The organism is Microterricola pindariensis (genome assembly GCF_002936985.1).
Taxonomy (GTDB): Bacteria; Actinomycetota; Actinomycetes; order Actinomycetales; family Microbacteriaceae; genus Microterricola; species Microterricola pindariensis.
The window spans coordinates 1-44476 of sequence record NZ_MPZN01000026.1; the positions used below are offsets into that span (position 1 = coordinate 1).

Here is a 44476-nt window from a genome sequence, read left to right on the forward strand (position 1 = left end):
CGCCGAGCGATTCGGCCTGCACGATCAGCCGTCCGGCCTCCGCCAGCCGAGTGCGCGCCTCGGCCCCGACGGCGCCGCGGCGCGCGGTGATGAAGTCCTCTGCCGCCCCGAGCTGGCTGCGCGCCGCCAGCAGTGTCTGCGCCAGCGCCGCCTGCGCGCGCTGCCTGGCGGCCTCGGCATCCCGCACGCTGCCGAGCAGCGCGTCGATCTGGGTGTTGGCCTGCTCCAGGCGCTGCACCACCTCGACCGGGTTCACCCGGTCGGCGGAGAGTTTGGCCGACACGTCGGCGAGCACCGACTCGGTCGAGGCGACGACGGAGGCCAGCTGCCCCGAACTGTCGGCGCTGGCCGGCAGCGCCTTGGCCGCGGCGATGTCGGAGCGGAGGTCGGCGATCGCCTCCGAGAAGCTCGCCCGGGCCTCGGTGAGGTCGTGGTCGAGGCGGTCGACGGCGTCCAGCAGCAGGGCGGCCTGGTCGACGGCCTCCTCCGCCGCCCGGATGTCGACGGCTGCGTCGCTGGTCTTGCCGGCCGCGAGGGCCGTGTCGGCCTCGGCCAGGGCGGTGCCGGCGAAGGCCAGCCGGTCCTCGGCCTGCGTCGGGTTGTCGGCGATCGTGGCGAGCGCGGCATCCGTGTACTGGTTGGAGAGCCGGGCCAGCGTTGCACGCACGCCGTCCAGGCGGGCGCGCGCCGCCTCTGCCGCCTGCCGGGTTGCCTGTGCGGCCTGCGGGGCGTTCTTCTCGAGGGCGCGCAGGGCATCGAATGCCTGGGCCTGGGCGTCCAGCACGGCGTTGGCCTTCTCGCAGTTCTCGATGATCTGGGCGTACCAGCCGCGCTGCTGCTCCTCGGTGTCCGGCTCGGAGTCGTCGAGTTTCTGCTGCAGGGTGAAGCCGCGGGAGAGCAGCTCCCTGGCCTCGGTCAGCGCCTTCTGGAAGCCCGCGGTGGCCTCGGTGCCGTAGGAGGCGATGGCGAAGCCGAGCTCCTCCTCGCTGGTCTTCACGGCGTCGTCGGTGCGCACCAGCGCGCTGCCTGCGCGCTGCTTGAGCTCGGCGGTGCTGAGCGCGCCGATCCCGCTGGGGGCTGCCCGGCCGCGGGATGCCGACGAGCCGCGCCTGCGCAGCACAAAGAACAGCACCACGCCGACCGCCAGCACGCCGATCACGAAGAACCAGACGAAGCCCGAGCCGCCGGAACCGCCGGTGCTGCCGTCCAGGGAGTCGCCGCCGACCGCGCGCTCCAGGCCGGTCGCGGCACCGATCGCCGCCCCGGCCCAGTCCTCCTCGCGCAGCGCAGGCTCGATGTAGTTCTGGTCGATCTCGCTGAGCTGCTGGTCGGTCAGCGGCGAGTCAGCGGCGGCGGAGAGGTAGTAGGTGCGGCCGTCGACGGCGACGGCCAGCAGGTAGTCGTTGGCGCCCATCCCGTTGGCGTTCGCCGTGGCATCCGTCCACGCCACCGCGTCGGACGGGTTCTCGAAGACGTCCACGTACGCGACGTAGAGCTGCACCCGCTCGTTCTCGTAGAGGGTGTCGATGGCCTTGTCGACGTCGCCGGTGCCGGAGCCGAGGGCGCCGACGGTGTCGACGATCGGGCTGGACCCGAACGTCACCGGCCCCGCGGCGGACGCCGCCAGCGGCGCCGCGAATATCAGCGCGCCGACCGCCAGCGCAGCCCCCACAGCCCACCGTGCCCGCATCGGCCCACCTCCTCTAGCGCGTACTCTTTTCGAAGTCTAGGGGGAGCGCCTCCGAGGCGTCCAGCAGCGCTCTCGCGGGCGGGAGCGGGCGGTGTCAGGCCCCGACGAGGGCGACGCGGTCGAGCAATTCCGCTCGCACCTCGGTCACCAGCAGCTCCCTGGCACCCTGCAGAACGGCGTTGTCGCGCACGCTGGTGGCGACCACCTCCGGGTACCACCGGCTCTGCGCGCGGATGTGGCCGGCAACGAGCGCGGCCAGCTCCGCCCCGCCGGCGCTGCCCGTCGGGCCGCCGAGCACGAGCAGCTCCGGGTCGAGCACCGACAGTAGCGGGGTGAGCGAGATGGCGATGCGCGGGGCGAGGTCTTCGATCACCTCGTGGCGGTTCGGCGCCGTCGCCAGCGCGTCCAGCGCCGCCGGAAGCGTCTCGCCCGGGATGCCGTGCCGGGCGAGCAGCGCCTGCACGGCGCGCCCGCCGATCAGGTCCTGCACCTCGCGGGCCGACTCGTCGTAGTGGATGGCGGCGTGGGGGATCGGCATGAAGCCGATCTCGCCCGCACCGCCGAAGGCGCCGCGGTGCAGCGCGCCGTTGGTGTCGAAGGCGGCGCCGACGCCGTTGCCGAGCCAGATCAGCACGAACACCTCGCGGCCCTGGCCCACGCCGTCCACGCTCTCGGCCGTCGCGGCCAGGTTGGCGTCGTTCTCGATGCGCACCTGTGCGCCGAGGGCGTCCTCGAGCAGGTCGCGGACGCCGGTGACGGGCCATTTCGGCAGGGCCTCGGTGAACAGCTCGTCGGCGTGCCGCGGGTCGACATAGCCCGGGATTCCGATGCACAGCTTGTGCACGGCGGCCGGGTCGGAGCCGCTCGCCGCGCAGGCGCGCTCGATGGCGCCGCGGATGTCGCGCACAGGGTCGCGCTCTGCGGGGTCGGCCGGCAGCGGGGCCCGGACGACGGGGTGCAGCGTGCCCGCCGCGTCGACGACGCTGGAGCGGATCTCGTGGGCATCGATGTCGACGGCGACGCCGAGTGCCTTGTCCACCCGGGCCGCATACAGGATCGGTGCGGGCCCCGGGGTGCCCGTCTGGCGCCCCGCCTGCACGATGAAGCCGGACTGCTCGAGCCTCGCCATCATCAGCGAGGCGGTCGGCTTGGAGACGCCGGCCAGCTCGCAGATGCGGTTGCGGGTCAGCGGCCCGTGCTCCAGCAGCAGCGACAGACCCGTCCGGTCGTTGACAGCGCCCAGCCACGCGGGGGTGCCCTGAGGGGACTTCACCGCGGGATTCGCTGAGGATTTCACTGCCACCGGGGCCGCCTTCGAGCCGTCTGCGGCTGAGGCCGCACTGTAAGGAGTCTTCACGAGCATAGCGGCGCGGCGCGCGGCAGGAGGTGAACGGCGGGTTTCACGGGGAGCCCGGCTGGGTGCCGTTCGGCTGCCAGCCCTGCTCGCCGATCAGGGGCACGAAGCGCACGCCGCCCAGCGACTCGAGCTCCCACCCGGCGTCTTCCCTGCCCGCGGCCACCGCGCCCGCGTCTCCGGGCCGGTGCAGCACCAGCAGGCGCTGCCAGCCGCTCGGCGACTCCACCGGCAGCACCAGTCGGCCGGCCGGGGCGAGTTGCGCCCGGAGCGCCTCGGGGATGGACGGCCCGGCCGCGGAGACGATGATCGCGTCGTACGGCGCGTGCTCGATCAGGCCGAGCGTGCCGTCCGCCTGCCGAACGTGGGCGTTGGCGTAGCCGAGGCGGGCGAGCAGCTCACCCGCCCGGGCGGCGAGCAGCGGCATCCGCTCGATCGACCAGACCTCGGCCGCGATGGCCGCGAGCACGGCGGCGGCGTAGCCGGAGCCGGTGCCGACCTCGAGCACCCTGCTGCCCGCGCGCACCCGGGCCGCCTGCACCATCAGCGCCACGATGTAGGGCTGCGAGATGGTCTGCCCGTCGCCGATCGGCAGGGGGTGGTCGGCGTAGGCATCGGCGCGCAGCGCCGGGCTCACGAACTCCTCGCGCGGCACGGCGGCCATCGCGCCGAGCACGAGGGCGTCGGTGATGCCGCGTCGGGCGAGGTGTCGCTCGAGCATCTCGGCGCGGCGCGCGTCCAGCTCGGTCACCCCTCCAGTACAGCACCGCGGCGGGGCGAGCGCCATGCCCCGGGGCGAGCGCCAAGCCCCGGGCGAACGCCAGGCCCCGGGATCAGGCCCGGGCGCGGTTGCCCGCGATGACGTCGCGGTACCAGTGGAAGGACTGCTTCGGGGTGCGCCGCTGCGTCTCGAAGTCCGTGTGCACGAGGCCGAAGCGCATCGAGTTGCCGACCGCCCACTCGAAGTTGTCCAGCAGCGACCAATGGAAGTAGCCGCGCACGTCGACGCCGGCCGCGATGGCCGCGGCGATGGCGCGCAGGTGCGCGTCGGTGTAGTCGATGCGGCGCTGGTCGGCGACCTGGCCCGTGGCATCCGGCCCGTCATTGATGGCCGCGCCGTTCTCGGTGATGTAGACCGGGGGGAGGGCGTCGCCGTAGCGCTCCCGGAAGGAGACCAGCAGCTCGGTGAGGCCGGCGGGGATGACGGGCCAGTCGAAGTCGGTGCGCGGGTAGCCGTCGATGTCGACGAGTTCGAACGGCAGGCTGGCGTCGAGCTCGTGGCCGTCGATGAGCGCGGGCCCGTCGTCGCCCTGGCGCTGGCTGAAGCCGGGTGCGGCCACCGCGGTCGGGTTGTAGTAGTTGATGCCGTACCAGTCGATTGGGCTGGAGATGATCTCGAGGTCCTCGGCCGGCACCTCGGGCAGCATGCCGGCCATGGCCTCGGGGTAGCGCCCGGTGAGGATCGGGTCGGCGAAGATCCAGTTGGAGATGTTGTCGTACAGTCCGGCCGCCTGCTGGTCGGCCGGCACCTCGCTGGCCGCCCAGGTGGGGGCGTGGTTGTTGGCGACGCCGATGTTGCCGGCGCCGGCCGCCCGCAGCGCCCGCACCGCGAGGCCGTGTCCGAGCAGCAGGTTGTGCGCGGCGGGGAGCGCCTCGAAGCCGAGCTGCAGGCCGGGGGCCTGGATGCCGGCGCCGTAGCCGAGCATGGTGAGCACGACCGGCTCGTTGATGGTGATCCAGCGCGGGATGCGGTCGGCGAAGTGCTCGCCGACGATGCCGGCGTACTCGCCGAAGCGCAGCGCGGTGTCGCGGTTCAGCCAGCCGCCCGCCTGCTCGAGCGGCAGCGGGGTGTCCCAGTGGAACAGCGTCGGCGACGGCGTCACGCCGGCCTCGAGCAGGCCGTCGACGAGGCGGTCGTAGAAGTCGAGGCCGAGCGGGTTCACCGCGCCGGACCCGGCGGGCTGGATGCGGCTCCAGGCGAAGGAGAAGCGGTAGGCGTCCACCCCGAGCTCGGCCATCAGCGCGATGTCCTCCGGGTAGCGGTGGTAGTGGTCGCAGGCCACCTCGCCGGTGTCGCCGTTCAGCACCCGGCCGGGCTCGGCGCAGAACGCGTCCCAGGAGCTCGGGCCGCGGCCGTCCTCGGCCACCGCGCCCTCGATCTGGTAGGCGGCCGTGGAGACCCCCCAGACGAAACCCTGCGGCAGGACGGGGAACGGGGACGGCTGGGTCATGGTGGCCTCTCGACGGCGTTGTCAGGGATGCGGGGGCAGGGCTGCGCGGACTGCTGTGCGCTGCTGCTTCCGAGGATCGCCGACATCCGTGACTAAGTCAAGCGTCTGGGACGCATGACCCACTTAGCGGGCGGGGTCAGCCCTCGCCCGTGAACGACGGACTGCGCCTCTGCTGGAACGCGGCGAAGCCCTCTGCGTAGTCTGCGCTGCCGGAGAGCGCGCCCTGCGCGGCGTTCTCGGCGGCCAGCGAGCGCCAGAGGCCGACCCGCTCGTCACGCAACTCGTGCACCAGTCGCTTGCTGGCGAGGAACGCCTGCGTGGCCCCGCTGGCGACCCGGCCCACCCGCGCCCGGGTGAAAGCGAGGATCTCCTCGTGCGGCACGACCCGGCTGAACAGGCCGAGTTGCACGGCCTCGCTCCCGCTGATCAGCTCGCCCGTGTAGATGAGGTCGAGGGTGCGGTGGGCGCCGAGCCGCTCGAAGAAGAGGGCGTGCCCGCCGGAGTCGAGCGTCGCCCCGAGGTTCGCGAACGGGGAGCCGATCTTGGCGGTGTCCGCGACGTAGACGACGTCGCTGGCGATCAGCAGGCCGAGCCCGACGCCGAGGCACGCCCCTGTCGCGATCGCGAAGGTCGGTGCCGGGAAGGAGTCGATCTGGGCCAGCAGCGGGGTCACCACCTGGGAGAGGTAGCCCTCGGCGTCATCCGTCGCCGGGTCGACATTCGAGATGTCCCGGCCGGCGCAGAACGCGCGCCCCTGCCCGTGCAGAAGCACGGCACGCACACCCGCCTCGGCGGCCCGGGTGTACGCGGCGGCGAGGTCGGCGATCGCCTGCTCGTCCAGCGCATTGAGCTTGCCCGGTTCGTCGAGCAGGATCTCGGCAACGCCATCGGCGAGGGTGAGCTCGACGGTCATGGTTCCTCCAGTGAGATCGGGGGACGGGGTTAGGAGTCGTAGTTCACTTCGACGCTGGGGCTGGTGGGCACCGACTGGCAGGTGAGCACGTAGCCGCGCTCCAGCTCGTCCGGTTCGAGGGCGTAGTTCTCGGCCATCTCCACTGTGCCGGAGACGAGGGTCGCCCTGCACGTGCCGCACACCCCGCCCGCGCAGGCGAACGGCACGTCGCCGCGCACCCGGAGGGCGGCGTTGAGGATGCTCTCGTTGCTGTGCACCGGGCTCGTCACCGTGCCCGTCGTGCCGTCGAGGCGGAAGCTGATCGTGTGCACCTCGTCGCCGGCGGAGACCTGCACGGGGCGGCCGCTCTGCCCGGCCGGGGCCTCGGGGCGCCCGGTCGTGAACAGCTCGAACCGGATGGCGTCGGCGTCGACACCGAACTCGGCGAGGGTGTCGCGGCAGAGCTGGACGAGATCGAACGGGCCGCAGAGGAACCATTCGTCGACGGTGCCCGGTTCGATCAGCATGCGCAGGATGCTGCGGAGCTTGTGCGCGTCCAGGCGCCCGCTCAGCAGCTCGGAGCTGCGGATCTCCCGGGTGAGCAGGTGGTGCAGGGCGAGCCGGTCCGGGTAGCGGTCCTTGAGGTCGGCGAGTTCGTCGACGAACATCGTGTCCATCACGGTGCGGTTCGAGTAGAGCAGCGTGAAGCGATTGCCCGGGTGGGCGCCGAGCGTGCTCTCGATGAGCGCGAGCACCGGGGTGATGCCGGAGCCCGCCGCGATCGCGACGAGGTGGGCGGCATCCGTGTCGGCCAGGCGGGAGGTGAATGTGCCCTCCGGGCTCATCACCTCCAGCTCCATGCCCACCTGCAGGTGGTCGAGCGCCCAGCTGGAGAACACCCCGCCGAGGTCGCGCTTGATGCCGACCTGCAGCTCGCCGGCGACGGGAGCCTGGCAGATCGAGTAGCTGCGGCGCAGGTCCTCGCCCTCGAGCACGGTGCGGAGCGCGATGTACTGCCCGGGGGCGTACGCGTACTGGTCGCGCAGCTCGTCCGGCACGGTGAAGCTCACCGCGATGGCGTCGGTGGTCAGCTTGCGCACCGCGGAGACGCGCAACCGGTGGAATGCGGCCCGGCGGCGGGTGGTTGTCGTCGCTGTCGTGTCTTCCGGCACCGTCAGTGGTCCTTAAAGTAGTCGAACGGCTCGTGGCAGCGCTGGCAGACGTACTGGGCCTTGCAGGAGGTCGAGCCGAAGCGGCTCACCTCGCGGGTGTGCAGAGAGCCGCATTGCGGGCAGCGGATGCCGAGGCCGAGGCTCACGGCGCCGCCCGCCTGCCGGGTGCGCGGCGCGGCGATGCCGTACTTCTCGAGCTTGGCCCTCCCGGCGTCGCTCATCCAGTCTGTTGTCCACGCGGGGGACAGCACGGTGGTGACCGTGATCGAGCCGTAGCCGCTGCGGGCGAGCGCGGCGGCGATGTCGTCGCGGATGGCGTCGACGGCAGGGCAGCCGGAGTAGGTGGGGGTGATCTCGACGAGAACGGCGCCGCGCTCGTCGACGTGGGCGCTGCGCAGCACGCCGAGATCTTCGATCGTGAGCACGGGCACCTCGGGGTCTACGACGGTCGCCGCGAGATCCCAGACGCTCCGGTCGGGCTCGGCGAGCGGCCGCGGGCGGGCGACGCGTTCCAGCTCGGTCACCATGATGCTCCGGGGTGCGCTCGGGCCAACACCTGCATCTCGGCCAGGATCGGGCCGAGGTACTCGGTGTGCGAACCCTGCCGGCCGCCGCCGCGGGCGGAGGGTGCGGTGGGCACGGTGAGCCCCGCCTGGGTGATCAGCCGCGGCACCAGGGCGTCGAAGCCGGCACGCAGCGACGACGGGGCGACGGCGATGCCGGCGAGGGGTGCGGCATCCTCGTCGCCCGGAATGGCGTCGTCGGTGAACAGCTCATCGACGAAGACCCACATGGCATCGAGGCCGCGCTGCATGCGACGGTGCGACTCCGCGGTGCCGTGCCCGAGCCGCAGCAGCCACTGCTCCGAGTGGTCGAGGTGGTAGTCCACCTCTTTGAGCGCCTTGGCCGCGATGCCCGCGAGCAGGGGGTCTGCGGATGCCGACAGCTCCCGGTACAGGCCGATGAAGTAGGCGGACGCGATCAGCTGGCGGGCGATCGTCTGGGCGAAGTCCCCGTTCGGCTGCTCGAACAGCTGCCGGTTGGTGAACTGTGCCTCGTCGCGGAAGTAGGCGAGGTCGTCCTCGCTCTGGCCCCAGGCGGAGCCGGCGTAGGTCAGCAGGCTGCGCGCATGGCCGAGCAGGTCGAGGCCGATGTTGGCCAACGCCACGTCCTCCTCGAGCTCTGGTGCGTTCGTGACCCACTCGCCGAGGCGCTGGGCGAGCACGAGCGCGTCGTCGCCGAGGCCGAGGGCGTAGCGCGCGACGGCGTCGTCGGCCCCGGCATCCGTCTCGGTGATGGTCTGCCGGATCGACTCGGGCGTGAGCGCGGTCGAGATGGCCCGGTTGCTGTGCCCGCTCACAGGTGGGGCACCGTGTCTGACTCGGTGTAATAGGTGGCGTGCCGGTATTCCTTGCCCTGCGGGGACTCGAAGAACGCACCCTTGGCGTCGGGGTCGGATGCCGTGATCGCCGAGGCGCGCACCACCCAGATCGAGACGCCTTCTGCCCGCCGGGTGTACAGGTCGCGGGCGTTGCGCACGGCCATCGTCTCGTCGGGGGCGTGCAGGGATCCCGCGTGCACGTGAGAGAGCCCGCGGGAGGATCGGATGAAGACCTCCCAGAGGGGCCACTGTTCGCGCTCGCCGGAGTCGCCGGGGCTGGTCATGATGCCATCCATTCGTGGGCCGGAGCCTGATTCGTCTGCCTGTCTGCGCTCTGCCCGTCTGCGCTCTGCTTGTCGGCGTAGGCGCGGGCGGCCGCGCGCACCCACTCGCCGTTCTCGTGGGCGGTGCGGCGCCGGGAGACCCGGATCGCGTTGGCCGGCCCGCGGCCGGCGAGCACCTCGGTGAACTCGGCCCAGTCCAGCTCGCCGAAGTCGTAGTGGCCGCGCTCCTCGTTCCATTTCAGGTCGGGGTCCGGCAGCGTCACACCGAGGATCTCGGCCTGCGGCACGAGCATGTCGACGAAGCGCTGGCGCAGCTCGTCGTTGCTGAAGCGCTTGATCTTCCAGGCCATGCTCTGCTGCGAGTTGGGGGAGTCGGCGTCGGGCGGGCCGAACATCATCAGGGCGGGGGCGTACCAGCGGTTCACCGACTCCTGGGCCATCTGCTGCTGCGCCGGGGTTCCCCGCATGAGCTCGAGGAGGATCTCGAAGCCCTGGCGCTGGTGGAACGACTCCTCCTTGCAGATGCGTACCATCGCGCGCCCATACGGCCCGTAGGAGGCGCGGCAGAGCGGCACCTGGTTGCAGATCGCCGCCCCGTCGACGAGCCAGCCGATCGAGCCCATGTCGGCCCAGGTCGGGGTCGTGTAGTTGAAGATCGAGGAGTACTTCGCCTTGCCCGTGATGAGGTTCTCGAACATCGTGTCGCGGTCAGTGCCGAGCGTCTGCGCGGCGGAGTAGAGGTAGAGGCCGTGCCCGGCCTCGTCCTGCACCTTGGCCATCAGGATCGCCTTGCGCTTGAGGCTCGGGGCGCGCGTGATCCAGTTGCCCTCCGGCTGCATTCCGATGATCTCGGAGTTCGCGTGCTGCGAGATCTGCCGCACGAGCGTCTTGCGGTAGGCGGCCGGCATCCAGTCGCTCGGCTCGATGCGGCTGTCGGTGGCGATGAGCTCGTCGAAGCGGCGCTGGCCCGAGCCGTCCGGATCGTCGTCCAGCTCGTGTGCCGCGTGCAGCTGGCGCAGTGGGTCTGCCACGGGAGCCTCCTTGCTCTGGACGCGCGGGGCATCCGGAAATGTTCACGATACTTACCGATCGTTCAGTAATGTTAGCACCGTGGCCCGGCCCCATCAAGGTGTTGCGGCCACGGTGCCCGCAGCACTGGCCTCCCCGGCCCGCAACCGGTGGTCGGCTAGAATCGGGAACCGCACTGGGCTCCGCTCGCCGGGCGGATCCGCAAGCCGAGACCTGGAGAGAGTCGCGTCGTGAACCAGCCATCGAACCCCACGAACCGGGCGCCGCGCGGCGGCAACGGTCGCGCGGGCCGTGTTCCATACGACCTCGACGCCGTGCTCGACATTGCCGTTCTGGCCTTCAACGAGTTCGGCTACGAAGCCACGTCGATGGGCGTGCTCGCCGAGCGGCTGGGCACCAGCAAGTCGGCCATCTACTACCACGTGACCGGCAAGGAAGACCTGCTTCGACGGGCCTTGGAGCGGGCGCTGGGCGGGCTGGAGGGCATCCTCGCCGAGCAGGGCGCCATGGACGGCTCGCCCGTCGAACGGCTGCGCTACGTGTTGCGCGGCGCCGTGCTCGTGCTCGCCGACGACCTGCCATACGTCACGCTGCTGCTGCGCCTGCGCGGCAACACCGAGGTGGAGCGGGAGGCGCTGGAGCGCCGCCGCGCGTTCGACCACGCGATCGCCGGTCTCGTCGACGAGGCCCGCGTCGAGGGGGCGCTGCGCGCCGACGTCGACGCCCGCACCACCGTGCGCCTGCTGTTCGGCATGATCAACTCGATCGTCGAGTGGTACAAGCCGGGCGGCGCGCTCACCCCCGATCAGCTCGCCGAAGACGTCATCACGGTCGCCTTCGAGGGTGTGCGGGTGCACGCTGCCGACGCCGTGCCCGCGGCGGGCGCCTAACCCTCCTTGGCCACCAGGGTCAACACGTCGTAGCTGGCGACGACCTCGTCGTGCTGGTTCACCAGCACGGCGTCCCAGCGCACCTCCCCGTATTCCTCGTTCTCGCGCGGCGTGATCTGCTTGGCGGTCAGCGTCACGCGCACGCTGTCGCCGGGCGAGACGGGGGTGATGAAGCGCAGGTTCTCGAGGCCGTAGTTGGCGAGCACCGGCCCCGGCGCGGGGTCGACGAACAGGCCGGCCGCCCAGGCGAGCAGCAGGTAGCCATGGGCGACGCGGCCGGGGAAGAACGGGTTGGCGGCCGCGGCCTCCTCATCCGTGTGCGCATAGAAGGTGTCGCCGGTGAACTCGGCGAAGTGGCCGATGTCCTCCAACGTGATCTCGCGCTCCGCCGAGACGACGGCGTCGCCGATGCGCAGCCGGGCGAGCGACTTGCGGAACGGGTGCTCCTCGCCCGCCTGCACCGGAGCGCCGGCGCGCCACCGGCCGGTCAGCGCAGAAAGCACGGCCGGCGTGCCCTGGATGGCGGTGCGGCGCATGAAGTGCTTGACCGCACGGATGCCGCCGAGCTCCTCGCCGCCGCCGGCCCGGCCGGGCCCGCCGTGCACGAGGTGCGGAACGGGCGAGCCGTGCCCGGTGCTGGTCTTCGCGTCATCCCGGTCGAGCACGAGCACCCGGCCGTGGAAGGGGGCGATGCCGGAGACGAGCGTCACGACCGTCTCGGGGTCGAAGCTCGCGACCGTGGCCACGAGGGAGCCGCCGCCCCGGTTCGCGAGCCGCACCGCGTCGGCCGCGTCGGTGTAGCCGATCACCGATGCGACGGGGCCGAACGCCTCGATGTCGTGCACGGCGGGTGCGTCGGCATCGTCGAAGCGCACCAGCACCGGCGCGAAGAAGGCCCCCTCCGGGGCCGGTGCCACGGTGCCGTTCAGCCGCACGACGGCGGGCTCGTCCAGGCTGCCGAATGCGAGGCGGCCGCCCCCGGCGAGCAGCTTCTCGACGCTGCGGCGCACCTCGTCGCGTTGTTCGATGCTGGCCAGCGGTCCCATCGTCACGCCGGCGGCGCGCGGGTCACCGAGGGTGACGCGCTGGGCGAGGCGGGCGCCGACCGCCTCCACGACGGCGTCGACGCGCGCGGCCGGCACGATGAGGCGCCGGATGCTGGTGCACTTCTGCCCGGCCTTCGACGTCATCTCGGTGACGACGCTCGCCACGTAGGCGTCGAACTCTGGGGTGCCCGTCACGGCATCCGCGCCCAGGATTGCGGCGTTCAGCGAGTCGGTCTCGCGACCCAGGGTGACCTCGCCGCGCAGCACACGGGGGTGCTCGGCGAGGGTGTGCGCGGTGGAGGCCGAGCCGGTGAATGCCACGCTGTCGCGCACGTCGAGGGTGTCGAGGAAGCCGCGCACCGATCCGCAGATCAGCTGCAGCGACCCGGCGGGCAGCAGGCCGGAGTCGACCATCGCCCGCACCGCGGCCTCGGTGAGGTACGCCGTCGGGGTTGCCGGCTTGACGATGCTCGGCACGCCCGCGAGGAAGGCGGGCGCGAACTTCTCGAGCATGCCCCACACCGGGAAGTTGAAGGCGTTCACCTGGAAGGCGACCCCGGGCAGGCGGGTGTAGACGTGCTGGCCGCCGAACGACCCGTCGCGTGCCAGATTCTCCGGGTCTCCGTCGACGAGGAGCTTCGCGTTGGGCAACTCGCGCCGACCCTTTGAGGAGTAGGTGTAGAGCACGCCGATTCCGCCGTCGATGTCGACCATCGAGTCGCGACGGGTGGCGCCGGTGCGGTCGCTCAGTGCGTACAGCTCCTCCTTGACGTCGCTGAGGTGCACGGCGAGGGCCTTCAGCCGCAGTGCGCGCTCGTGGAAGGTGAGCTCACCGAGGCTCGCCTGCCCGACGGTGCGGCCGTACTCCACCGCGGCGGCGATGTCGAGGCCGTCGCTGCCGACGAGCGCGACGCCCTCGCCCGTCGAGGCGTCCCGTGCGATGGTTCCCGTGCGGGGTTCCCACCAGGCGCCTTCGACGAAGCTGGGGAGGAGGCGGGGAGTGGTGGAGTCGCTGGGTGTCATGGTCGTGGCCCTTCGCGGTGCTGGTTCGTGCAGTGTTGGTGTGGTCGGTGTCGGTGTCGGTGTCGGTGCCGGTGATGGTGCTGGTGCCGGTGCTGGTGCATTCGATGCGGGATGCCGGGTCAGTCGGCCCAGGTGAAGAAGCCCTCACCGCTCTTGCGGCCGAGCTTGCCCGCGGCGACCTTCTCCCGCAGGAGGGCTGGCACCTCGAAGCGTGCGCCGAGCCGGCTCTCGAGGTACTCCGCGATTCCGAGGCGCACGTCGAGCCCGACGAGGTCGGTCAGCCGCAGCGGGCCGACGGGGAACTTGTAGCCGAGCACCATTGCGGCGTCGATGTCCTCGGCCGAGGCGACGCCGTCTTCGAGCATGCGGATCGCTTCGAGCGCGATGACGACGCCGAGGCGGGAGCTGGCGAAGCCGGGGGAGTCCTGCACGGTGATCGGCGTCTTGCCGATCGCCGCGACCCAGCCGAGCGCCTGCTCGACCAGCGCGGGCGCCGTGGCCGGGCCGCGCACGATCTCGACGAGGCTCGACGCGGGCACGGGGTTGAAGAAGTGCAGGCCGCAGAAGCGTTCCGGCCGGGCGAGTGCGGTGGCCAACTCGCCGATCGAGAGCGAGGAGGTGTTCGAGGCGAGCCACGCCTGCGGCGAGAGCTCGCGCTCGAGGCGGGTGAGCACCTCGACCTTCAGCTGCGCGTCTTCGGGCACGGCCTCGATCACGAGCGTCGCCGCGGCCAGGTCTGCGGCATCCGTCGTCGTTGCCGTTCTCGCCTCGAGGGCGTGCGCAGACTCGGCCGTCGTCTGGCGGGCGACGCTCGACGCGATCACGGAGCGCAACGCCTGCGCCGCGTGCGCGGCGGAGTCGGAGTCACGCTCCAAGATCCTGACGGAGGCGCCGGCCAGCAGGAACGCGTGTGCGATGCCGACGCCCATGCGGCCGCCGCCGGCGATGCCGACGACGCGGGGCACGCCGGTTGGGACGTTCACAGTCTCTGTCATTTCTTCTTCCGTTTCGCCAGGAAGGCGTCCATCCGCTCGAACTTCGCCGGCGATTCGAACAGCACCGACTGGGCCTGCTCGTCCACGGCGGGGTGGGCCGCGCGCGGTGCGTGGAACACGCGTTTCGTGGCCTGCACCGCGAGGGGATCCTGTTTCGCAATGCGGTCGGCGAGCGCATGGGCCGCCGCCTCCAGCTGTTCCGGCTCGTGCACCTCGGTGACCAGGCGCAGCGCGAGCGCATCCTCGGCGTTCAGCACCCGGCCGGCGAGCAGGATCTCCTTCGCGACGGGCTCGCCCACGAGCTCGGCGAGGCGCCAGCTGGCGCCGGCCGCCGCCAGGATGCCGAGGGATGTCTCTGGGTTACCGATGCGTGCGCTCGTGCTGGCGATGCGGAAGTCCGCCGCGTAGGCGAGCTCGGCGCCGCCGCCGAGCGCCCAGCCGTCGATGGCCGCGATGACGGGCATCGGCAGGGCGGCGATGCGGCCGAAGAGCCGGGAGTTGATGCCGGCCAGGGCATCCTCCCGGCGCCGGTCGCGCAGTTCGGCGATGTCGGCACCAGACGCGAAGACGCCGCCGTCGCCGCTGAGAATGAGGATCCGCGGGACGGCCTCGAGCTGGGCGCACACGGTGTGCAGCTCGTCGACCATTGCCGCATCGATCGCGTTGCGCACGGCGGGCCGGTTGAGCGCGACGTGCAGCCGGTCGGGGCGTTCGGCCATGATGCGGAGTGTGCTGGCGGTCATCACACCGTCTCCACGGCGAGGGCTGCGCCCTGGCCGACGCCGACGCACATCGTCGCGAGCCCGGTTCCTCCGCCTGCGCGCTCGAGGCGGCCGAGCAGCGTGGTGAGGATGCGGGTGCCGGAGGCGCCGAGCGGATGCCCGAGCGCGATCGCCCCGCCGTCGGCGTTGACGATCTCCTCGTCGAGGCCCAGCTGCCGCATGCACGCGAGCGCCTGAGTGGCGAACGCCTCGTTCAGCTCGACCGCGGCCAGCTCGCCGGCGCTGAGGCCGAGGCGGGCGAAGAGCTTGCGGGTGGCCGGCACGGGCCCGAGCCCCATCACCTCCGGCAGCACTCCGGCGGACGCGCCGCCGAGCACCCGGGCACGCGGCACCAGGCCGTAGCGGGCGATCGCGTCCTCGCTGACGATGAGCACGGCGGCCGAGCCGTCGTTGAGCGAGGAGGCGTTGCCCGCCGTGACGATGCTGCCGCCCTGCACCACGGGCCGCAGGCCGGCGAGCCGTTCGAGTGAGCTGTCGGCCCGGGGGCCCTCATCGACGGTGACATCACCGCTCTTCGTGGGCACTCCGACGATCTCCGAGGCGAACCGGCCGGCCTGAATCGCCGCCAGGGCGCGCTGGTGCGAGCGCAGGGCGAAGGCATCCGCCTCGGCCCGGCTGACTCCTTCGAGGGCGCCGACGTGCTCGGCCGTCTCCGGCATGCTCATCGTGAAGCCGTCGCGCTTGCCGAAGTCGGGGTTGGTGAAGCGCCAGCCGATCGAGGTGTCTGCCAGCTCCCCTGGCCGGCCGAATGCCTTCTCCGGTTTGGCGAGCACCCAGGGTGCGCGTGTCATGGACTCGACGCCGCCGGCGATCACCACGTCGGCCTCACCCGACTTGACCATGCTGGTGGCGAGGTGCACGGCCGAGAGCCCGGATGCGCAGAGTCGGTTGACCGTGATGCCGGGCACCGTCTCGGGCAGGCCGGCCAGCAGCGCGGCCATTCTGGCGACGTTGCGGTTGTCTTCGCCCGCCTGGTTCGCGGCGCCGAAGATGATGTCGTCGATGACGGCAGGGTCGATGCCCGTGCGGGAGACGAGCTCGCGGACCACGATCCCGGCGAGGTCGTCTGGGCGCACCCCTGCGAGGGCGCCGCCGTACCTGCCGATGGGAGTTCGAACTCCGCCAACTACAAATGCTTCTGCCATGGCTCCGTTACCTTGCATGCAGTTCCCACGGACTCGCGCTCGAGAACCGGACTTACTGACCGTTCGTTCTGTAAACGATGTCATGTGCTGCGCGCTGCGTCAATATTGGCACCGGAGGTGGGGGAAGCGTCCGAAATTGTGTTGCTCGGGTTGCTCGCTTACTGTACGTTCAGTTGGCGGGGAGTGATTCCTGCGACGCGAACAGGACGGGTGAGGATGGCGATCGAGAGCATGGACGATGTTCGCGCGGCTCCAGAAGGCGGACTCCGGCCCATGCTGCTGCGCGACCGCGTTGCGGTCACGCTGGGAATGCGCCTCGCGGTCGACGAACCGGGCCACGCCGTCATCACCATGGTCGTTCGCGACGACATGCTGAACGGGTTCGACGTCATGCATGGTGGGCTCATCTTCTCGCTCGCGGACACGGCCTTCGCCGTCGCCTGCAACGAGACCGACGAGGTCACCCTCGCCGCCGGCGCCGAGATCTCCTTCCTCCGACCGGTCCGGGTCGGGCAGGAGCTGACCGCGACCGCGCTACGCCGCACCCGGGCGGGGCGCAGCGGCATCTACGATGTGCAGGTGGTCGATGAGGCCGGCCATGTGGTCGCGGAGTTCCGCGGGCGCAGCCGCACGACGCGGCTGCCTGGCCCCGTGCCCGGCACCGGCACGCCGTAGCGTCCCGAGCCCAGAGCTGTCCGGGCCTGCACCCCTCGTCACCCACATGAACAATGCAATGGAGCATCCATGACACAGCTGTCGAAATCGCCGGCCTTCGCCCCCGCCCTGCAGGAGCTCGACGCCGAGGAGCGGATGTCGCGCGACGAGCTGGAGGCCCTGCAACTGGCCCGGCTCCAGGACACCGTGCGCCACGCCTACGCCAACGTGCCGTTCTACACCCGGAAGTACGACGAGGTCGGCGTGCACCCCGACGACATCCGCGAGCTCAGCGACCTCGAGAAGCTCCCCTTCACGACGAAGGAAGACCTCCGGCAGAACTACCCGTTCGGCATGCTGGCGGTGCCGCGGGCCGAGGTCGCCCGCATCCACGCGTCATCCGGCACCACCGGGCAGCCGACCGTGGTCGGCTACACGAAGGCCGACCTGGATGACTGGGGGCAGCTCGTCGCGCGGTCGCTGCGTGCAGCCGGCATCCGCCCGGGGCAGATGGTGCACAACGCCTACGGCTACGGCCTCTTCACCGGGGGACTCGGCGCCCACACCGGCATCGAGCGGCTCGGCTGCACCGTGGTGCCGATGTCCGGGGGCAACACGGCCAAGCAGGTGCAGTTGATCCGCGACTTCGAGCCGGACGCGATCCTCTGCACTCCGACCTACCTGCTGACCATCATCGACGCCCTGGCGGCGAGTGGCATGGACCCGCGGGACTCCTCCCTGGCGGTGGCCGTGCTCGGCGCCGAGCCGTGGACCAATGAGATGCGCTCCATGATCGAGGGCAGCCTCGGCATCGATGCGCTGGACATCTACGGCCTCAGCGAGGTGATGGGGCCGGGCGTCGGCAGCGAGTGCATCGAGTCCAAGGACGGCCCGCACATCTGGGAGGACCAGTTCCGTCCGGAGGTGATCGACTCCGAGACGGGGCACGCGCTGCCGGACGGCCGGCAGGGGGAGCTCGTCTTCACCACCCTCCGCAAGCAGGCGCTCCCGGTCATCCGCTACCGCACCCACGACATCACCACGCTCCTGCCGGGCACCGCCCGGCCGGGCATGCGCCGGATCGAGAAGATCACGGGGCGCAACGACGACATGATCGTGTTGCGCGGCGTCAACCTCTTCCCGAGCCAGATCGAGGAGATCGCGCTCGCCATCGACGGCCTCTCGCCGCACTTCGAGCTGGAGCTGACCCGCGTCGGACACCTGGACCGGATGACGGTGCACGTCGAGCCGACCAGCGGCCTCAGCGCCGCGGACGGGGAGCGTGCCGTCGCCGCCCTCGTGCGCGAGGTGAAGGTGCGCGTCGGCACGACGGTCGAGGTGCACCTCGCCGCCCCGGGGAGCCTGGAGCGCTCCGGCGGCAAGCTCAAGCGCGTCTACGACCACCGGCAGTAGCGGAGCACGGCGCGTGCGGCGCGCCCCGGGAGTCTCGCCACGCGCGCGATCGCGCCACTAGACTGCCGGGCAGCAGGGGGCCGCATGCAGCGTCCCTCGTGCACGGGCACTGTCGGGCAAGCGGAGGGAAGCGTTCATGAGCAGCACCGTTCACACCAGCAAGTCGGGGCTCTGGGGGGCCTTCGCCGGCATTATCACCCTGGCGCTGGTCGCCTTCCCGCTGTCCGCTGCGCTGTCGTTCGCCACCCATCCCGCAACGCAGGCGCTCTTCGGCGGGCGGCTGGAGGAAGCCTCGCAGTTCGGCTACACGCTGTTCTGGTGGGTGCTGGTGGCCATGATCGTGGCGCTGCCGTTTCTCGTGGGCTTCGGCGTCGCCAAGCTGAGTGCCAAGACCCTGACCATCGCCGGGGCCATCGTCGCGGTGTTCGTCATCCTCATCCTGGTGCTCGGCCAGCTGTTCGTGTTCATCTAGGAGCCGGCAGGCTGCCTGGCCCCCTCGTCGGCCGTGACCGCCGAGAGGCGCAGGGCGACGCTGCCCGACTTCTTCGAGCTGAACTTGTTCGCCAGGCGGATGGCCGTGAACTGGATGCCATATTTTGCCTTCAGCGCAGCGTCGGTGACGACGCGCGTGTCGGCGTCCGACACGATCACTGCGCGCGCCTGCACGGGCGCGGAATCCCCACGGATGCCGCCGCGGGCGTCACAGGCGACGAGCTCTATCCGCGGGTTGTTGCGGATCCGCTTCACCTTGCCCGAGTTTGTGCCTGTCGTCACCAGCACCTGGCCGTCGGGGCTCTCCGCGATCCAGACAGGCGTCGAGACGGCCTCGCCGCTCTGTCGAAACGTGGTCAGGAGCACATAGCTCTCGGCGGCCAGCGCGGAGAGTGGGGAAGTCGACATGCGACCCACTCTACGGGCCCGGAATCAGCGTTTCGGTGCGGTGCCCGGCCGTCGCGGGGGTGGCGCCTGCCGCCGCCTTCGCGACGGAATCGCCCGCTGTCCTGGGGCGCGCGAGCCGGTCGGGGAGTTGTACCGGCGGTCTGCGCCGCAGCCCCGATTTGGATGTCAAGCGCCGGGGCGTCTGATCCGGGTCGACGCTGCGCGGCGGGATGAGCAGGTGCCCCGCACCGTCGTGGATGACCTCCCAACCCTGATTGTGGAACAGCAGGTGGTGGTAACGGCAGAGCAGGATGCCGTCGTCAATGTCTGTTCGGCCGTTGTCGCGCTGCCAGTGCTTGATGTGGTGGGCCTCGGTCCAGGAGACCGGTCTGTCGCAGCCCTCGGCCATGCATCCGCCGTCGCGTGCGGCCAGGGCGATCCGTTGCCGCCTCGTGAACAGGCGGGTCTCCCGACCGAGGTTGAGCGGTTGCCCCTGCTCGTTGAACAGCACGGCGATGGAGCCTCCGGCGCAGATCTCGCGTTCGACGGCCTCGCGGGGCACTGCCTCATTGCTGGACTCGATGATCCCGAAACCCACCCCCGCTCCGTCGGTGCCCCGGGTGAGGGATTCCTGCTGCACGTGCAGGGTGACGCACGGGCGATGATCATCGAGAATCTTGTCGGGGTCGACGCTGACGCCGGCCCGGAGCAGGTCGACGAAGCCATCAGCCGTGAACTCATCGACCTCACGCAGGTCGCCCCGGGCGGCGCGGGCGGCGACGGTGTCCACTTGAGAGCGGAACTTCACCCCGGCCCTCCGTGGATGGCGCAACCGATCTTTGACCGCGATCACGAGGGCGCCGTTTTCCGGCTCCAGCAGGAAGGACCCGGCGACCATGCCGTCCGGTCGCTCCCATGCCCTGAAGTATTGCTGCCGCCGCATCTGCTCCGAGCGCGCGAGGACGCCGGCCGCATCAGCTCGATCACGCGCGGCCCGTGCCTCCTTGAACGCCAGCTCCGGGGTCAGGCGTGCGCACTCCCGAATGAGCTCGGGCAGCACTGCGCAAACCGCGGCGACCAGGGCCTCCTCACGGGCGGCTCGGGCCTCGGCCGGCTCGACGCGCGCTCCGTCGGCTGCGGATGCGGCACCCCCTGCCCCGAGCGGCCCGCGCAGCGCCTCGGTGAGGAGAAGTCGCCCGTCCGGCCCTGCGCGCAACCCGCCGCGGATCGCATCGCCGACACCGAGGCTGAACAGGCCGGATGCGACAGCATCGCTGATCGGGCCGAACCACGGTCTCGCGGCGGCCGAAGCGGGGAAGCCCGCCCCCTCCGCGGGCCCCGCCCCGCCCAGACCGGGCAGTGGCTCGCCGTCCGGGAGACCGGCCTCATGCCGCAAACGGGTCTCTTCATCGGCCGCCTCCGTCTGCGCCAGCATCAGGCCGGTGTTCAACAGAGTCGCCACCTCCGTGCGGGAGCCGCCGGTGATCCTCTGCAGCAGCGCGTTCGGGCTGGTGTGCCCCATCCGGTTGGCCAGACCCGCCTGCCCATACTCCCGGCCCGAGCGGCGGGCAAGCGATGCCGATGCCAGCGCGATCTGCCGCTGCAGCGTGGACGCATGCTGGGAGAGAGCCCCTATCGTCGCGAGGAGCGCTGAGTCGCCCAGCGCGTCGTAGCTGGCGGCGGTCAGGCGCACCGTCGTCTGCTCGCAGCTCTCGATGAGCTGCGCCGCTGGTGAGATTGCCGGGGACCGATCCTGCATGCCCCAATTTTACCGACGCACTGCCGCAGTGCTCGGGGAAAAGCCCTGATGTGGACAAGTTTCAACAACGGGTGCACTGTGCACAACAGGTGCCAGGTAGTCGCTCGGACGCGGCGCCGAAGGACGACAAGCAGCCGAACGCCCTCCGGCCCCAGACAGCGGTGAGCGCCCGGCGGCAGCCCTAGCCATTGACGGCCCGGCCCGTTGCCCATATGGTCGCCCGCAGGCCGGATATCGAAGACCGGACGCCGAGAAGCGGGGGATCGTCATGCACGCAGCAACACGTGCGGGGGCACGAGTTGTGCTCGTCGTTCTCCTCGCCGTCTCCGTCCTCGCCCAGGTCGTCCTGATCCCACGGCTTGCTCTGGACACCGTCATGGTGTTCCCGGAGGCCGAACCGCTGCGGATGCCGGGCATCATCGGCTGCGTGGCGATCGTCGTGTGCGCGCAGGTGGCGCTTCTCGCGGCGTGGAGGCTCCTGTCCCTGCTGCGGCACGGCGGAATGCTTCAGCCAGCGGCATCCTGGCCCCTGAACGCCCTCATCGGCAGCGGCGTTGCGGCCGTTGTGCTGTTCCTGGTCGCCTTCGCGATCCTCACTGCCGCCCAGTCGATGCCGCCCGCGGCGATGATCATCATCGTGCTCGGGGTCCTCGGCGGGAGCGGGCTGACGGTCGGGGCGATTGCGATGCGGGAGCGCGTGCGGAACGCGGGCGCGCTGCAGCGCGACGTGGTGGCGGCCGTCTGACGCCGATCGCACCACGTCCGAACGCAGAAACGGGTGAAGCCCCGGCCACTGGCCGGGGCTTCACCCGTTGTTGCTGCTGTGCCCCCGGAGGGATTCGAACCCCCGACCTTCGGTACCGGAAACCGGCGCTCTATCCCCTGAGCTACGGAGGCGCTTGAACGAGATTACCGCATTCCGACCGCGTCGAAAGACCACGGGCTGCGACGGCGGCCGGAGCGGGCTGCGCTACTCCGGCAGGTGCGAGAGCGCCGCGTTCACGAGCGTCTGCGCGTCGCCCGGCTCGAAGAACATCGTCGAGGTGGCGCTCAGCCAGTACGTCGGCGTGAAGACCTGCACCTCGCCGCTCTTCGGGTCGAAGAAGCCGTTCACCGCGGGCGGGGTGCCATAGGTCGGCACCGGCGTGCTGGAGGCTGCCGCCGCGTTCAGGGCCAGCGTCAGCTGCTCCGGGCTCGGCTGCGACAGGGCGAAGTTCATCAGCTCGTTGCTGGTCTGGTGCAGGTAGCCGCAGGCGATGCCGTTGTCGGCCAACGCGAGGGCGGCCAGCGAGCCCTCGGCCGGCTCGAAGCCCGGGTCGGTGCTGACGTTCGGGTTGAAGTCGTAGATGTCCTGCGGGGTGAGCAACGTCTCGCAGTCGATCGTGATGGGCGTGCCCGGCTCGATGCTCGGCGTCGGCTCCGCCGTCGGCTCGTCCGTCGCGGCGTCCGTCGGGGCCGCCGTCGCGGTCCCGCCCGGTGTCGCCTCCGGGGTCGGCTCCGCCGAGCAGCCGGCGAGGCCGAACACGGCAACCGCGGCGAGGGATCCAACGAGGAGGAGGGAGCGCGAGCGCGCGCGCAACGCGGGGGCAGGAACAACAGGCATGTACGCGACTCTAGCAATCGGGCCGCCCGGGTAAGATTGGGGCTCGTGACTCCCGCAGAACTCTCCCACTCCCTCGCCGGCATCGTTCAGAGCATCGTCGACGGCCGACGAACGGCGCGCGAGGGCGAGAATGACGCCCCGGATGCCGCAGCGCCCGTGATCACCGCCGCCGACGTCGTCCTGGAGCGCCCGAAGAACCGCGACCACGGCGACTGGGCATCCAACATCGCCATGAAGCTGGCCAAGCCGCTCGGCGCCAACCCGCGCGAGCTCGCCACCGAGATCGCCGCCGCCGCCGCGGGCATCGACGGTATCGCCAGCGCCGAGGTTGCCGGGCCCGGCTTCATCAACTTCCGCATCGACGCGGCCGCAGCCGGCGCGCTGGCCCGGGCCATCGTCGAGGCCGGCGAGGCCTACGGCACGAGCGACTCGCTCGCCGGCAGCACCATCAACCTCGAGTTCGTCTCGGCCAACCCGACCGGCCCGCTGCACATCGGCCACACCCGCTGGGCCGCGCTCGGCGACTCCATCGGCCGGGTGCTCCGCGCCGCCGGTGCCACCGTCGCCAACGAGTACTACATCAACGACGCCGGCAACCAGATGCAGAACTTCGGCGCATCCGTGCTGGCCGCCGCGAAGGGCGAGCCCACCCCGGAGGGCGGCTACCCCGGCGCCTACATCGCGACGCTCGCCGAGCAGGTGCTCGCCCGCGAGCCCAAGCTGCTCGAGCTCGATGACGCCATCGCGCTGCACACCGCCACCGAGATCGCCTACGAGCTGCAGCTCGCCGAGATCAAGGCCTCGCTCGACCGCTTCAACGTGCACTTCGACGTGTGGACCAGCGAGCGCACCCTGCACGCCCCCGGCGAGGACGGCGTCTCCGACATCGACACCGCCGTGGAGCGCCTGCGCGCCCAGGGCCACGTCTACGACGAGGACGACGCCGTCTGGGTGCGCACCACCGACTTCGGCGACGACAAGGATCGCGTCATCCGCCGCGGCAACGGCATCTACACCTACTTCGCCGCGGATGCCGCCTACTACCTCAACAAGGGCGACCGCGGCTTCCAGCACAAGATCTACCTGCTCGGCGCCGACCACCACGGCTACGTGCACCGCCTCAAGGCCCTCGCCGGCGCCGCAGGCGACGACCCGGAGAAGGACGTCGAGGTGCTCATCGGCCAGCTGGTCAGCATCAACGGCGCCAAGCTCTCCAAGCGCGCGGGCAACATCATCGAGCTCGACGACCTGCAGGCCTGGCTCGGCACCGACGCGCTGCGCTACACGCTCGGCCGCTACCCGGCGGACTCCCCGCTGACCATCGACCCGGAGATCCTGCAGCGCCGCACCAACGACAACCCCGTCTTCTACGTGCAGTACGTGCACGCCCGCACCACGGGTGTCGCCCGCAACGCGCTGGCCGCCGGCGTCGACCGCAGCGTGTTCGCCCCCGAACTGCTCGACCACGAGAGCGAGTCCGCTCTGCTCGGCGGCCTGCAGGAGTTCCCGCGCATCGTCGCCCAGGCGGCCACGCTGCGCGAGCCGCACCGCGTCGCGCGCTACCTCGAGGAGCTCGCCGGCCTGTACCACCGCTGGTACGACAGCTGCCGCGTCACCCCGCTCGGCGAGGAGCCGGTCGGCGATGTGCACCGCACCCGCCTCTGGGTGAACGACGCGACCGGCCAGGTCATCCGGAACGGCCTCGCCCTGCTGGGCGTCAGCGCACCGGAGCGGATGTAGTCATGTCGGAGGCGCTGGGCGCGACAGAGGCCGGAACCGGGGCGAGAAAGCGCCGGAATCCGCTCACGATCGTGCTCAGCGTTCTGATCGGCCTCGGCGTGCTCGTCGCGGTGTTCTTCATCGCCGACGGCATCGCCCGCGGCGTGGCCGAGCGCCGCGTCGCCGAGGAGATCGTCGCGCAACTGCCGCACGGCGTCGTCGCCAGCCCGAGCGTGCACATCGGCGGCACCAGCGTGATCGCGCAGTACCTGGGCGGCCGCTTCGAAGACGTCACGGTCTCGGCCCCGGATGCCGTCATCGACGGCATCCCCGCCGACGTCACGCTGCAGGCCAACGGCTTCCCCGTCGACACCACCCAGCCCGTCGACACGCTGACCGGAACGGTCACGCTCAGCGAGGACGCGCTGAACAGCCTGGTGGAGCGCACCGCCCCGAACGCGGCCGTGCAGCTCGGCTCCGGCGAGCTCAGCTACGCGGCCGAGGCCAGCTTCTTCGGCTTCTCCGTGGGCTACCGGGTGACCGGCGAGCTGCAGGCGGCCGGCGACAGCGTGCTCGTCACCCCGACCGGCGCCGAGGTCACGGCCGGCGGCGGCAGCCTCGACGTCGGCAGGCTCGTCGACCTGATCGTCGGCTCCGAGCCGATCAGCGTCTGCACCGCGCAGTACCTGCCGGTCGGCATCCAGGTCAGCAGCATCGACGTCGTGCCCGGCAGCGCGACCGTGCGCCTCGAGGCGCACGACCTGGTGCTCAACGACGACACCCTCGGCACGCTGGGCAGCTGCGCGCCGTAGCCGCCCAGCGTGCGGCCGATTGGCAGGCCCCGCCCGGTTCTCGCTAGTATTTGCCGTACCTCGCCCCGCCGCTCACCTGCGGCAGGCGGCGACCTCTGTTTGCTGGCTTCAGGGACCAATCCGGGTTCGCTCGCCACGCAGTGTGACTCCCACTCGTTCTCTCCGTGAGGTCCTCACCGTGGCCAATTTTGCCCTCGCCCCCGACTGGCTGGCCGTTCCAGTCCAGCCAAACGCCCTGAACCCGGCCATCTGGCCGGCACATGCCGAGCGCACGGATGCCGGTGAGATCAGCATCGCCGGTGTCCCGGCGCGTGCGCTGGCCGCCGAATTCGGCACCCCGCTCTACGTCTTCGACGAGGAGGACGTGCGCTCCCGCGCCATCCAGATGCGCGAGACCTTCGAGGCGGCCTTCGCCGCCATCGGGACCACTGTTTCCGTTTATTACGCCGGCAAGGCGTTCCTCAGCACGGCGGTCGTCGGCTGGGTGCGCGACGCCGGTCTCCGCGTCGACATCTGCAGCGGGGGAGAGCTCGCCGTCGCCCTCGCCGGCGGCGCCCCGGCATCCGAGCTCGGCTTCCACGGCAACAACAAGTCCGTCGCCGAGATCGACCGCGCCGTCGCCCTCGGCCTCGGCACCATCGTCATCGACAGCTCGATCGAGATCGAGCGGGTGGCCGCGGCCGCCGCGCGGCTCGGCCGGGTGCAGGCGGTGCGCCTCCGCGTGAACAGCGGCGTGCACGCCCACACCCACGAGTTCCTGGCCACCGCGCACGAGGACCAGAAGTTCGGCATCACGCTCGCCGACGCCCCCGCCGTCGTCGCCGCCATCCGCGCCCACGACAGCCTCGACTTCCGCGGCCTACACTGCCACATCGGCTCGCAGATCTTCGACGCGGCCGGCTTCGCCGAGTCCGCCGCGCGACTGCTCACCCTGCAGGCCGAACTGCTCGCCGGCGGGCCCGTTCCCGAGCTCAACCTCGGCGGCGGCTTCGGCATCGCCTACACCGAGGCAGACAGTCCAGCCGCCATCGAGGACATCGCCCGCGGCATGGCCGCCGCCGTCGGCGAGCAGTGCGCCCGCCTCGGCATCCCCGTGCCGCACATCGCCATCGAGCCCGGCCGCTCCATCGTCGGCAACGCCGGCGTCACCCTGTACGAGGTCGGCACGACCAAGCAGGTCAGCGTCCCGGATGCCGGCGGCGCCGACGCCGACAACACCCGCCTCTACGTGAGCGTCGACGGCGGCATGAGCGACAACGCCCGCCCCGCCCTCTACGGCGCCGACTACACGGTGCGCGTGGCCAACCGTGCCTCCGAGGCGCCCGTGCGCCTGGTGCGGGTCGCCGGCAAGCACTGCGAGTCCGGCGACATCGTCGTGGACGCCGATTACCTGCCGAGCGACGTCACCCCGGGCGACCTGCTCGCCGTCGCCGCGACCGGCGCCTACTGCTTCTCGCTCTCCAATAACTACAACTACCTCACCCGCCCGCCCGTCGTGGCCGTCAAGGCCGGCGCAGCCCGCCTCATCGTCCGCGGCGAGACCGAGGCCGACCTGCTCGCCCGCGACCTGGGCGCAGCCGGCTCAACCGTTCAGGAGACCGCACGATGATCGCCTACCGCTCCCTCCGCGTCGCCCTGCTGGGCGGCGGGTCCGTCGGCGCCCAGGTCGCCCGCCTCCTGCTCGAGGAGCAGGAGGAGCTCGCCCTCCGCGTCGGCGCCAAGCTCGAGCTGATCGGCATCGCCGTGCGCGACGTCAACGCCGAGCGCACCGTCGACCTGCCCCGCGAGCTGTTCACCACGGATGCCGAATCCCTCATCCTCGGCGCTGACGTCGTGATCGAGCTGATGGGCGGCATCGAGCCGGCCCGCACCCTCATCCTGCAGGCGCTCGGATCCGGCGCCGACGTCGTCACCGCCAACAAGGCCCTGATCGCCACCCACGGCCCGGAGCTCTTCGCCCTGGCCGAGCAGGTCGGCGCGCAGCTCAACTACGAGGCGGCCGTCGGCGGCGCCATCCCGATCATCCGGCCGCTGCGCGACAGCCTCGCCGGCGACACCGTGCTGCGTATCCTCGGCATCGTCAACGGCACCACGAACTTCATCCTCGACCAGATGGACTCGACCGGCGCCACGCTGGAGGACGCCCTCGCCACGGCGACGGCGCTCGGCTACGCAGAGGCAGACCCGACCGCCGACATCGGCGGCTACGACGCCGCCCAGAAGGCCGCCATCCTGGCCGGACTCGCCTTCCACACCTCGGTGCCGATCGACTCCGTCTACCGCGAGGGCATCACCGGGATCACGGCCGAGCAGATCGCCTCCGCCCAGAAGGCCGGCTACGTCGTCAAGCTGCTCGCCGTCTGCGAGCGCGTCACCGACCCCGCCACCGGCGTCGAGGGCGTCTCCGCCCGCGTGCACCCCGCCATGGTTCCGCGCGACCACCCGCTGGCCGCCGTCCGCGGCGCGAACAACGCCGTCTTCGTCGAGGCGGAGTCCGCCGGCAGCCTGATGTTCTACGGCGCGGGAGCCGGGGGAGTGGAGACGGCATCCGCCGTGCTCGGCGACCTCGTCTCGCTCGGCCGCAGGCACGTCGCCGGCGGCCCCGGCCTCGGCGAGTCCACCCACTCCGAGCTGCCGATCCTCGACATCAGCAGCGTGAGCACCCGCTACTCGGTCACCCTCGAGGTCACCGACGAGCCCGGCGTCCTGGCCGCCATCGCCAACGTCTTCGCCGAGAACGGCGTATCGGTCGAGCTCGTCGAGCAGTCGATCCAGGGCGACGCCGGCACGGCTACCCTTGTGATCGGGACCCACCAAGCCCCCGAGGCCGCGCTCGCGGCCACGGTCGACGCCCTGTCGTCAAACAGTGTTGTGACATCCGTCGCATCCGTCATCAGAGTTGAAGGAGCCCAGCGACCATGAACGCCCAGCCCAGCCCCACTTCACGGCAATGGCGCGGCGTCCTGCGTGAATACGCGGACCGCCTGAATGTGACGGACGCCACCCCCATCATCACCCTGGGCGAGGGCGGGACCCCGCTCATCCCGGCCCCCGCGCTCTCCGCGCGCACCGGTGCCAAGGTGTGGGTCAAGTTCGAGGGGATGAACCCGACCGGCTCCTTCAAGGACCGCGGCATGACGATGGCCATCTCCAAGGCCGTCGAGGCCGGCGCCAAGGCCGTCATCTGCGCCTCCACCGGCAACACCTCCGCCTCGGCCGCCGCCTACGCCGCCCACGCCGGCATCACCGCCGCCGTGCTCGTGCCGGAGGGCAAGATCGCCATGGGCAAGCTCAGCCAGGCGGTCGTGCACAACGGCCAGCTGCTGCAGGTGCAGGGCAACTTCGACGACTGCCTCGACATCGCCCGCGACCTCGCCGCCAACTACCCGGTGCACCTGGTCAACTCGGTCAACAACGACCGCATCGAGGGCCAGAAGACGGCCGCATTCGAGGTGTCGGAGGTTCTCGGCGACGCGCCGGACTTCCACTTCCTGCCCGTCGGCAACGCCGGCAACTACTCGGCGTACTTCCGCGGCTACAGCGAGGACCTCGAGCGCGGCACCACCACCAAGCTGCCCCGCATGTTCGGCTTCCAGGCCGCCGGCTCCGCACCCATCGTGCTCGGCCACGTCGTGAAGAACCCCGAGACGATCGCCAGCGCCATCCGCATCGGCAACCCGGCATCGTGGGAGATGGCCCTCAACGCCCGCGAGGTCAGCAACGGCTACTTCGGCGCCATCACCGACGAGCGCATCCTCGAGGCGTACCGCATCCTGGCCGCCGAGGTCGGAATCTTCGTCGAGCCCGCCTCCGCCATCAGCGTGGCCGGCCTGCTCGAGCAGGCGGACGCCGGCAACGTCCCCGCCGGCGCGACCGTCGTGCTCACCGTCACCGGCCACGGCCTGAAGGACCCGCAGTGGGCCCTGCAGACCGCAGACGGCGGCACCGTGCAGCCGACCGTCGTCCCCGTCGACACCGCCGAGATCGCCAGCGTCCTCGGACTGGGCAAGGCGTGACCGGCGTGATGCCCGGCGCCGGGAGCACGGCAGCGGTGACCCCGCTGCGTGAGCTCGGCGCTCTCATCGACGGCCGCCGCGTCGAGGTCAAGGTTCCCGCCACCACGGCGAACCTCGGCCCCGGCTTCGACACCCTCGGCCTGGCACTGGCCCAGTACGACGACCTCGTCGTGACGGCATCCGCGACCCCCGGCGTCCACGTCGAGGTGCACGGAGTCGGCGCCGGCGAGGTGCCCACCGACGAGACCCACCTCGTCGTCCGTGCCATCGCACACGGCCTCGCCCACTACGGCTACGCGCTGCCGGGGCTTCGCCTCGAGGCGCACAACACCATCCCGCACGGGCGCGGCCTCGGCTCCTCCGGCGCCGCCATCTCGGCCGGCATCATCGCCGCCCGCGGCCTGCTCACCGGCATCGCCGAGATGAGCGATGTGGACGCACTGGCCCTCGCCACCGACATGGAGGGGCACCCGGACAACGTCGCGCCCGCCCTGTTCGGCGGCCTCACCATCGCCTGGGTGACCCCGGACGGCCCGCAGCACAAGAAGCTCATGGTGCACCGCGGCGTCTCACCCGTCGTGTTCGTGCCAGAGGCCGAGATGTCCACGGCGCTGGCGCGCAGCCTGCAGCCGGACTCCGTGCCGCACGAGGACGCCGTGTTCAACGTGTCGCGCTCGGCCCTGCTGATCGCCTCCCTGATCCAGAGCCCTGAGCTGCTTCTCGCGGCCACCGAAGACAAACTGCACCAGAACTACCGCGCCGCGGCGATGCCGGAGACGAACCGTCTCATCACGCTGCTGCGGGACGCGGGCCTGCCCGCCGTGGTCTCCGGTGCCGGTCCATCGATTCTGGTGCTGGCGAGCGACCCCAGCCAGCGCCTGATCGCGGCCGAGCTCGTGGCCCAGCACGCGGAGACCCCGTGGCAGGCGCTCATGCTCGCCGTCGACGTGAAGGGAACGGTGCTCGGCGTCAGCTAGACCGAGCCCTCCGTCACCCTGCGACTCCGTTTCACGAGATTCTGCAGATCCGAGCGGATGCCGCGGCCAACAGGCCGCGGCATCCGCTCTCTGCGTTCCAGCTGCCGCCCGCCTGCGCCATCGACTACGCGGAAAGCGCTCCAACCGCGCCAGGTTGGGGCACCTTGTGCGTAGTCGATGCGTTGCCGGCCGGGAGCAGCCGCTGGTTGCTGCTGTCGAGAGCCCGGCGACTCGTGCGCGGAGCGGGTCGTGACGCCTCGGGCCGGCGAGCACCCTCACGTTGGCTCGAGGGAGCTTGCGACCGAAGCCAGCGGTGCAGGGCGGGCGGTTGCCGGGTGCACCCGGTGCACTCGTTGACTCGTGCGCGGAACGGGTCGTGCGGGGGGAGGCCGACGAGCACCCTCACGTTGGCTCGAGGGAGCTTGCGACCGAAGCCAACGGTGCAGGGCGGGCGGTTGCCGGGTGCACCCGGTGCACTCGTTGACTCGTGCGCGGAGCGGGTCGTGCGGGGGGAGGCCGACGAGCAGCGGTTGCCGTTTTGTAGGTTGCCTGGGGAATGGCTGCCGCCTTTCGCGACGCTTCGCGACACGCCGTTGCCCGCGTGTGAGAAACGCGCAGCCCGAGATGCTAGGGTTGCAGAGCACCCGGTAAACGGCGCCACACAGGCGAATCCAGAACCCGGTGTATTTCTAGCAAATCTTGCTTTCGCTCGCGCCAACTGCTCTGCGCGTCATCTCCCTTGATACTCGCTCTCAGAAGCTCGAACGATCAGCTCCCTGGCACCACACTCTCGTTGTGGGCCAGACGGAAGGACCAAGACCCCGTGACTGATGTCAACACCGGCGCCACAGGCGCACACACCCGTACCGAACTGAACGCGCTGCGCGTTGCCGAGCTGCAGGCCCTGGCCAACCAGCTGGGCATCAGCGGTGCAGGCAAGCTCCGCAAGGGCGAGCTCATCGATGCGATCTCCGAGACCGAAGCGACGGCCGCCCCGGCATCCGCTGCCCCGGCCGCCGCAGTGGAGGCCGTCATCGTCGACGCCGCTCCCGTCGCGCCGGCCGCGGCCGCTCAGGCCCCGGCAGCCGCACCGGCCGAGTCGCCCGCTGAGGCGCCTGCCGCGCAGCCCGCCCGCGCCAAGCGCGGACCGCGCCGTGCCAGCAGCGCGACGGCAGCAGCAGGCCACGTCAACGTGGAGGCCGGCACCGGCCTGGACAGCCTCGTCCCCGCGCTCGACGCCGTCGCAGCCAACAAGGCGAACAAGGCCAACCAGACGAACAAGGCCGGCCAGGCGGGCAAGACCGCCGCGCCGATCGACGCCGCTGGCACCGACGCAGCCGTCGCCGACACGACGGCCGCCGACACCACGGTCGCCGGCGCCACCGAGGGCGACGCCAGCGAGAAGCCCGCACAGAACGAGCGGGGCGGCCGCAACCGCCGCCGCAGCTCGCGCGGCGGCGACGCCCCCGCGAACGGCGACTCGGGCGAGGCCGCAGAGGCCACCGCGCCCGCCGAGGGCGAGAGCGCCGAGGCCGGCACCAGCGAGGAGCCCCGTCAGGGACGCAACCGCAACCGCAACCGCAACAAGCAGCAGAACGGCGGCGAGCAGGCCGACGGCCAGCAGGGCGAGCGTCAGCAGGGCGAGCGTCAGCAGGGCGAGCGCCAGCAGAACGACCGCCAGCAGGGCGAGCGCCAGGGCAACCAGCGCAACCAGCGCGGCCAGCAGCAGGAGCAGGGCCAGGGCGCCCAGCAGGCGCAGAACCGTGGCGAGCGCGATGGCCGGGGCGAGCGCGAACTCCTCGACGGCGACCGCAGCGGCCGCAGCCGTTTCCGTGACCGCAAGCGTCGCGGCGGCGGCCTCGACGACGACTTCGAGCCCGAGATCAGCGACGACGACGTGCTCGTTCCCGTTGCCGGCATCCTCGATGTCCTCGACAACTACGCCTTCGTGCGCACCAGCGGCTACCTGCCCGGCCCGAGCGACGTCTACGTCTCGCTCGGCCAGGTCAAGAAGTACAACCTGCGCAAGGGTGACGCCGTCGTCGGCGCCATCCGCCAGCCGCACGAGGGCGACCAGAGCGGCCGCCAGAAGTACAACGCCATCGTCAAGGTCGACTCGATCAACGGCCAGACCGTCGACGAGGCCGCGGCCCGCGTGGAGTTCCAGAAGCTGACCCCGCTCTACCCGCAGGAGCGCCTGCGCCTGGAGACCGAGTCCGGCAAGGTCACCCAGCGCATCATCGACCTGGTGTCGCCGATCGGCAAGGGCCAGCGCGGCCTGATCGTCGCTCCGCCGAAGGCCGGCAAGACCATCGTTCTGCAGCAGATCGCCAGCGCCATCGCGCAGAACAACCCCGAGGTCCACCTCATGGTCGTTCTGGTCGACGAGCGGCCCGAAGAGGTCACCGACATGCAGCGCACCGTCAAGGGTGAGGTCATCGCCTCCACCTTCGACCGCCCGGCAGAAGACCACACCACGGTCGCCGAGCTGGCCATCGAGCGCGCGAAGCGCCTCGTCGAGCTCGGCCACGACGTCGTCGTGCTGCTCGACTCGATCACCCGCCTCGGCCGCGCGTACAACCTTGCCTCGCCGGCATCCGGCCGGATCCTCTCCGGCGGCGTCGACGCTGCAGCCCTGTACCCGCCGAAGCGCTTCTTCGGTGCCGCCCGCAACATCGAGAACGGTGGCTCGCTCACCATCCTGGCCACCGCGCTCATCGAGACCGGTTCCAAGATGGACGAGGTCATCTTCGAGGAGTTCAAGGGCACCGGCAACATGGAGCTGCGCCTGTCCCGCCAGCTCGCCGACAAGCGCATCTTCCCGGCCGTTGACGTCAACGCATCCGGCACCCGCCGCGAAGAGATGCTGATGAGTGCCGACGAGGTCAAGATCACCTGGAAGCTGCGCCGCGCCCTCGCCGGCCTCGAGCAGCAGCAGGCCCTCGAGGCCGTCCTCGGGCGCCTCAAGGAGACCCAGTCCAACGTCGAGTTCCTCATGCAGGTGCAGAAGACCATGCCGGCGGGCACCGCCGGTCACGAGAACGACCACCGCTAGCTCTCTGTCAGAACCCGTCTGGTCCCGCGGATGCACGATCGTGCATCCGCGGGGCAGGCGGGTTCTTGTCGTCGAGGGAGAATGAGTCACGGAGGAAGCAATGTTTGAATCAGTCCAGGTCCTGTTCAAGGAGCACGCCGATCTGCAGGAGCAGCTCGCCGACCCCGCGCTGCACGCCGACGCGGCGCGCGCCAAGAAGGTGAACCGGCGCTACGCCGAGCTCTCCAAGATCGTCGCCGCCCACGAGGGCTGGGTGCAGGCGCAGGACGACCTCGCCGCAGCTAAGGAGCTGGCCAAGGAGGACGACGCCTTCGCCGAGGAGCTCCCCGCCATGGAGGAGCACCTGGCGACCGCGCAGGAGAAGCTGCGCCGCCTGCTGATTCCGCGCGACCCGGATGACGGCCGCGACGTGATCATGGAGATCAAGGGTGGAGAGGGCGGCGCGGAGAGCGCGCTGTTCGCCGCCGACCTGCTCCGCATGTACATGCAGTACGCCGCTTCCAAGGGCTGGAAGACGGAGATGATCGAGAGCGACGAGAGCGATCTCGGCGGCTACAAGAACGTCCAGATCGCCATCAAGTCCAACGCCACCGACCCGTCGCAGGGCGTCTGGGCGCACCTCAAGTACGAGGGCGGCGTGCACCGCGTGCAGCGCGTGCCCGCGACCGAGACCCAGGGCCGCATCCACACCTCGACGACCGGCGTGCTGGTCTTCCCCGAGGTCGACGAGCCTGAGGAGGTCGAGATCCACGCGAACGACCTCAAGATCGACGTCTACCGCTCCAGCGGCCCCGGCGGCCAGTCGGTCAACACGACCGACTCCGCCGTGCGCATCACACACCTCCCGACCGGCATCGTCGTGGCCATGCAGAACGAGAAGAGCCAGCTGCAGAACCGCGAGGCCGGCATGCGCGTGCTGCGCGCCCGCATCCTGGCCCGCCGCCAGGAGGAGCAGGCCGAGCTCGACAGCGCCAAGCGCAAGACACAGATCCGCACCATGGACCGTTCAGAGCGCATCCGCACGTACAACTTCCCGGAGAACCGCATCGCGGATCACCGCACCGGCTACAAGGCGTACAACCTCGACTCCGTCATGAACGGCGCACTCGACCCCGTCATCGAGTCGGCGATCCACGCCGACGAGGAGGCGCGCCTGGCCGACATCGGCGACCAGGGCTAGTCACCCGCACCCGTGCGGATGCACCCCCAGCGGCGCAGCAGGCTTCGGCCGGCTGCGCCACTGCTGTCTCCGCCGTCTGTTCCGCCCCTGCGGCCCGCGTGCGCACGCGCACGCGCACAACCCTTTCGCGACTGCGTGCAGTAGTGTCGGCAGCACGGAGTCACACTGGCCCCCGTGAGCGGATGAGCACATGCTTCCAACGCACGAAACGGTTCTCGGTGTGCTCGGCACATCGCGCAAGCCCGATGAACGACGAGTCCCCATCCATCCGGCGCACTTCGAGCGCATCGCGGAGTCGCTGCGCCAGCGCATCGTCCTGGAAGAGGGCTACGGCCGCCATTTCGGTGTCGGCGACGCCGAGATCGCCCCGTTCGTCGGAGCGATCCGCAGCCGCGCCGAGGTGATCGAGGCGGCAGACGTCGTGCTCCTTCCCAAACCCCAGCTCGAGGACGTCGCGGCGCTCCGCGACGGACAGACGCTGTGGGGCTGGCCGCACTGCGTGCAGGACGCCGCCCTCACCCAGCTGGCCGTCGACAAGCGACTCACCCTCATCGCCTTTGAAGCCATGAACCACTGGCAGAGCGACGGCGGCTTCGGCCTGCACGTGTTCCACAAGAACAACGAGATCGCCGGATATAGTTCTGTGCTGCATGCTCTGGCCCTCTGCGGCTCGACGGGGGACTACGGGCGCAGGCTCACCGCCGTCGTGATCGGCTTCGGTGCCACCGCCCGCGGGGCCGTCACCGCGCTGAACGCGCTCGGCATCCACGATGTGCGCGTGCTCACCAACCGCCGCGTCGCCTCGGTCGCCGCACCGATCCACTCCGCGCAGATCGTGCAGTTCGACCATGACGACGGCCCGTACCTCAGCGAGGTCATCACCGACGACGGCCGGGTGCCGCTTGCGCCGTTCCTGGCCGAGAGCGACATCGTCGTCAACTGCACGCTGCAGGATCCGAATGCTCCGCTGCTCTACCTGCGCACGGCCGACCTGGGCGCATTCCGGCCCGGCAGCCTCATCATCGACGTCTCCTGCGACGACGGCATGGCCTTTGACTGGGCGCGGTCGACGACCTTCGCGGAGCCGATGTTCACGGTGGGCGGCAGCATCAACTACTACGCCGTCGACCACAGCCCGTCCTACCTGTTCAACTCCGCCAGCTGGGAGATCAGCGAGGCGCTGCTGCCGTTCCTCGGCGGCGTCATGGGCGGTCCGGCGGCCTGGGCGGGCAACGAGACGATCAGCCGCGCCGTCGAGATCGAGAACGGCGTCATCGCGAACCCGGCAATCCTGGCATTCCAACATCGGGCGGCCGAGTACCCGCACCCGCGCGACGGCGATGCGCCCACTGCACTACCGACGGGGGCGGACGGCCGCTAGGCTCTGCACCGCACGGTCGGCGCGAGGGGGCAACCATGGAACTGCAGAACATCCTGCTGGGGATGGTCGCCATCGGTGGTGTGATCGCGGCGGGCATCTGGGTCCTCAAGACACTCTTCGACGCGGAGATGCCGAGCATGGAGCGCCTCATCTGGCTGCTCATCATCCTGATGTTCCCGCTGGTCGGGGCGCTGATCTGGCTGAGCTGGGGCCGGGACTCACTGCGCCAGCGCCCGGATGCCGCGCCGAGCAGCCCGGCAACCTTCCGCAAGGAGGAGGCTCCCCGCTAACCGGCGGGGTTCCGACAGGCTCAACCTGCTGGGTTCCGACAGGCTCAACCGGCGGGGTTTCGACAGGCTCAACCTGCGGGTTGGGGCGGGGTGGCGGAGGGGTCTGCCGCAGAGCGTCGCTAGATGCTCCAGTCGTGCACGCCGCGGGCGGCGTCCATCGTCTCGGGCTTCAGCGGCCGGATGTGCGCGGGAACGCCGACGATCAGCGAGTGCGGCGGGGCGTCCTTGCTCATCACCGCGTTTGCGCCGATTGTGCTCCACGCGCCGATGACGATGTCGCCGAGCACCTTCGCGCCGGCCCCGACGGTCACCCCGTCCTCGAGGGTCGGGTGCCGCTTCTGCCCGGGCTTGATGCCGTGCAGGCTCTTCCCGCCCAGGGTGACCCCGTGGTAGAGCATGACGTCGTCGCCGAGCACCGCCGTCTCGCCGATCACGACCCCCATCCCGTGGTCAATGAACAGCCGGCGGCCGATCGTCGCGCCGGGGTGGATCTCGATGCCGGTGGCGAATCGGGTGAGCTGGGAGAGCAGGCGCGCGGGCAGGCGGATGCCGCGCTGCCAGAGCGTGTGCGCGAGCCGGTAGCTCCACACGGCGTGCAGCCCGGAGTAGGCGAGGAAGATCTCCGCATTGCTCCGGGCAGCCGGGTCATGGGCCCTGGCCGTTGCCACGTCTTCCCGGAGCGCTGCGAAGAAGGTCATCCCGTTAGTCAAGCAGGTCTTCGTAGAGAACGGTGCTCACGTAGCGCTCACCGAAGTCGGGCACGACGACGACGATCGTCTTGCCGGCGTTCTCCGGGCGCTTGGCCACCTCGAGTGCGGCCCAGACGGCCGCGCCGGAGGAGATGCCGCCGAGGATCGCCTCGTCGGTGGCCAGCCGGCGCGCGGTGGCGATGGCATCCGGGGTGGCCACGTCGATGACCTCGTCGTAGACGGTGGTGTCCAGGATCGCGGGGACGAAGTTCGCGCCGAGGCCCTGGATCTTGTGCGGGCCCGGGGTGCCGCCGGTGAGGATGGGGGAGTCCAGCGGCTCGACGGCAATCACCTGCAGCCCGGGCTTGCGCTCCTTGAGCAGGCCGCCCGCGCCGGTGATGGTGCCGCCGGTGCCGATGCCGGCCACGAAGATGTCGACGGCGCCGTCGGTGTCGGCCCAGATCTCCTCGCCGGTGGTCGCCCGGTGGATGGCGGGGTTGGCCGGGTTGGCGAACTGGCTGGCGAGGATCGCGCCGGGGGTCTCGGCGACGATCTGCTCTGCCCGCTCCACGGCGCCGCGCATGCCGTCGGCGCCGGGGGTGAGCACGAGCTCCGCGCCGTAGGCGCGCAGCAGCACGCGGCGCTCTTTGCTCATCGACTCCGGCATGGTCAGGATGACCTTGTAGCCGCGCGCGGCGCCGACGAGGGCGAGCGCGATGCCCGTGTTGCCGCTGGTGCCCTCGACGATGGTGCCGCCGGGCTGCAGCTGACCCGAGGCCTCGGCCGCGTTGATGATGGCGGCGCCGATGCGGTCCTTCACGCTCGCGGCCGGGCTGTAGAACTCGAGCTTGGCGAGCACCGTGGCCTCGGAGCCGTCGGTGATTCGGTTCAGGCGCACCAAGGGAGTGTTTCCGATGGTGTCGATGATGCTGTCATAGATGCGCGGAGCCATGGGCGAAGCCTTTCGGTGCAGAATCAATCGGGAGACGCGCCCGGAGCAACAATGGCGCGGCGCAATCAACACTAGGGCTCGGGCCCGGCACAGGCGAGTGCGTTACATTCCCCTATGTGAATGTTTCAGCAAACGACGCCGCCCGCCCCCTGCGCGAGATCCGCGATTCGGCGGCAGCCGCCCTCGGCTCGGCCGGGATCCTCGACCCGGAGATCGACGCCGAATTGCTGATCGGGCACGTCACCGGGCGCTCCCGCGGTGAGCTGCAGGCGGGCATCGTGATGGACGCCGAGCTGAGCGCCGCGGATGTCGCCGCCCTCGCGCCCCTCGTCGAACGCCGCGCCCGGCGCGAGCCGCTGCAGCACATCACCGGCCTCGCGCCGTTCCGCTCGCTCGAGCTCGCGGTCGGCCCCGGCGTCTTCGTGCCCCGGCCGGAGACCGAGCAGGTCGCCCAGATCGCCATCGATGCCCTGCACGCCGCCGCCGCGCCCAGCCCGATCGGCGTCGACCTCGGCACCGGCAGCGGCGCCATCGCGCTGGCCATGGCCACCGAGGTGCCGCGCGCCCGCATCTGGGCGGTCGAGAACTCGCCGGAGGCCTTCGTCTGGACCAGCCGCAACTTCCGCGAGACGGATGCCGGCAACGCCACCCTCCAGTTCGCCGACCTGGCCGACGCCCTGCACGAGCTCGACGGCTCCGTCAGCGTCGTCATCTCCAACCCGCCGTACATCCCGCTGGCCGCGATCCCGCGCGACCCGGAGGTGCGCCTGTTCGACCCGGAGCACGCCCTCTACGGCGGCGAGGACGGCCTCGACGTCGTCCGGCACGTCTCGCAGACCGCGCTCCGGCTGCTGCACCCGGGCGGCACCCTCGTCATCGAGCACGGCGAGCTGCAAGCGGCCGAGATCGCCGCGCTGCTGGAGGCCGACGGCTGGCGCGCGGTGGCCTCCCACCGCGACTTCACCACCCGCGACCGCGCCACCACCGCCCTGCGCTAGCCGCCCCTCGCGAACGCGCCTGCCCCGGCCTCCTGCCGTTCTGCGGATACGCGCGACCGCCTGCGGTGTGTCGCGGCATTTTCGCGGCGTGTCGGCCGCCGCATCCGCGGACCGGCAGATCTCAGAAGCCAGCGCCCAGTGCCCAGAATCCAGAGCCCAGTGCCCAGAGGCCGGCCTCGGCGGCGGCCTCGTGCCCGCCGGCCCACCAGGACGTGGCGAGGCGATACCGGCTGGCCCCGGTCGGCTCGGCCAGGCGGGGGAGCCGCTGCCGGACGTCGTAGCCGTAGAGCGTCTTGTCGCAGTCGAAGAAATACACGTCACCGGGCGCCGGGCCGGTATCGCGGCCGTTGCTGTGCCGTGCCAGAAGCACACAGGCTGCCTGCAGTAGAATCGTCGGAAATGGCTCCACGCATCTTCGACTGCTCGGTCGACACCGAACTCATGTCCGGAATGAGGCTGGCGCGCTCGGCGATCGGCCGCGGCGCGCTCGTCGTCATGCCCACCGACACGGTGTACGGCATCGCGGCCGACGCCTTCAACCCGGCCGCCGTCCAGCGCCTGCTCGAGGCCAAGGGCCGCGAGCGCAGCTCGCCGCCGCCCGTGCTGATCCCCGGCATCGCGACGCTCGACGCACTCGCCGCCGAGGTGCCGCAGGCCGTGCGCGACCTGATCGACGCCTTCTGGCCGGGCGGTCTCACCGTCATCCTGCGCGCGCAGCCGTCGCTGAGCTGGGACCTGGGCGAGACCCGGGGCACCGTCGCACTGCGGATGCCGGCCAACCCGCTGGCCCTCGAACTGCTCAGCGAGACCGGCCCGCTCGCCGTCTCCTCCGCCAACCGCACCGGCATGCCGGCAGCGACCGGCGCCGCCCAGGCCGAGGACATGCTCGGCGAGAGCGTCGAGGTCTACCTCGACGGCGGCGAATCCGGCGCAGACTACGAGGCGATCGGCGAGCGTGCGGGCGACCTCTCCTCCACGATCATCGATGCCACCACGCTCGGCCAGCCCGGCGGCGCACTCCGCATCGTGCGCGCCGGCGTCATCTCCCGCGAGCAGATCCGCGCCATCGTCGGCGACCTGCTGGCCGGTCCGGACGCGGCCGTGCCGCAGCCCGCCGCCGCGACAGACGCCGCCGCGACAGACGCCGCCGCGACAGACACCGCCGCGCCCGAGAGCGCCACAGAACCCGCGGAGCCGGACGCGTGACCCTGTTCGTGGTGCTCGCGCTGATCTCGGCGCTGGTCACCTTCGGGCTCTCGATGCTGGTGTATCGACTGGCCCACCGCTACAAGCTGTACCCAAAGATCCGCGCGCGCGACGTGCACACCCGGCCGACGCCCCGCCTCGGCGGCATCGCCATGTTCCTCGGCATCGTCGCCGCCTTCGGCGTGGCCTGGCTGATCTCGGCCCAGTTCCCGCCGCTGAAGATCATCTTCGACGACCCGGCCCAGATCCTCGCCATCCTCGGCGGCGCCCTGCTGATCGTGCTGATCGGCGTCGCCGACGACATCTGGGACCTCGACTGGATGACGAAGCTCGCCGGCCAGTTCCTCGCCGCCGGCCTCATCGCCTGGAAGGGCGTGCAGGTCTACGCCCTGCCGCTCGGCGGGGTGACGGCGATCGGCTCCTCCTGGATCTCGCTCATCATCACCGTGTTCGCCATCGTGCTGGTGATGAACGCCATCAACTTCATCGACGGCCTCGACGGGCTCGTCGCCGGCGTCGCGCTGATCGCCAACGGCGTCTTCTTCCTGTACACCTACCTCCTCGTGCAGCAGACCTCGCCGAGCAACTACTTCAACCTGGCCTCGCTGATCGCCGCGCTGCTCGTCGGCGCCTGCGTCGGATTCCTGCCGTTGAACTGGCACCCGGCCCGGCTGTTCATGGGGGATGCGGGCGCTCTGCTGATCGGGCTGCTGATGGCGACATCCGCCATCGCCGTCACGACCCAGGTCAGCCCGGCGTCGCCGTCGCTGGTCAGCGCCGAGCTGATGCCGGCGTTCATCCCGATCATCCTGCCGTTCGCCGTGCTGCTGGTGCCGCTGCTGGACTTCAGCCTCGCCGTCTTCCGCCGGCTGCGGGCGGGCAAGTCGCCGTTCAGCGCCGACCGCAAGCACCTGCACCACCGCCTGCTCGACATGGGCCACTCGCACCTGCACGCCGTGCTCATCTTCTACGGCTGGACGGCGGTCGCCTCCATCGGCTGCGCGCTGTTCTTCATCCTGCCCGCCTACTTCGGCCTGCCGGCCTGGTGGGCCGCCGTCTTCCTCGTCCTCGGCCTGATCGCCTGCACAGCCGTCACCCTGGCCCCGCTCAGCAAGCGCAAGGCGCTGGAGGCGGCCAGCCAGGCGGCAGCCCCCGATTCCCCGGATGCCGCGGCGACCGCGCCATTCGACCCCCTCGACGAGGCGTCCGAGGCGCTCGACGACCTCGACCCCGTCCCCAGCATGGCGAACACCGCCGAAAACCCAACACACAAGGACCAGTCATGACCGGCACCACGCCAGCCAAGCAGCCCGCGAACAACACCCCCTCCTCGAACCCGGTGCTGCGCCGCGCCCTGACGCTCGGCGGTTTCGTCGCGCTCGGCATCGCCGTCGTCGGCGGCATCATCGGCTTCGTGGTCGACGGGGGAGTGGGCCTGCTCAGCGCGCTGATCGGCACCGGCCTCGCCGTCATCTTCATGGGAGTCACCGCGGCGACGATCCTCCTGGCGAACCGCTTCAGCGGCTCCGACCTCTTCGTCGGCGCCTTCTTCGGCATCGTGCTCGGCGGCTGGCTGCTCAAGTTCGTCGTGTTCCTGGTCGTGGTGATCATCCTCAAGGACCAGGCCTGGGTGAACCCCGTCGTGCTCTTCCTCTCGCTCATCGCCGGCGTGATCGGATCGCTCATCGTCGACGTCCTGGTCATGATGAAATCTCGGATGCCGTACGTCAGCGACGTCACGCTGCCCAACCAGAGCACAGATGAGCGGCCTGAACAAAAATAATTGCCCGGAGAGCCCTTCTCGATTCGGTCACGGCCGCATATCTTGCTAGAGTGAGTCCAGTTCCCCCCGGTTTCGACACAGCTTGACCGTGTCTGAAAACGGTTCCCATCGTTCGTTGTTGCGAGAGCCGAGCTCCACGCCCCGAAACAGGAGATAGCGCTGTTAGCTACCGCTGTGAACCTGCTGGTCACATCCTCAACCGACGATAGCGGCTTCCACGCCCCATCCATCGGCGAATTTTTCCCAGATGCCGTGCTCTTCGCCGGCACCGACTTCGAGATCAACCGCATCGTCTTGGTGCGCTTCCTCGCCGTGGCTGTTCTGATCCTGCTGTTCTGGCTCGGAACCCGCAAGATGAAGCTCGTCCCCGGCCGCTTCCAGAGCCTCATCGAGATGGGCCTGGACCTCGTCCGCGTCAACATCGGTGAAGACCTGCTCGGTCGCAAGGACGCGAAGCGGTTCCTGCCGATCCTGACCTCGATCTTCTTCATGGTTCTCTTCATGAACCTGACCGGAATCATCCCCGGCCTGAACATCGCCGGCACGGCCGTCATCGGTGTTCCCCTTGTCCTCGCGCTCGTCTCCTATGTGACGTTCATCTACGCGGGCATCAAGAAGAGCCCGGGCAAGTTCTTCAAGAACTCCCTGTTCCCGGCCGGCGTTCCGCTGCCGGTGTACATCATCGTGACGCCGATTGAGCTCATCTCGACGTTCATCATTCGCCCGGTCACCCTCGCCCTTCGTCTTCTGATGAACATGATGGTCGGGCACCTGCTGCTGGTTCTCTTCTTCGCAGCAACCCAGTTCTTCTTCTTCACGGCCGGCGGCCTCTGGTCGCTGCTCGGCGTCGGCTCGCTCGCATTCGGACTCGTCTTCACGCTGTTCGAGCTGCTGGTGGCCGTGCTCCAGGCCTACGTCTTTGCCCTACTTACCGCGGTCTACATCCAGCTCGCGGTCGCAGAAGAACACTAAAACGAACTCGGCAACCGCCGAATTCGCCCAACGGAAGGAAACACAAACGTGGACGCAACAACCGTTCTCGCCGAGATCACCGGCAGCATCGCGACGGTCGGCTACGGCCTCGCAGCAATCGGCCCGGCCATCGGTGTGGGTATCGTCGTCGGCAAGACCATCGAGGGTGTCGCTCGCCAGCCCGAGCTCGCAGGTCGCCTGCAGGTTCTGATGTGGATCGGTATCGCCTTCACCGAGGCGCTCGCCTTCATCGGTATCGCAACCGCCTTCATCTTCGGCTTCTAATCCTCTTTTTCGCTCTCTAAGGAGGCCTGATGCTTCACGCAGTGTTCACTGCTGCAACCGAAGAAGCGGCTCAGAACCCGCTTCTCCCGGCGTCGTACGACATCATCTGGTCGGCCGTCTGCTTCTTGATCGTCCTGGTCTTCTTCTGGAAGTTCGGACTCCCCAAGATGCAGGTCATGCTCGACCAGCGTGCCGAGGCGATCGAAGGCAACATCGCGAAGGCCGACGAGGCTCAGCGCAAGGCCGAGGCTGCTCTCGAGGAGTACACCGCTCAGCTCGCCGACGCGCGTGCAGAGGCTGGCAACATCCGCGAGGCCGCCCGCGAGGATGGCAAGAAGATCGTCGCAGAGGCCAAGACCTCCGCGTCGACCGAGGCCGCTCGCATCACCGCGTCGGCTCAGGCTCAGATCGAGGCAGAGCGGCAGGCCGCCGTTGTCTCGCTGCGCTCCGAGGTTGGCACGCTCGCGATTGACCTGGCATCCGGTGTGATCGGCGAAAGCCTCACCGACGACGCCAAGGCCAGCGCCATCGTCGACCGCTTCCTCGCAGACCTGGAGGCCGCCGAGAAGGCTGCGCCTTCGGCAGGAAAGAAGTAGTCACTATGGGATCAGCGACCAGAGAGGCCCTCGCCTCGGCGAGAGCCGCACTGACCGCTTCGGCAGTAAGCGGAGCAAGCCTCGCCGTTGGCGAGGAGCTGTTCTCTGCCAGCCGCGTCATCGGCAGCTCGAGCCAGCTCCTGCAGGCGATTGCCGACCCCGGTGCGGAAAACGCAGCGAAGGTCGCCTTGGTCGACTCGGTGTTCGGCTCTGCGCTCTCGGCGCCGGCCCAGCAGCTGCTGCGCACTATTGCCAGCAGCCGTTGGTCGGAGCAGGACGACGTCCTGGCGGCCATCGAGGAGATCGGGCTGCGCGCAATCGCAGACTCCGCTCCCTCCGGAACCGGACTCGAGCAGGAACTGTTCGCGTTCGGTACCGCCGTCGCCTCGAACTCCGAGCTCGAGCTGGCCATTTCGAACAAGCTTGGCTCTGCGAGCGCGAAGTCGGCCCTGGTCGCCTCGCTGCTCTCCGGCAAGGCTTCCGATCAGACCGTCGCCATCGTCAACCAGCTCGTGCAGCAGCCTCGCGGCCGCCGCATCGGCGAGTTGCTCCGGCATGCGGCAACCATCGTCGCCGACGAGGCCGGTTTCGGCATCGCAACGGTGACGTCGGCCGTGCAGCTCGCACCGGCACAGCTGCAGCGTCTCGCTGCGGCGTTGTCCGGCAGCTACGGCCGCGAGCTGCGGATCAACCAGGTGGTTGACCCCGCTGTGCTCGGCGGACTCCGCGTTCAGGTCGGCGACGACGTGATCGACGGCAGCATTGCATCTCGTCTCAACGATGTGCGAATTCAGCTTGCCGGCTGACCTTGTGTCGGCTGGAACATATTTGACCTCGGCGCCGTAAGGCTTCGAAACGACAGAACCTGTACACCTCGTGCAGAAAAGGGAAGATGATGGCAGAACTCACAATCAGCCCCGATGAGATCCGCGACGCGCTCAAGGACTTCGTCAAGGCTTACGAGCCCGGCAGCGCTGCTGCTACTGAGGTTGGACACGTGACGGATGCCGGTGACGGTATCGCTCACGTCGAAGGCCTCCCCGGAGTCATGGCCAACGAGCTCATCAAGTTCGCCGATGGCACCCTGGGCCTCGCCCAGAACCTCGACGAAGATGAGGTCGGTGTTGTTGTGCTCGGCGAGTTCGACGGCATCGTCGAGGGCATGGAGGTCACCCGCACGGGTGAGGTTCTCTCCGTCCCCGTCGGAGACGCGTTCCTCGGCCGTGTCGTCGACCCGCTCGGCGCCCCGATCGACGGTCTCGGCGAGATCGTCCCCGAGGGTCGCCGCGCCCTCGAGCTCCAGGCTCCCGGCGTCATGGCCCGCAAGTCGGTTCACGAGCCGA

General features: G+C 70.4%; 43 protein-coding genes, 1 tRNA gene and 1 pseudogene. 24 read left to right on the plus strand and 21 right to left on the minus strand.

Annotated features, from left to right (window positions below):
• The 10 genes from GY24_RS09275 to paaA form a co-directional block, all read right to left on the minus strand.
• On the minus strand, positions 1-1690 hold a 1690-nt coding region (locus GY24_RS09275), incomplete at its 3' end, for a TPM domain-containing protein (RefSeq protein WP_133161154.1).
• 94 nt (positions 1691-1784) lie between these two features.
• On the minus strand, positions 1785-2963 hold the full coding sequence (locus tag GY24_RS09280; protein WP_104475376.1) for an ROK family transcriptional regulator: 1179 nt from the start codon (positions 2961-2963) through the stop codon (positions 1785-1787).
• Between the two features lie 127 nt (positions 2964-3090).
• Positions 3091-3795, minus strand: coding sequence for a protein-L-isoaspartate(D-aspartate) O-methyltransferase (locus tag GY24_RS09285; protein ID WP_233279289.1), 705 nt, complete (start codon positions 3793-3795; stop codon positions 3091-3093).
• Between the two features lie 82 nt (positions 3796-3877).
• Complete coding sequence (locus GY24_RS09290) at positions 3878-5275, minus strand: GH1 family beta-glucosidase (RefSeq protein ID WP_104475378.1); 1398 nt, start codon at positions 5273-5275, stop codon at positions 3878-3880.
• A gap of 136 nt (positions 5276-5411) precedes the next feature.
• On the minus strand, positions 5412-6188 hold the full coding sequence (locus GY24_RS09295) for an enoyl-CoA hydratase/isomerase family protein (RefSeq protein WP_104475379.1): 777 nt from the start codon (positions 6186-6188) through the stop codon (positions 5412-5414).
• A gap of 29 nt (positions 6189-6217) precedes the next feature.
• Positions 6218-7339: a 1,2-phenylacetyl-CoA epoxidase subunit PaaE gene (gene paaE, locus GY24_RS09300; RefSeq protein ID WP_104475380.1), complete on the minus strand. Its 1122-nt coding sequence runs from the start codon at positions 7337-7339 to the stop codon at positions 6218-6220.
• Positions 7340-7341: 2 nt separating this feature from the next.
• Positions 7342-7866: a 1,2-phenylacetyl-CoA epoxidase subunit PaaD gene (paaD, locus tag GY24_RS09305; protein ID WP_104475381.1), complete on the minus strand. Its 525-nt coding sequence runs from the start codon at positions 7864-7866 to the stop codon at positions 7342-7344.
• Positions 7860-8699, minus strand: coding sequence for a 1,2-phenylacetyl-CoA epoxidase subunit PaaC (gene paaC, locus GY24_RS09310; RefSeq protein WP_193953547.1), 840 nt, complete (start codon positions 8697-8699; stop codon positions 7860-7862). Before paaC ends, paaD begins: the two co-directional genes overlap by 7 nt.
• On the minus strand, positions 8696-9004 hold the full coding sequence (gene paaB, locus GY24_RS09315) for a 1,2-phenylacetyl-CoA epoxidase subunit PaaB (RefSeq protein ID WP_104475406.1): 309 nt from the start codon (positions 9002-9004) through the stop codon (positions 8696-8698). Before paaB ends, paaC begins: the two co-directional genes overlap by 4 nt.
• Positions 9001-10014: a 1,2-phenylacetyl-CoA epoxidase subunit PaaA gene (paaA, locus tag GY24_RS09320; RefSeq protein WP_233279293.1), complete on the minus strand. Its 1014-nt coding sequence runs from the start codon at positions 10012-10014 to the stop codon at positions 9001-9003. The genes paaB and paaA overlap by 4 nt, the downstream gene beginning before the upstream one ends.
• 249 nt (positions 10015-10263) lie before the next feature.
• Between paaA and GY24_RS09325 the strand changes: the two genes are divergently transcribed.
• Entirely contained in the window at positions 10264-10923 is a 660-nt protein-coding gene (locus GY24_RS09325) for a TetR/AcrR family transcriptional regulator (protein ID WP_104475382.1), read from the plus strand.
• On the opposite strand, the gene paaZ is transcribed toward GY24_RS09325, so the two are convergent.
• From paaZ to GY24_RS09345, 4 genes are all read right to left on the minus strand, one after another.
• A complete protein-coding gene (paaZ, locus tag GY24_RS09330; protein ID WP_104475383.1) occupies positions 10920-12992 on the minus strand; it encodes a phenylacetic acid degradation bifunctional protein PaaZ in 2073 nt (690 codons plus the stop codon). The two genes, GY24_RS09325 and paaZ, sit on opposite strands and share 4 nt — an antisense overlap.
• Positions 12993-13111: 119 nt before the next feature.
• Positions 13112-13987 carry a 3-hydroxyacyl-CoA dehydrogenase family protein gene (locus GY24_RS09335; RefSeq protein ID WP_104475384.1) on the minus strand — a complete coding sequence of 292 codons (876 nt, stop codon included), beginning with the start codon at positions 13985-13987 and terminating at the stop codon, positions 13112-13114.
• Positions 13984-14730 carry an enoyl-CoA hydratase/isomerase family protein gene (locus GY24_RS09340; protein WP_233279290.1) on the minus strand — a complete coding sequence of 249 codons (747 nt, stop codon included), beginning with the start codon at positions 14728-14730 and terminating at the stop codon, positions 13984-13986. Before GY24_RS09340 ends, GY24_RS09335 begins: the two co-directional genes overlap by 4 nt.
• On the minus strand, positions 14730-15914 hold the full coding sequence (locus GY24_RS09345) for an acetyl-CoA C-acyltransferase (protein ID WP_104475385.1): 1185 nt from the start codon (positions 15912-15914) through the stop codon (positions 14730-14732). Before GY24_RS09345 ends, GY24_RS09340 begins: the two co-directional genes overlap by 1 nt.
• 231 nt (positions 15915-16145) lie before the next feature.
• On the opposite strand from GY24_RS09345, the gene paaI reads away from it, so the two are divergent.
• The 3 genes from paaI to GY24_RS09360 all read left to right on the plus strand — a co-directional run bounded on the left by paaI (position 16146) and on the right by GY24_RS09360 (position 18453).
• Positions 16146-16589, plus strand: a complete 444-nt coding sequence (gene paaI / locus GY24_RS09350) for a hydroxyphenylacetyl-CoA thioesterase PaaI (protein ID WP_104475410.1) — start codon at positions 16146-16148, stop codon at positions 16587-16589.
• A gap of 69 nt (positions 16590-16658) precedes the next feature.
• Positions 16659-17981, plus strand: coding sequence for a phenylacetate--CoA ligase PaaK (gene paaK / locus GY24_RS09355; protein ID WP_104475386.1), 1323 nt, complete (start codon positions 16659-16661; stop codon positions 17979-17981).
• 136 nt (positions 17982-18117) lie between these two features.
• Positions 18118-18453 (plus strand): hypothetical protein, encoded by a 336-nt coding sequence (locus GY24_RS09360; protein WP_104475387.1) that lies wholly within the window; start codon positions 18118-18120, stop codon positions 18451-18453.
• Here the strand turns inward: GY24_RS09360 and GY24_RS09365 are convergent.
• Together GY24_RS09365 and GY24_RS09370 are read right to left on the minus strand one after the other, a co-directional pair.
• Positions 18450-18881: a PPOX class F420-dependent oxidoreductase gene (locus GY24_RS09365; RefSeq protein WP_104475388.1), complete on the minus strand. Its 432-nt coding sequence runs from the start codon at positions 18879-18881 to the stop codon at positions 18450-18452. The genes GY24_RS09360 and GY24_RS09365 overlap by 4 nt on opposite strands.
• Before the next feature lie 10 nt (positions 18882-18891).
• Entirely contained in the window at positions 18892-20619 is a 1728-nt protein-coding gene (locus GY24_RS09370; RefSeq protein ID WP_104475389.1) for an HNH endonuclease signature motif containing protein, read from the minus strand.
• Positions 20620-20887: 268 nt separating this feature from the next.
• Here GY24_RS09370 and GY24_RS09375 point away from each other — a divergent pair, with 268 nt between their 5' ends.
• Entirely contained in the window at positions 20888-21364 is a 477-nt protein-coding gene (locus GY24_RS09375) for a DUF2975 domain-containing protein (RefSeq protein WP_104475390.1), read from the plus strand.
• A gap of 79 nt (positions 21365-21443) precedes the next feature.
• Here GY24_RS09375 and GY24_RS09380 read toward each other — a convergent pair.
• Together GY24_RS09380 and GY24_RS09385 are read right to left on the minus strand one after the other, a co-directional pair.
• Positions 21444-21516: transfer RNA gene (locus GY24_RS09380), tRNA-Arg, on the minus strand.
• Between the two features lie 73 nt (positions 21517-21589).
• Positions 21590-22222 (minus strand): hypothetical protein, encoded by a 633-nt coding sequence (locus tag GY24_RS09385; protein WP_133161155.1) that lies wholly within the window; start codon positions 22220-22222, stop codon positions 21590-21592.
• 45 nt (positions 22223-22267) lie between these two features.
• Here GY24_RS09385 and GY24_RS09390 point away from each other — a divergent pair, with 45 nt between their 5' ends.
• From GY24_RS09390 to GY24_RS09435, 10 genes are all read left to right on the plus strand, one after another.
• Positions 22268-23962, plus strand: a complete 1695-nt coding sequence (locus GY24_RS09390) for an arginine--tRNA ligase (protein WP_104475392.1) — start codon at positions 22268-22270, stop codon at positions 23960-23962.
• A 2-nt stretch (positions 23963-23964) separates the two neighbouring features.
• Positions 23965-24753 carry an LmeA family phospholipid-binding protein gene (locus tag GY24_RS09395; protein WP_104475393.1) on the plus strand — a complete coding sequence of 263 codons (789 nt, stop codon included), beginning with the start codon at positions 23965-23967 and terminating at the stop codon, positions 24751-24753.
• Between the two features lie 178 nt (positions 24754-24931).
• Positions 24932-26362, plus strand: coding sequence for a diaminopimelate decarboxylase (gene lysA / locus GY24_RS09400; protein WP_104475394.1), 1431 nt, complete (start codon positions 24932-24934; stop codon positions 26360-26362).
• Positions 26359-27675, plus strand: coding sequence for a homoserine dehydrogenase (locus GY24_RS09405; protein ID WP_104475395.1), 1317 nt, complete (start codon positions 26359-26361; stop codon positions 27673-27675). The genes lysA and GY24_RS09405 overlap by 4 nt, the downstream gene beginning before the upstream one ends.
• Positions 27672-28769 (plus strand): threonine synthase, encoded by a 1098-nt coding sequence (thrC, locus tag GY24_RS09410; protein WP_104475396.1) that lies wholly within the window; start codon positions 27672-27674, stop codon positions 28767-28769. The genes GY24_RS09405 and thrC overlap by 4 nt, the downstream gene beginning before the upstream one ends.
• Before the next feature lie 8 nt (positions 28770-28777).
• Positions 28778-29746 carry a homoserine kinase gene (gene thrB, locus GY24_RS09415; RefSeq protein ID WP_104475411.1) on the plus strand — a complete coding sequence of 323 codons (969 nt, stop codon included), beginning with the start codon at positions 28778-28780 and terminating at the stop codon, positions 29744-29746.
• An 823-nt stretch (positions 29747-30569) separates the two neighbouring features.
• Complete coding sequence (gene rho, locus GY24_RS09420) at positions 30570-32801, plus strand: transcription termination factor Rho (RefSeq protein ID WP_104475397.1); 2232 nt, start codon at positions 30570-30572, stop codon at positions 32799-32801.
• Positions 32802-32901: 100 nt separating this feature from the next.
• The gene (gene prfA, locus GY24_RS09425) at positions 32902-33981 is read left to right on the plus strand and encodes a peptide chain release factor 1 (RefSeq protein WP_083363341.1); all 1080 of its coding nucleotides are present in this window, start codon (positions 32902-32904) and stop codon (positions 33979-33981) included.
• 190 nt (positions 33982-34171) lie between these two features.
• Positions 34172-35362: a N(5)-(carboxyethyl)ornithine synthase gene (locus GY24_RS09430; protein ID WP_104475398.1), complete on the plus strand. Its 1191-nt coding sequence runs from the start codon at positions 34172-34174 to the stop codon at positions 35360-35362.
• Between the two features lie 35 nt (positions 35363-35397).
• The gene (locus GY24_RS09435) at positions 35398-35652 is read left to right on the plus strand and encodes a PLD nuclease N-terminal domain-containing protein (protein ID WP_104475399.1); all 255 of its coding nucleotides are present in this window, start codon (positions 35398-35400) and stop codon (positions 35650-35652) included.
• Positions 35653-35771: 119 nt separating this feature from the next.
• Here GY24_RS09435 and epsC read toward each other — a convergent pair whose 3' ends face one another.
• On the minus strand, positions 35772-36350 hold the full coding sequence (gene epsC / locus GY24_RS09440) for a serine O-acetyltransferase EpsC (protein WP_083363344.1): 579 nt from the start codon (positions 36348-36350) through the stop codon (positions 35772-35774).
• Between the two features lie 4 nt (positions 36351-36354).
• Positions 36355-37293, minus strand: coding sequence for a cysteine synthase A (cysK, locus tag GY24_RS09445; RefSeq protein WP_104475400.1), 939 nt, complete (start codon positions 37291-37293; stop codon positions 36355-36357).
• Positions 37294-37409: 116 nt separating this feature from the next.
• Between cysK and prmC the strand changes: the two genes are divergently transcribed.
• On the plus strand, positions 37410-38291 hold the full coding sequence (prmC, locus tag GY24_RS09450; RefSeq protein ID WP_104475401.1) for a peptide chain release factor N(5)-glutamine methyltransferase: 882 nt from the start codon (positions 37410-37412) through the stop codon (positions 38289-38291).
• A gap of 121 nt (positions 38292-38412) precedes the next feature.
• Here the strand turns inward: prmC and GY24_RS09455 are convergent, their stop codons facing one another.
• Positions 38413-38661 carry a hypothetical protein gene (locus GY24_RS09455; protein WP_233279291.1) on the minus strand — a complete coding sequence of 83 codons (249 nt, stop codon included), beginning with the start codon at positions 38659-38661 and terminating at the stop codon, positions 38413-38415.
• Between the two features lie 29 nt (positions 38662-38690).
• Here GY24_RS09455 and GY24_RS09460 point away from each other — a divergent pair, with 29 nt between their 5' ends.
• From GY24_RS09460 to GY24_RS09495, 8 genes and pseudogenes are all read left to right on the plus strand, one after another.
• Positions 38691-39497, plus strand: coding sequence for an L-threonylcarbamoyladenylate synthase (locus GY24_RS09460; RefSeq protein WP_104475402.1), 807 nt, complete (start codon positions 38691-38693; stop codon positions 39495-39497).
• Complete coding sequence (locus tag GY24_RS09465) at positions 39494-40783, plus strand: MraY family glycosyltransferase (protein ID WP_104475403.1); 1290 nt, start codon at positions 39494-39496, stop codon at positions 40781-40783. The genes GY24_RS09460 and GY24_RS09465 overlap by 4 nt, the downstream gene beginning before the upstream one ends.
• Positions 40780-41280: a hypothetical protein gene (locus GY24_RS09470; RefSeq protein ID WP_104475404.1), complete on the plus strand. Its 501-nt coding sequence runs from the start codon at positions 40780-40782 to the stop codon at positions 41278-41280. The genes GY24_RS09465 and GY24_RS09470 overlap by 4 nt, the downstream gene beginning before the upstream one ends.
• A gap of 174 nt (positions 41281-41454) precedes the next feature.
• Positions 41455-42252, plus strand: a complete 798-nt coding sequence (atpB, locus tag GY24_RS09475; protein ID WP_067226461.1) for a F0F1 ATP synthase subunit A — start codon at positions 41455-41457, stop codon at positions 42250-42252.
• Positions 42253-42300: 48 nt separating this feature from the next.
• Positions 42301-42537 carry an ATP synthase F0 subunit C gene (gene atpE / locus GY24_RS09480; protein WP_055833920.1) on the plus strand — a complete coding sequence of 79 codons (237 nt, stop codon included), beginning with the start codon at positions 42301-42303 and terminating at the stop codon, positions 42535-42537.
• Positions 42538-42566: 29 nt separating this feature from the next.
• Complete coding sequence (locus GY24_RS09485) at positions 42567-43133, plus strand: F0F1 ATP synthase subunit B (protein ID WP_083363350.1); 567 nt, start codon at positions 42567-42569, stop codon at positions 43131-43133.
• A gap of 5 nt (positions 43134-43138) precedes the next feature.
• A complete protein-coding gene (locus GY24_RS09490) occupies positions 43139-43939 on the plus strand; it encodes a F0F1 ATP synthase subunit delta (RefSeq protein WP_104475405.1) in 801 nt (266 codons plus the stop codon).
• 89 nt (positions 43940-44028) lie between these two features.
• Positions 44029-44476, plus strand: a pseudogene (locus GY24_RS09495) (F0F1 ATP synthase subunit alpha); the annotation flags it as partial.

Excerpts from the sequence above, each read along its gene's own strand:
- GY24_RS09290 (WP_104475378.1), bottom strand. The coding sequence starts at position 5,275 with ATGACCCAGCCGTCCCCGTTCCCCGTCCTGCCGCAGGGTTTCGTCTGG.
- GY24_RS09295 (WP_104475379.1), bottom strand. The coding sequence starts at position 6,188 with ATGACCGTCGAGCTCACCCTCGCCGATGGCGTTGCCGAGATCCTGCTC.
- paaD (WP_104475381.1), bottom strand. The coding sequence starts at position 7,866 with ATGGTGACCGAGCTGGAACGCGTCGCCCGCCCGCGGCCGCTCGCCGAG.
- paaB (WP_104475406.1), bottom strand. The coding sequence starts at position 9,004 with ATGACCAGCCCCGGCGACTCCGGCGAGCGCGAACAGTGGCCCCTCTGG.
- paaZ (WP_104475383.1), bottom strand. The coding sequence starts at position 12,992 with ATGACACCCAGCGACTCCACCACTCCCCGCCTCCTCCCCAGCTTCGTC.
- GY24_RS09335 (WP_104475384.1), bottom strand. The coding sequence starts at position 13,987 with ATGACAGAGACTGTGAACGTCCCAACCGGCGTGCCCCGCGTCGTCGGC.
- GY24_RS09340 (WP_233279290.1), bottom strand. The coding sequence starts at position 14,730 with ATGACCGCCAGCACACTCCGCATCATGGCCGAACGCCCCGACCGGCTG.
- GY24_RS09345 (WP_104475385.1), bottom strand. The coding sequence starts at position 15,914 with ATGGCAGAAGCATTTGTAGTTGGCGGAGTTCGAACTCCCATCGGCAGG.
- paaI (WP_104475410.1), top strand. The coding sequence starts at position 16,146 with ATGGACGATGTTCGCGCGGCTCCAGAAGGCGGACTCCGGCCCATGCTG.
- paaK (WP_104475386.1), top strand. The coding sequence starts at position 16,659 with ATGACACAGCTGTCGAAATCGCCGGCCTTCGCCCCCGCCCTGCAGGAG.
- GY24_RS09360 (WP_104475387.1), top strand. The coding sequence starts at position 18,118 with ATGAGCAGCACCGTTCACACCAGCAAGTCGGGGCTCTGGGGGGCCTTC.
- GY24_RS09365 (WP_104475388.1), bottom strand. The coding sequence starts at position 18,881 with ATGTCGACTTCCCCACTCTCCGCGCTGGCCGCCGAGAGCTATGTGCTC.
- GY24_RS09370 (WP_104475389.1), bottom strand. The coding sequence starts at position 20,619 with ATGCAGGATCGGTCCCCGGCAATCTCACCAGCGGCGCAGCTCATCGAG.
- GY24_RS09375 (WP_104475390.1), top strand. The coding sequence starts at position 20,888 with ATGCACGCAGCAACACGTGCGGGGGCACGAGTTGTGCTCGTCGTTCTC.
- GY24_RS09385 (WP_133161155.1), bottom strand. The coding sequence starts at position 22,222 with ATGCCTGTTGTTCCTGCCCCCGCGTTGCGCGCGCGCTCGCGCTCCCTC.
- GY24_RS09395 (WP_104475393.1), top strand. The coding sequence starts at position 23,965 with ATGTCGGAGGCGCTGGGCGCGACAGAGGCCGGAACCGGGGCGAGAAAG.
- GY24_RS09405 (WP_104475395.1), top strand. The coding sequence starts at position 26,359 with ATGATCGCCTACCGCTCCCTCCGCGTCGCCCTGCTGGGCGGCGGGTCC.
- thrC (WP_104475396.1), top strand. The coding sequence starts at position 27,672 with ATGAACGCCCAGCCCAGCCCCACTTCACGGCAATGGCGCGGCGTCCTG.
- thrB (WP_104475411.1), top strand. The coding sequence starts at position 28,778 with ATGCCCGGCGCCGGGAGCACGGCAGCGGTGACCCCGCTGCGTGAGCTC.
- prfA (WP_083363341.1), top strand. The coding sequence starts at position 32,902 with ATGTTTGAATCAGTCCAGGTCCTGTTCAAGGAGCACGCCGATCTGCAG.
- GY24_RS09430 (WP_104475398.1), top strand. The coding sequence starts at position 34,172 with ATGCTTCCAACGCACGAAACGGTTCTCGGTGTGCTCGGCACATCGCGC.
- GY24_RS09435 (WP_104475399.1), top strand. The coding sequence starts at position 35,398 with ATGGAACTGCAGAACATCCTGCTGGGGATGGTCGCCATCGGTGGTGTG.
- epsC (WP_083363344.1), bottom strand. The coding sequence starts at position 36,350 with ATGACCTTCTTCGCAGCGCTCCGGGAAGACGTGGCAACGGCCAGGGCC.
- cysK (WP_104475400.1), bottom strand. The coding sequence starts at position 37,293 with ATGGCTCCGCGCATCTATGACAGCATCATCGACACCATCGGAAACACT.
- GY24_RS09460 (WP_104475402.1), top strand. The coding sequence starts at position 38,691 with ATGGCTCCACGCATCTTCGACTGCTCGGTCGACACCGAACTCATGTCC.
- GY24_RS09470 (WP_104475404.1), top strand. The coding sequence starts at position 40,780 with ATGACCGGCACCACGCCAGCCAAGCAGCCCGCGAACAACACCCCCTCC.
- GY24_RS09485 (WP_083363350.1), top strand. The coding sequence starts at position 42,567 with ATGCTTCACGCAGTGTTCACTGCTGCAACCGAAGAAGCGGCTCAGAAC.
- GY24_RS09490 (WP_104475405.1), top strand. The coding sequence starts at position 43,139 with ATGGGATCAGCGACCAGAGAGGCCCTCGCCTCGGCGAGAGCCGCACTG.